Raw genomic sequence first — 57671 nt, forward strand, 5'->3', positions numbered from 1 at the left:
TGGCCTCCGCCGCGGCCGGCCCGGCGGTGGGCAGTGATCAACCCTGGCGTTCTGCGTTGCTTCTTGCGGCGTCGGTGTCGCATCGCGGCCCGCCGGTCGGACTCGCCCGCTGACCGACGACCACTTAGACACCAGAAAGCCACAAACGAATGACGAATATTGCTGCCTGGGCATCGCGCGCTCTTATTACGGCCGCGATACCCGCTGTTGCGATCTCTACCGGCGCCGGGCTGGCGTCGGCGCATGTCCACGTCCAAGCCGACGACGCGCAGCGCGGCGGCTTGACGGTCCTTACGTTTCGGGTGCCCAACGAATCGAGCACCGGCGCGCTGACGACTCAACTCAGCGTCGCGTTGCCGAATGTGACGTCGGCGAGCACGGAGTCGATGCCGGGCTGGACCGCGCGACTGGACCGGGACGCCGCGGCGGGTGTCGTGCGATCGGCGACGTGGACGGCCGCACCGGGAGGCGGTGTCGCGCCAGACCAGTTCGCGTTGTTCCGCGTCGACGTGAAGCTGCCGGACACCGACAGCGTCAGCTTTCCGACCACACAGACGTATTCCGATGGCACCGCGGTGCATTGGGATCAGCCGTCACCGCCGGGAGGCAGCGAGCCCGAGCACCCGGCGCCGACGCTGACGCTGACCGCGGCCGGACGCGACCATGATGATCATCAAGCCGGCGCCCCGTCACGTGCCGCGGACGACACCACCGCCCGGTGGCTGGCCGCCGCGGGAATCGCCGTCGGGTTGATCGGAGTGGCTCTCGCGCTGATCGGCCGGCGACGAGCGTGATGCGGATCACGCGGCTAGCCGTGGCGGCCATCGTGCTTGCGCTCGTCGCGATGGCCGCCCCCGCCGTCGCGTCCGCACACGCCACGCGCATCGCCGTGGACCCACCGGAGAACGCCACACTCACCACCGGTCCGGGTCAGGTCAGCGCAACGTTCAACGAACAGCTGCAGACCTCTTTCGCCGCGATGACCGTGGTCGGCCCGGATGGGAATCTGTGGTCGTCCGGCGAGCCCCGGGTTCACGGCGCGGTGATTGCCGTGGACCTGCGTCCGCTGGGTCCCGTCGGCGCATACACGGTCAACTACCGGGTCACGTCGGCCGACGGGCATGTCGTGACCGGCTCGTGGTCGTTCCGGTTGACCGTCGCCGGCAATGGCACGCCGGGACTGCCGGCGGCGTCGTCATCGGGCGGCGCCGACGGAATGCCGGTGTGGCCGTTCGCTGTGGCCGGCGTGCTGCTGGTCGGTGCCGGCGCCTGGTGGGCGCAGCGGCGCAGGCTTGGATGAACCTGCGGGCATGGGCCGGCGGCGCACTGCTCGTCGTCGCCGCGCTGGCGGCGGCGTGGTCGCTGGCCTATCCACAGGCCGCCCCGGCATCCGCATCCGCCCGGGCGATCGCCGATTACGCGGCCGTGGCCACCCTCGGTCTTGCCGCGGTCCCGGCGTTCGATACCGGCCGCCACCGCGCCGAGTTGGCCGGACGGGCTGCGTCCCCACTGGCCGCGGTCAGCGCGGCGTGGTTGCTGACCGAAGTGATCCGTCAGCTTCTCGTGGCCGCACAGCAGGCCGCCGTGCCGTTAACAAGGCTCGCCGTACGGGCCGCATTGGAATTCGCGCTGCACACCACGCCCGGCCGAGCCGGGCTGGCCAGCATCACGTCGGCGGCGCTGGTATGCGTTGTGGTGCTGGGCTTTCCGCGATCGCCACCGCACGTGATCGCAACGATCGGGTTGGCGGCCGCCGGCGTTGTCGCCCGCGCTGTCAGTGGACACCTCGCCGAGAATGTGCTCGGTGCCGGGGCGGTCGCGCTCCATGCCCTGGCTGCAGCGCTGTGGTGCGGCGTGTTAGCCGGCCTCGTGGTGACGGTCGACCATCGCGGCCAATGGGCTCGGGTATTGCCGAGGTTTTCCCGGCTCTCGCTCGCGTGCGTGGCCGTGTTGCTGGTGAGCGGGACGGTTGCAGGGCTGCTGGTGATCCGCTCCCCCGCCGAGCTGTATGACACCGGATACGGCCGGCTGCTGCTGGCGAAAGTCGCGATGGCCGTCGTGCTGGTGGCACTCGGCTGGCGCAACCGCACCGGGTGGCTGCCGGCCGCCCGCTCGCACCGGGTGAGCGCCACCGAGTCCCGTCGGCGGTCGCTGCTTGAGCTGGCTCTCATGGTCGTCGCGCTGACCCTCGCCGCCGCTCTGGTTGTCACGGGTTAACGGCGTGGCCGCCGGTAAGGCACTGGCATGATGGGGTACCACTGCGAGAAACTGCGAAGGAGCGCACCCCATGGCAGACGAGCAGGATCGCCCCGACGACAGCGGCGCCGCCCCGCCGCCGGAGATCCCCCCTGCCAAGCGCCCGCCCGCGAAAGCCAACAAATCACCCGCCAAGAAGGCTGCGAAAAAAGCACCGGCGAAGCCCGCCAAGAAAACACCCGCCAAGAAAACACCCGCCAAGAAAACACCCGCCAACAACTCAGCGGCAAAGGCCGCCAAGAAGGCGCCGCCAAAGAAGGCACAAGGCAAGGCCGCCCCGGAATCCAAGCCGCCGATCCCGCCTCAACCGCCGATCCCGCCTCAACCGCCGATCCCGCCTCAACCCCTCGCGGCGCCCAAGCCCAGTCCAGAACCTAAGCCGAAACCCGAGCCCGCGCCGAAGCCACCGCCCGAGCCGCAACCGCCGATCGCCGCCGAGCCGCTCGCCGCGGCGACATTGGGCGACACCAACGGGGAGGCCGACAGGCTGGCCGCGGCCGCGAATGAGGCCGCGGCACAAGCCAAGTCGAACATCGACGCCGCCCCCGACAGTTTGGCGCCGGCGCGGCTGTCCTCGCCGAGCAGCTCTGCGGCCCGGTTGTCGGTCGCGGTCGCGGCGGTGCTCAGCCTGCTCGCGATACTGCTGATCCGCCGGCTGCGCCGGGACGAGGACTGAAACCGGCTTGACCCCGACGCGACGTCAGGGTCAATAGTGGCTGCCATGGACGAACGAGCGGCGGCGAGAACCGTCGGCGCCGTTGCCGCGTTGACCGGCGTTTCGGTGCGCACCCTGCACCACTACGACCACATCGGGTTGGTGGTGCCGAGCGTGCGCACCGCCGCCGGGTATCGCGGCTACACCAACGCCGACGTCGAACGGCTGCACATGGTGCTGGTGTACCGCGCCGCCGGTCTGCCGCTAGACGACATCGCCGTCGTGCTCGACGACCCGGACGTTGACGTGCTGGACCGCCTGCGTCATCAGCACGCGCTGCTGCACGAGCGGGCCGACCTGTTACACCAGACCATCAAGGCATTGGAGAAGCTCATGGACGCACACCGTTCCGGTATCCAACTCACCGCCGAGGAACAGGTCGAGATCTTCGGCACCACCGCCTTCACCGAGGAGTACGCCGCCGAGGCGCAGGAACGCTGGGGCGACACCGAGGCCTGGGGCCAGTCACAACAGCGGGCCGCCGGCTACACCAAGGAGGATTGGCGGCGCATCAAGGCCGAGGGCGACGCGCTGCTCGCCGATTTCGCCGGGGCCAAGCGCGCGGGCGCCGAGCCCGGCTCCGCACGCGCCGACGAGCTGGCGCGCCGTCACCGCGCGAGCATTGAGCGGTTCTATGACTGCGGCCCGGAGATGCACATGGCGCTCGCGTCGATGTATCTGGCCGACGAGCGGTTCAGCCGGTACTACGACGACGTCGAGCCCGGGTTGGCCCGATTCGTGCACGACGTCGTGGTGGCCGCATACTCGCAGGCGTGAGTCACGCAGTAGAGGCGCGCGCGACCGCCGACCTGGTCGACGAGTTGGGCCCCGACGTACGCAGCTGCGACACGCAGTTCCGGCAGTTCGGCGGACGCGCTACGTTCGCCGGCCGCATCAGCACCGTGCGGAGCTTCGAAGACAACGCGCTGTTGAAGTCCGTGTTGTCCGAACCCGGCGACGGCGCCGTGCTGGTGATCGATGGCGCCGGGTCGCTGCACACGGCGCTGGTCGGCGACGTGATCGCCGGGCTGGGCCAGTCCAACGGCTGGGCCGGGATCATCGTCAACGGCGCCGTGCGCGACGCGGCCACGCTACGCACGCTCGACATCGGCATCAAGGCGCTGGGTACCAACCCGCGCAAGAGCGCCAAGACCGGCCAGGGTGAACGCGACGTCGTCGTGGAGCTCGGCGGAATCCTTTTCGTGCCGGGCGATATCGCCTACAGCGACGACGACGGCATTGTCGTCGTCGCTGCGGCCGACCGTGGGTAGGCGGCCACGCCCGACCGTCGCTAGGCGGCCACGGCCGCCCGGTGGCGCGAAAACACCAGCCCGTCGTCGGCGACCTTCCCACGGCGGATCATCTGAACGTCCAACGCGTAGTTCATGTTCAGCCGCCACGGCTTGACCGCTCCCTGCTTCGGCAGGCGGTCGAGTGCGCGCAGCACGTAACCGGGCGTGAAGTCGAGCAGCGGGCGCTCCTCGACCGCGTCGCCGGGATGCTGCGGCACCACGGTGTCGTAGCCCTGCTCGTCCATGTAGTTCAGTAGCCGGCAGGCGAACTCGGAAACCAGGTCCGCCTTCAGCGTCCATCCGATGTTCGTGTAGCCGACGGTGAAGACGTGGTTCGGCAAACCGGAGAGCATCATGCCCTTATAGGCCATCGCCTGACTGAGGTCGACCCGCTTGCCATCGAGGCTGATTGTGGCGCCGCCGAATAGTTGCAGGTTCAAACCCGTTGCGGTGACGATGATGTCGGCCGGCAGCTCGGCGCCCGAAGACAGCTTGATCCCGGTCGGCGTGAACCGCTCGATGGTGTCGGTCACCACCTCCGCGCGGCCGTGACGGATGCTGCGGAACAGATCGCCGTTGGGCACCACGCACAGGCGCTGATCCCACGGGTGGTAGCGCGGCCCGAAGTGCTTGTCAACGTCGAAGCCCTTGGGCAACTGCCGCTTGACACCGAACATCAACACATTGCGCATCTGCCCGGGCAACCGCTGGCACAGCTGGTAAAACGCCGTCTGCAGAAAGATGTTCTTCCACCGGGTCATCGCGTAGGCCCCGCGCCGGGGCAGCCACCGGTTCAGCGTTGCCGCGACGACGTCCTCGTCGGGTTGGGAAACGATGTAGGTCGGCGAGCGCTGCAGCATCGTGACATGGCCGGCACCCGAATCGACAAGCGCGGGAATCAGAGTCACCGACGTCGCGCCGCTGCCGATCACGACGATGTTCTTGCCCTGGTAGTCGAGGTCCTCGGGCCAGTGTTGCGGGTGAATGATCGGGCCCGTGAAGTCTTCCTGTCCGGGGAACTCGGGCGAGTAGCCCTGGTCGTAGTTGTAGTAACCGCTGCAGACGAACACGAATCCGGCTTTGATGGTGCCTTCCGTGCCGTCGTGGTCGAAGTGCACGGTCCAACGGTTCTCGGCACTCGACCAGTCGACATTGAGCACCTTGTGCCGGAACCGGATGTGCTTGTCGACGCCGTACTCCGCGACGGTTTCGTGCAGATAGGAAAGGATCGACGGTCCGTCGGCGATGGCCTTCGCGCCGGGCCAGGGCCGAAACCGGAAGCCGAGGGTGTACATGTCGGAGTCGGACCGGATACCCGGGTACCGGAACAGGTCCCAGGTGCCCCCGAGGTCGGAGCGCGCCTCCAGAATCGTGTAACTCTTCGTCGGGCACCGGTCTTGCACATGCCACGCGGCGCTGATGCCGGAGATCCCGGCTCCCACGATGAGGACGTCGACAAATTCAGTCATGCTGTAAACGTATCAACGCCATGTCGACCAAGTCAACAGCCTGTCGAGAAAATCGACATTGAGGTAAGGTGGCTGCGTGACCTCGTCCGCCTTGCCGACTCATGACCATCCTCCGCGAAGTCGCCGTGCGTCGCGTCCGTCGGGTGACGATCGTGAGCTTGCGATCCTCACGACCGCCGAACAGCTGCTGGCGCACCGGCCGCTGGCCGAGATCTCCGTCGATGATCTTGCCAAGGGCGCAGGCATCTCCCGGCCGACGTTTTACTTCTATTTTCCGTCCAAAGACGCGGTGCTGCTGACGCTGTTCGACGGCTTGATGTGCGAAGCCGACGCGACCTTCGACGGGCTGGCCGGGAAGCTGGCGTCCGGCGATCCGCTGCGCGTATGCCGCGAAGGCATCAACGCGTTCTTCCAGACCTTCGGCCAGCACCGCGCGGTCACGCTGGCCGGCGCCGCGGCCAAGCCCGCCAACGCCGAGTTTCGCGGCGTGTGGTCGAAGTTCATGCAGAAATGGGTCGACCACACGGCCATGTTGATCCGGGCGGAACGCGAACGCGGCGCCGCGCCCGAGACCCTTCCCGCCGAAGACCTCGCGGTCGCGCTCAATCTGATGAACGAGCGCGCGATGTTCGCCGCGCTTGCCGCCGAGCCGCCGGCGATCGCCGACGAAAAGGTCGTCGACACCCTGGCCTTCATCTGGTTCACCACCATTTACGGCGCAGTCCCGACCTAATCCCGACCTAGCCCGGCGCTCGTTGTCGGACCCGGATGCGAACATATGTTCGTGTCGACATCCCGGGTTGCGACGATCCTGCACGCTGACCTCGACTCGTTCTACGCGTCGGTCGAGCAGCGCGACGACCCGTCGCTGCGCGGCCGGCCGGTGATCGTCGGCGCCGGCGTCGTGCTGGCGGCGAGCTACCAGGCCAAGGCCTTCGGCGTGCGGACCGCGATGAGCGGCCGTCAGGCCCGTCAGCTCTGCCCGCATGCGGTGGTGGTGCCGCCGCGAATGTCGGCCTACAGCGCCGCCAGCGAGGCCGTTTTCGACGTGTTTCACGACACCACGCCGGTGGTCGAGGCGCTGTCGGTGGACGAGGCGTTCCTGGACGTGTCCGGGATGCGCCGGGTGGCGGGCATGCCGATCCGGATCGCCGCGCGGTTGCGCCGCGACGTTCGCGAGCGCGTCGGCCTGCCGATCACCGTCGGAATCGCGCGCACAAAGTTCCTGGCCAAGGTCGCCAGCCAGGTCGCCAAGCCCGACGGGCTGCTGCTTGTCCCGCCGGAGCAAGAGTTGGAGTTTCTGCATCCGCTGCCGGTGCGGCGGCTGTGGGGCGTGGGTGCGGTGACCGCCGAGAAGCTGCACAGCCACGGTGTCGAAACGGTGGCCGATGTCGCCGAGCTCTCCGAATCGATGCTGGCGTCGCTGGTTGGCAGGGCGATGGGGCACCGGTTGTACTGTCTGTCACGCAACATCGACGCCCGGCGCGTGCAGACCGGCCATCGCCGACGCTCGGTCGGCGCCCAGCGCGCGCTGGGCCGCAGGCACGTGTCACCCGGCGAGCTCGACGCGACCGTGGTCACCCTCGTCGACCGGATCACCCGCCGCATGCGCACAGCCGGGCGCACCGGGCGAACCGTGGTGCTGCGCTTGCGATTTGACGATTTCGGACGCGCAACGCGTTCGCACACATTGCCGCGTGCGACGTCGTCGACCGAGCCGATCCTTGGCGTCGCGCGCGAGCTCGTCGCGGCCGCCACGCCGCTGATCGCCGAGCGTGGGCTGACACTGGTCGGCTTCACCGTCGCAAACATCGACCGCAGCGGGGCCCAGCAGCTGGAGCTGCCCTTCGATGACACCCCGGTGGATATGTTGGCCGTCGACGATGCCGTCGACCGGGTGCGCCGCCGCTACGGCAACTCAGCGATCACCCGCGGAGCACTGGTCGGCCGCGGTCCGCCGCTCGAGATGCCGCTGCTGCCGGACTGAATTAGCCGCCATCGAATGACTCCACGTCCGTGCGGGTACACCCTCGGCAGCAATGGAGGTGTGCTCATGCGGGTTACCAAGCAGCAGGCGGCGCTCAATCGGCAAAGGATTGTCGACAGCGCCATCAAACTGTTCGGCCGGCGTGGCGTGGACAGCGTCGGTGTCGCGGAGGTGATGGCCGACGCCGGGTTCACTCACGGCGGCTTCTACAACCACTTCACCTCCAAGGAGGACCTGGTGCTGCAGGCGTGCAGCACCTCCTTTGCCCGCTCCGTCGACTTCCTCAAGCAGGTCGACGTGCTCAGGCAGAACGCGCTCAATGGCGACCTCGGCGAATGGATGTCCGCGGCGATGCTGTCGGAGTCCTCGAAGGCGAGCGGGCTGGCATCGGTGTTCGCCGACGGACTGCGCGCGGTGCTGGACGTGCTGACCGAGCAGTTCGGCGACCGGCAAGGCGCGGCGACCGGGTTGGCCCGCTGCGTCGGCGCCCGGGTGATCTCCCGGGCCGTGGAGAAGGCCGACCCGGAACTGGCCGACGAATTCGACACCACGCTGCACCCGTCAGACCAGCTTGACTCGACGAAGGAGAAGTTTCAGCGGCCCGAGCGGCTCCAGGCCAGCAGCTGATCGGCCGGCCAGGTGTTGATGATGCGGTCGGCCGGTACGCCGGCGTCGAGCGCGCGCTGACACCCGTAACTCAGGAATTCGAGCTGGCCGGGCGCGTGTGCGTCGGTGTCGATCGAAAACGCACAGCCGATGTCTAGTGCCAGGTCGATCAGCCGCCGCGGCGGGTCGCGGCGCTCGGGCCGCGAGTTGATCTCTACCGCCGTGCCGTGGTCGCGGCATGTCGTGAACACCTTCTCGGCGTCGAACTTCGACTCGGGCCGCAGGCCGCGGTTGCCGTCGACCAGCCGGCCGGTGCAGTGCCCGAGCACGTCGACGACGCCCTCCGAAACCGCGCGCACCATCCGCCGCGTCATCGACGGCGCATCCATCGACAGCTTGGAATGCACGCTGGCCACCACGATGTCCAGCCGCTCCAGCAGTTCGGGCTCCTGGTCGAGGCCGCCGTCTTCGAGAATGTCGACCTCGATTCCGGTGAGAATGCGCATCGGCGCGAACTGCGTCCGCAACTCGTCGATCACATCGAGCTGCGCGCGCAGTCGATCCGGCGACAGGCCATTGGCGATCGTCAGCCGCGGAGAATGATCGGTCAGCGCGCAGTACTCGTGGCCCAGCGCCTTCGCGGCTTGCATCATCTCCTCGATCGGCGCCGACCCGTCGGACCAGTTCGAGTGGCAGTGCAGGTCGCCGCGCATCGCGGCACGTATCTCGCCCCCGCCCAAATCCTTTGCAGCCCCGCGTAATTCGACCAACACGTCCGGTATCCGGCCGGCCCAGGCCTGCGCGATCACCTTGGCGGTCTTAGGGCCGATGCCCGACAGTGTCTGCCAGCTGTTGGCCTGACCGTGGCGCTCCCGCTCTGCCTCGTCGAGCGCCTCCACCACATCGGCCGCGTTGCGGTATGCCATCACCCGGCGCGACTCCTCGCGCGCCCTGTCCTTGTAGTAGGCGATCTCACGCAGCGCGGCTACCGGATCCATGGCCCCAGTCTGCACCCAGCGCGCACACAGAAAATTGCCCTAGTGTTGACCACGTGCGATTCGCGTTCAAAACTTCACCGCAAAACACCAAGTGGCCAGAAATGCTCGCGGTCTGGCGGGCCGCAGACGACATCGACGTCTATGAGTCCGGTTGGACATTCGACCACTTCTATCCGATCTTCTCCGACTCCTCCGGTCCATGCCTGGAGGGCTGGATCACGCTGACCGCGCTAGCGCAGGCGACCAAGCGGCTCCGGATGGGCACGCTCGTCACGGGCATTCACTACCGCCATCCCGCGGTGCTGGCCAACATGGCCGCGGCGCTGGACATCATCTCCAACGGCCGGCTGGAGTTGGGCATCGGCGCCGGCTGGAACGAAGAGGAGTCCGGCGCGTACGGGATCGAATTGGGCAGCATCAGGGAGCGTCTCGATCGCTTCGAGGAAGCCTGCCAGGTGCTGATCGGTCTGCTGAGTCAGGAGACGACCGACTTCGACGGCAAGTTCTATCACCTCCAGGCCGCGCGCAATGAGCCGAAGGGGCCGCAACGGCCCCACCCACCGATCTGCATCGGCGGCAGCGGCGAGAAGCGCACTCTGCGGATCACCGCCCGCTACGCCCAGCATTGGAACTATGTCGGCGGTCCGCCCGAGGAGTTCGCCCGCAAGCGCGACGTGCTCGCCGCGCATTGCGCGGACATCGGGCGCGACCCGAAAGAGATCATGCTGTCGGCGCATGTGCGGTTGAGCCCCGACCGCAATTACGGTCAGGTGGTCGAGGACGCGGCCGCGCTCGGCAAGGAGGGGCTGGACCTCGCGATCGTGTACCTGCCGCCGCCGTACGATCCGGCGGTGCTCGAGCCGCTGGCCGATGAAATCAGGCGCTCGGGGCTTCTGGACGGCTGACTCCCGCTGGGTTGCGCGGCCAACGGATTAGCCAGAAGATAACGGTTTGGTAACGGTCAGCAAACCTTCCGGTCGCGGCGCCGCTACCGCGTGCCAAACCTGGCCGCGCCGGTGCGCCGGGAGCCTCGGAGCCGGCCTAGAAGCCGAATCGGAGCAGCTCGCCCGGGGTGATCAGGCGTTCGTCTTTGGCGGGAAACTCGTGGCTCTTCGCTGGGTGCCGAAACAATGACCAGGCGATTCGCCCTACCCGCGACCTGCTGAGCGGGGTGCGGTACACAATGAAAACTCCTGCCGTCGAGATCTTTCGGTGCTAGTTATCGCGGGGTCCTACATTACACCGCAGCACCCCGGTCTGAATATTTAACACCACGGTTAGGGCAAACTTTTGCAGCCACGCCGAGAACACGTAATCGGCGTGTCGAAAGTTCGCCAGAAAGGTTTGGGGGAATCCTACAAGCCGCCTCTGCCACGCTCGCGCAAGATCGATCGGCGCGCCGTCTGACCGCGATCCGCCGCGGCGGACGCCGCCTAACGCTGCCGCCTAGCGCTGCGGCACCGCCGTCGGCTTGATCGGGGCAGGCAGCGCCGTGGCGCCCATCAGGTAGTCGTCGACGCCGGCGGCCGCCGCGCGGCCCTCGGCGATCGCCCACACAATCAGCGACTGGCCTCGGCCCATGTCGCCGGCCACGAAGACACCCGGCACCGAGGTCTGGAAGTCGTCGTCGCGGGCGACGCCGCCGCGCTCATTGAATTCCACGCCGAGATCGGTCAGCAGGCCATCCCGTTCGGGCCCGACGAAGCCCATCGCCAGCAACACCAGGTCGGCTTCCAGCTCGAAGTCGGTGTCGGCGACCTTGATGAACCTGCCGCCGTCCATCTTGACTTCGTGCCCGCGTAGCCCGGCGACCCGGCCATCGTGGCCGATGAACTCCTCGGTGTTGACCGAGTAGACGCGTTCGCCGCCCTCCTCGTGCGCACCGGACACCCGGAACATCAGCGGATAGACCGGCCATGGGGTCGATTCGGCGCGAGTGTCCGGCGGACGAGGCATGATCTCGAACTGGTGCACGCTGATCGCGCCCTGCCGGTGCACGGTGCCCAGGCAGTCGGCGCCGGTGTCGCCGCCGCCGATGATGACGACTTTCTTGCCCTTCGCGGTGATCGGCGGCTCGCCGTCCTCGCCCAGCACCGGGTCACCCTGCTGCACCCGGTTCGCCCAGGGCAGGTACTCCATCGCCTGATGGATGCCGTCGAGGTCGCGGCCCGGGATCGGCAGTTCGCGCCACGCGGTCGCGCCGCCGGCCAGCACTACCGCATCGAATTCGGCGCGCAACTGTTCGGCCGTGATGTCGACGCCGACATTCACACCGGGGCGGAAGACGGTGCCCTCGGCCTCCATCTGCGCCAGCCGCCGGTCCACGTGACGCTTTTCCATCTTGAATTCGGGAATGCCGTAACGCAGCAGACCGCCGATACGGTCGTCCCGCTCGAACACCGTGACCGTGTGTCCGGCGCGGGTGAGTTGCTGCGCGGCGGCCAGTCCCGCTGGACCGGACCCGACGACCGCGACGGTCTTGCCAGTCAGCCTGTGCGGCGGCAGCGGCTTGACCCAGCCCCGCGCGAAGGCGTTGTCGATGATGTCGACCTCGATCTGCTTGATCGTGACCGGATCCTGGTTGATGCCGAGCACGCACGAGCCCTCACACGGCGCCGGGCAAAGCCGCCCGGTGAATTCCGGGAAGTTGTTGGTCGCGTGCAACCGCTCGATGGCATCCCACCACCGGTCGGTGCGGACCAGGTCGTTCCATTCCGGGATCAGGTTGCCCAGCGGACAGCCGTTGTGGCAGAACGGGATACCGCAGTCCATGCAGCGAGCGGCCTGCACCCGCAACCGGCCGTGGTCGAAGTCCTCGTAGACCTCTTTCCAGTCGCGCAACCGCAGCGGGACCGGCCGCCGGGCCGGTGTCTCGCGCTTGGTGTACTTGAGGAAGCCTGCCGGATCAGCCATGCGCAGCCGCCATTATCGCTTGGCTCACATCGGTGCCGTTCTGCTCGGCCTCGGCCATTGCCTGCAGCACTCGCTTGTAGTCGCGCGGCATCACCTTGACGAACTGCCGCTGCCGGTGCGGCCAGTCGGCGAGGATGCGCCGCGCCGGCACCGAGTCGGTGGCGTCGAGGTGCTTGGTGAGCATGCGGTGCAGCCATTCCAGGTCGCCGCCGTCGAGCTCCTCGAGCTCGACCATCTCGGTGTTGAGGTGGTCGGGGAATACGCCGTCGGGATCGTAGACGTAGGCCACGCCACCGGACATGCCCGCCGCGAAGTTGCGGCCCGTGGACCCGAGCACGACGACCTTGCCACCGGTCATGTACTCACAGCCGTGGTCGCCGACACCCTCGACGACGGCGTGCGCACCGGAGTTGCGCACCGCGAAGCGCTCCCCCACCACACCGCGCAGAAACGCCTCACCGCTGGTGGCGCCGAACAGGATCACGTTGCCGCCGATGATGTTCTCCTCGGCGACGAAGTCCTCGGGGGCGTTGCGGGCCGGCCGCACCACGATCCGGCCGCCGGACAACCCCTTGCCGACGTAGTCGTTGGCGTCGCCGTACACCCGCAGCGTGATGCCCTTCGGCACGAACGCGCCGAAGCTGTTGCCGGCCGAGCCGTCGAACGTGATGTCGATAGTGTCATCGGGAAGGCCTTGCCCGCCATAGGCTTTGGTCAGCTCGTGGCCGAGCATCGTCCCGACGGTGCGGTTGACGTTGGTGATTTTGGTGGAGAACTTCACCGGCGTCTGGTCGTCGAGCGCCTCGCGGCTCATCACGATCAGCTGCTGATCGAGCGCCTTCTCCAGGCCGTGATCCTGGCGTGAGCTGCAATACAGGTCCTGGTTCATGAACGCCGACTCCGGTTCGTACAGCACCGGCGACAGGTCAAGCTTGCGCGCCTTCCAGTGCTCGGCGGCCACCGTTGTATCGAGCGCGTCGACGCGGCCCACCATCTCGTTGACCGTGCGGAACCCTAACCGTGCCATCACTTCCCGAACTTCCTCGGCAACGAACATGAAGAAGTTCTCGACGAACTCGGGCTTGCCGGTGAACCGCTCGCGCAACACCGGGTTCTGGGTGGCCACGCCGACCGGGCAGGTGTCCAGATGACACACCCGCATCATGATGCATCCCGACACCACCAACGGCGCGGTGGAGAAGCCGAATTCCTCTGCGCCGAGCAGCGCAGCGATCACCACGTCGCGACCCGTCTTGAGCTGGCCGTCCACCTGCACGACGATTCGGTCACGCAATCCGTTGAGCAACAACGTCTGCTGAGTCTCGGCCAGACCGAGCTCCCACGGCGCGCCGGCATGCTTCATCGACGTCAGCGGGGTGGCGCCGGTGCCGCCGTCGTGCCCGGAGATCAGCACCACGTCGGCGTGCGCCTTGGAGACGCCCGCGGCGACCGTGCCGACCCCGACCTCGGAGACCAGCTTGACGTGCACTCGCGCCTGGGGGTTCGCATTCTTCAGGTCGTAGATCAGCTGCTTGAGGTCTTCGATCGAGTAGATGTCGTGGTGCGGAGGCGGCGAAATCAGCCCGACGCCGGGGGTGGAGTGCCGCACGTCGGCAATCCACGGGTACACCTTGCCACCCGGAAGCTGGCCGCCCTCACCCGGTTTCGCGCCCTGGGCCATCTTGATCTGCAGGTCGGTGCAGTTGGTCAGGTAATGGCTGGTGACGCCGAAGCGCGCCGACGCCACCTGCTTGATCGCGCTGCGGCGCCAGTCGCCGCCGGGGTCACGCTCGAAGCGGCGGACATCCTCGCCGCCCTCGCCGCAGTTCGACCGGCCGCCAAGGCGATTCATCGCGATCGCCAGCGTCTCGTGCGCCTCGGCGGAGATCGAGCCGTAGCTCATCGCGCCGGTAGCAAAGCGCTTGACGATCTCGCCGGCCGACTCGACCTCTTCGATCGGCACCGGCGGCCGCACGTCCTCTTTGAACTTCAGCAGGCCGCGCAGCGATGCCATCCGCTCACTCTGGTCGTCGACGAGCCTCGTGTACTCCTTGAAGATCTTGTACTGCCCGGTGCGGGTGGAGTGCTGCAGCTTGAAGACGGTGTCGGGGTTGAACAGGTGGTACTCACCCTCGCGGCGCCACTGGTACTCGCCGCCGACCTCCAGCTCCCGGTGCGCCCACTCCTCGGGTCGGTCGAGGTAGGCCAGCCCGTGCCGGGCGGCGACATCGTCGGCGATGTCGGTCAGATCGATGCCGCCGGTCGGGCAGGTCAGCCCGGTGAAGTACTCGTCGAGCAGCTGCTGCGACATGCCGATCGCCTGGAACAGCTGCGCGCCCGTGTAGGACGCCAGCGTCGAGATGCCCATCTTGGACATCACTTTCAATACGCCCTTGCCGGCGGCCTTCACGTAGTTGGCCTTGGCCTTCTCGCGATCCAGGTCCTTGATCACGCCGCGGTCGATCATGTCCTCGATCGACTCGAACGCCATGTACGGGTTGATCGCCGCGGCGCCGAACCCGATCAGCGTGGCCATGTGGTGCACCTCGCGGGCGTCACCAGACTCGACGACCACGCCGGCGTAGGTGCGGGTGCGTTCGCGGACCAGGTGGTGATGGACAGCCGCGACCGACAGCAGCGACGGGATCGGTGCGAGCCGCTCGTCGGATTCGCGGTCGGACAACACGATGATCCGCGCACCTTCGGCGATCGCGGCCGACACCTGCGCGCGGACGTCGTCGAGCGCCTTGCGCAGCCCGGCGCCGCCCTCGGCCACCGGATACAGGCAGCGGATCACCTTGGTGCTCATGCCGTGCCGACGCCCGCCGAGCTCCTGCTCGGGGTCGAGGTTGACCAGCTTCGCGAGCTCGTGATTGCGCAGGATCGGTTGCGGCAAGATGATTTGCCGACAGGAGTTCTCGTCGGGGTTGAGCAGGTCCCCCTCGGGACCGATGGTGCCCTGCAGGCTGGTCACCACCTCTTCCCGGATCGCGTCCAGCGGCGGATTGGTCACCTGCGCGAACAGCTGCTGGAAGTAGTCGTAGAGCATCCGCGGCCGCTGCGACAGCACCGCGACCGGGGTATCGGTGCCCATCGACCCGATCGGCTCGGCGCCGTTGCGCACCATCGGGGCGACCAACAGGTTCAGCTCTTCGTAGGTGTAGCCGAAGAGCTGCTGGCGCAACACGATCCGGTGATGCGGCATCCGGACGTACGGACCCTGCGGCAGCTCGTCGAGATGAATCAGCCCCTCGTCGAGCCATTCCTGGTAGGGCCGTTCGGCGGCCAGTTCGGCCTTGATCTCCTCGTCGGAAACGATGCGGCCCTGCGCCGTGTCGACCAGGAACATGCGTCCGGGCTGCAGCCGCATCCGCTTGACCACCGTGGACGGATCCAATTCGAGCACACCGGCTTCCGACGCCATCACGACCAGGCCGTCACTCGTCACCCAGATCCGGGACGGCCGCAGGCCGTTGCGGTCCAGCACGGCGCCGACCACGGTGCCGTCGGTGAACGTCATCGACGCCGGGCCGTCCCACGGCTCCATCAACGACGAGTGGTACCGATAGAACGCCCGCCGCGCGGGGTCCATCGACTCGTGGCGTTCCCATGCCTCGGGGATCATCATCAGCACCGCGTGCGCGAGGCTGCGCCCACCCAGGTGCAGCAGCTCGAGCACCTCGTCGAACCGGGCGGTGTCGGAGGCGCCCGGCGTGCAGATCGGAAAGAGCTTCTCGACGTCCTGCTCGGAACCGAATATGTCGGTGCGGATCAGCGCCTCGCGCGCGCGCATCCAGTTCTCATTGCCGGTGACGGTGTTGATCTCGCCGTTGTGGGCGATCCGGCGAAACGGATGCGCCAGCGGCCACGACGGGAAGGTGTTGGTGGAGAACCGGGAGTGTACGATGCCCAGCGCGCTCTTCAGCCGGTCGTCTTGCAAGTCAAGGTAGAACGCCTTCAGCTGCGGCGTGGTCAGCATGCCCTTGTAGATGAAGGTCTGGCCGGAAAGACTTGGGAAGTATACGGTTTCGCGTCCCGGGCCGTCCTGGCCGGGGCCCTTGGTGCCGAGTTCGTGCTCGGCGCGCTTGCGCACCACGTAGGCGCGCCGCTCCAGTTGCATGCCGGACGCGCCGCCGATGAACACCTGACGAAAGGTCGGCATCGCGTCGCGCGCCAGGGCGCCGAGCGACGACTCGTCGGTGGGGATGTGCCGCCAACCGAGCACCTGCAGGCCCTCGGCCTCGACGATCTTCTCCACGGCCTCGCACGCGGCCGCCGCATCCTTGGACGACTGCGGCAAGAACGCCATGCCGGTCGCGTAGCTTCCCGGCTCGGGGAGGTCGAAATCCACCACAGCGCGTAGGAATTCGTCCGGCACTTGAAGGAGGATGCCCGCGCCGTCACCGGTGTGCGGCTCGGCTCCCTGGGCGCCGCGATGCTCGAGGTTCAGCAGGGCGGTGATGGCCTTGTCGACGATGTCGCGGCTGCGGCGGCCGTGCATGTCGACCACCATGGCAACGCCGCACGAATCGTGCTCGAACGCGGGGTTGTACAGCCCGACGCTACTCGGTGCCATTCTTACCTAACCCTTCGCGAAAGCTCCTCCACCTGCCGATGGTTCCGCGCCCCCGTAGGTAGCGGGCTCGGCCCCTCGGAACCCCGCGAAGGGAGCGCACCGTGCCTCGTTGAACGATGCGCTTTTCCCAGTCGCGACAAGTGCAGAAAACGATATGACAAACAACGCCTGACATGCCAACTTAGCCAACCCTAACTAGGCGCTCGGTCCGCCGGCTCCCCCGCCGTGCCTTCCGCCGGATTAGCCTGTGCGCCTTGCGATTCTGCACGCCATCAACGCTACGCCGTTAAAGCCGATATTCGCTAGAAAGTTTGCCCCAGGTCGGCGGTGATCCGGCCCACGACCCCAAAATTAGCGCATACCAGCTGGTAGTGGCCTTGGTTAAGAATGCATACGTTCCGAATTTTAGAGTTTACTGAGAAGCTGTGGCCTGCGCCACGTCGGCGTTGACCGCCGCGGTGGCCCCGACCGAACTACGCCCTCGGTGCCGTTGCGTGTCGCCATGATTGGTTCCACACCACCGCTCGAAACCGAGGCCGGGTTGTGCGTCCGGTTCACCACGTACGCGGGCTCGACGGGAATGATGACCCCCGCCCACATGCCCTGGGCACCGGTCCAGCCGGGGTTGGGTTTCTATTCATAAACGTAGCAGCGATACGGCAACACGGGACCTGGCGGTTTTCGGCCGGGCCGGCTGGGATCGGGGCGGGCCGGGGCCCCTCCGTGGCATGGCCGATACTGGACTGGCGATGCAGAACCAACCGGCCCCTTTCCGTCGGCCCAGACCATGAGCAACCTCGACCCCGCCCCACCGGAACTGGCTTGCGCACCATCACCGGGCGCAAGCGTCGAGGTGCTGCATCCGCGTGAAGTTCCGCTGGGCGGCCCGCGTGCGATCCGCGTGCGGCGCACGCTGCCTCAGCGACAGCGTTCCCTTGTCGGCGCGTGGTGTTTCGCCGACCACTACGGACCGCACCATGTGCGCGAGTCGCACGGCATGGCTGTGGCGCCCCACCCGCACACCGGATTGCAGACGATCAGTTGGCTTTTCAGCGGCGAGGTCGAACATCGCGACAGCAACGGCGTGCATGCCCTGGTGCACCCGGGCGAGCTGAACCTGATGACCGCAGGGGCGGGTATCTGCCACTCCGAGGTCTCCACCCACAACACCACCGTGTTACACGGCGTACAGCTTTGGGTAGCTCTGCCCGACGCCGACCGCGATACCGCCCGCCGCTTTGATAATTATCTGCCCCAACCTGTTTCGGCTAACGGCGCCACGTTGCGGGTATTTCTCGGCGAGCTGGCCGGCGGACGGTCGCCGGTGCGCACGTTCACGCCGCTGCTGGGCGCCCAGATCGATCTGGACGCCGGGACCGGCATCACGCTCGATTTGGATCCGGCGTACGAACATGGCGTGCTGCTCGATCGCGGTCGGATCGAAGTGGCCGGAGCTCGGCTCGACGTCGGCGACCTCGCCTGCCAGGGAACCGGCCACCGCTCGGTCACGATGCGCAACAATGGCGACGAGCCCGCGCGGGCGCTGGTGCTTGGCGGCGCACCGTTCGATGAGCAGTTGGTGATGTGGTGGAACTTCGTCGGCCGCAGCCACGACGAGATCGTTCAGTACCGCCGGCTGTGGGAGTCGCACGACGAGCGGTTCGGCAGCGTCGACGGATACGTCGGCTCGCCCGCCCGGCTGCCGGCCCCGCCCCTGCCCACGACCCCGCTGCGGCCGCGCAGAGCCGCCAGCAGAAAGGCTTCACAATGACGACGGACAAGACCGGTGCCCCGACGACGGTTACTCGGGGCCAGGACAAATTCGAGATCGCGGTGAACGGCGAGACGGTGGGGCTGGTGAAGTTCGTCGATCGCGCGCAGCAGCGCGTGTTTCTGCATACCGAAGTGGCCGATGAATATGCGGGCCGCGGCCTCGCAAGCATTCTCGTGGATGAGGCACTCAAGGCGACCAGGGATGAGGGGCTGCGCGTCGTCGCGGTCTGCCCGATGGTCGCGGCGTTCCTGGACAAGCACAACGAGTTCGACGCCATCCGCGATCCGATCAGCGACGACCTCGTGGACTGGCTGGAAAGTAGTTAGCACCCAGCGCGGGCTGCCGCTTGACGGCGCGACACCGGGATCTTGAACTGCATCACCCGGTACGGCCAGCCGGCATCGGGCCCCTCGGTCTTCCACTGGCTCAGCAGGATGTGGAATCCGCGGTCTAGCGTCGAGCCGGGGACGATCGACGGCCCGTAAAGCTGCGCGACCGCGTCGTCGCCCTCGTGCCCCCAACCGGTCCCGCGGATCGGTGTGCTCTTGGGCACCGCGCAGAGGTTGTCCGTGATGTTGGTGAACACCCGCACGCCAATGTCGTATCCCTCGACGTCGGACGTGTCGAAGGCGACGAGCACCCACTGGCCCTGGATGCGCCGCAGGCACGATTCTCCGAATTTGCCGTGCGCACCCGCTGCCTCGAGCACCGGCGTCGGTTCGTTCCCCCACGCCCATACGTTGTCCTTGACACCCCAACCCACGTAGGCTCTCGGGTCCGCGATCTCGTCGCGGGGCACCCGCCGCAGGATTACGGGCTTGTCGCGCTGGAAGCCGGTGGACATCACATAAACCCACCCGTCTTCGCACACGTCCCAGGTCCACAACTGCGCGAGCCCATTGTGAAGCCGCGCATCGAATTTCGCGCCGGTGTGCTGCCAGGTGCGACCGTCGTCGGTCGATTTCCAGATTTCCGTCCAGACAACGTTGCCGAGACCCTTGTTCACGATCACGTGCACATACATCGTGTCGCCGACGGTGATGACGTCAGACGGCAGGACGGTGGAGAACATCGGATTGTCGTGCTGGTAGTCCCACAGCTGAGCCGCATAACCGGGAACGCCGCCGGCCGGCTGACTCCAGACAATGCCGTCGTCCAGCTTCTTGGTGTCGGAGAACAAGCCGACCGGTGCGCGCCAATCACCGGCACCGACTCGCGGTCCGCGGAATGTGTCCCCGAATATCGCCAGTATGCGACCCGACGGGGTGCGTGCCATCACGCCCAAATCCGTTGCGGCCATGCCGAACCGGTCCGTCAGCCCCGGTCCGGTGACATCCCCTATCTTCTTCGACTGACCGACTGTCGGTCCGGGATCGACCGGCTCCGCCGGCTTGCGGCTTGGCTCAACGCGCCTTCGCGCGGTCGCTGATCGTGATTCGCAGCTTGGCCTGCTTTCCCAGTACGGCCAGTGACTTCGCAGCATCCGGGAACTCTAGCTCGAATTGCCACGACCCGTCTGGCAGCGACGTGACTGTGCACGGCTGCTGAGTCTTCGCCGGTTCGAAATCCTCAACCGCTCCGGGAATTTCAGAGTTCCACTTGGCCCAGGCACGCAAACCCCGGCCCGAGTCGTCCGGCCCGACGTCGAATATGGCTGAATCCGCCCAGTCGGCTACCTGTTCGAGATGTTCACTGAAGTCAAAGAAGCTGTTGCGTTCGTTGAGCTTTATCACCCGCAGGGTCAGGGCGTATCTGCTGACCCCGCTGTGCCTGGCGACGACTTCCTCCTCCACCGTCAGCACATCCCGCACCGGGGTCGTCAGGTCGAGCAGGAACGTCGTGAGCAATGGCACGGGATGGTCAGGACTGTCGTGCAGTCGTTTCAGTTCATCGTTGAGCTGAATCGGACTCTGTTGGTCGGACCGCTGCTCGCTGAGAACCACCGAGAGCCCGCGGACCGCCAACCGCATCTCGAGCTGCCAGATCGGCGAATCGCCGTCTCGATTTTCCTCGTCGATCGGATACCTGGGCAGGTCGGCGAGATCGACTTGCACCTTCCAGCGCCCGAAGAGGAACCGTCGCAGGTTCTGATATCCCTCCTCGGAATTGACTTCGCCATACGGACCCGAATGCGCCTTGTAGACGAAAGCGCGATGAGCGTCGCGGACGTAGGCGTCTTCGATGCGCACGAGCCCGTCGCTCTTGGGGCCGACAACCTTGCGTGATACCCCGTAGTCCTTCGAATCGGTGCCGATCAGGCAGAAGATGTTGTCTGTGTCGAAGGCCTCGTCAGGGATCGACTGGGGGTCCCAGTGGTCATCGTCTGCTGGCTCGTCGCCATACGTATGCCCCGGCACGAGGTAGCCGAACATGTTGTCTGGCGCGAAGATATCGGAGCCTGCCGGCCCGATGACGTCCTCGAACCAGTTGAGCACCGTGCTTTCGAAGACGATGCCGCCGTGCGGGGTTCCGTATGTGAAGAACTTGGCGACGAGCTCTTTCGGGTCCTTGTTCTTGAGGCGCGCGCGTTTTTGGATCATGCAGCGGGCGACCAGGCCACCCATCGAATGCGCGACAAGGTTGACCCGCTTGTCATCGCCCTTGACCTTCTCGCGCACCAACTCGATCAAATCCAGCAGGCCGTCCGCAGCATCCTCGATGTTGAATCCCTTCGCCGTCACCCGGCGTTCCACCTCATTGACCGCGCCTGCGACCGGCCCGCGGTCGGGCTGCTGGGCGAAGGTGGTGGCGGCCTGGTCGTAGAAGCGGTACACCCAGATCGAGTTTGCGGCGATGGCGCCCGGCCTGCTGTTTTCCAGAAACGCCCGTTGGTCTCCGTGCACCAGCAGCTGATAATCATGATCGATCATCAACCGCAGCAGCGGTCCCTCGAATTGGTAGAACTTCGGTTCATCCCGACCGACGCGAACGTGAGTCGCGCCGTGATTGAAGCCATAGAATGGGTCGTCGACTTGAGCGTCGATGCCCGCCGTCGAGCCGGCATAGCCGCGAATATAGATGATCGGCAGTCGGTCCATTACTCCCCCTTGTACAGCGTTTCACTACGGTGCCGACCCTAGGGGAAGGGGTGGTAGCACGTTTATCGGTTCGCGCAATTCGCGTCGCTTTTCGGCGAGTTGATTGATTAGGAAAATATCGTGGTGCGCGGTGGGAACCCGCCACTTTATTTACCATTCACCGTGCGTATACCGACCACGCCGGTCAAGTTGGTGCGCCGCTCAGCGCAGCGTCACATGGTCAGCTTGATCGGCGCCGGCGCCGACGTGATTTTGTCGAGCACCTCGATATTTCTCGCGATGTCCCGGCTCTCCCGGGCGGCGATCGCCTCGACGATTGAGTCGATCAATCCGACCAGCCCGGGTGGGTCATACATCAGTTCTCCTCGCTCTGCCACGTGGCGATCCCGCGCCCAGATCGTGGCGGGCCGCGCAAAACCGGGCTCGAGGGCCAGGACCACGGCGAACCGCCACGCGCTGTCGCGAAATTGCTTGACCGCCTCGTTGATCAGCAGTATTTCGTGCTCCATCAGTACGGCGTAGAGGTCGGCCAGCGCAGGCGACAACTGTCCGATGCTGGCGACAACACCGTTTACCTGGCTGGCCAGGACGGCGTTGATCCGATAGAAGTCGTCCTTCAGGGTCGGCAACCGCGGCCCGGGATTGATCGTTGCTGCGACGATTCCGAGGTCGAGAACGATGTGTGCGTTCACCCCGCCGAGCATGTGTTGCACAATGATCGGTTCCTCGCGGCCTGCCGCCTCGAAAGTCACCCGCCACGATGATGTTGGCTTGCGGAATTTTTCCGGGTGAAAGTATCCGTTCAGCGCGTCGAGGTAGCGGCTGGCGAATGCGACGTCGAAGCGCTCCATCCGCGGTCCGTCATCAAACGCGCCCTGGTTGAGTGCGGTGCCGACGGCGATCGTTATCCGCTTGTATAGCGCGGCGAAATAGCCGAGCCGGCTCGACGTGGCGATCGACCAGTCAATAACGGATGCGAGCGCCTCGACGACCTCATCCAGGTGCTGGCAGGGCGGTATGGGTGGCGGTGGCGGCGGCTTTATCGGCATGCTCAAAAGTATGACGCAGAATGCCTTTCGCGTCCTCGCGTCCTCGCGGACGGCGGGCGCGGGATTTTCGTCTTCGATTTATCGTGCGGTCCGGTAAGCGTTAACCACGTCGGCGGGAATCCTGCCCCGGTGACCGATCTTGTAACCGCTTCGCCGGGCCCATTCGCGCACGGCGGCGAGCTCATTTTGATCACCCCGCGACCTGCCCGCACGACCACTGCGGCGTCGGCGAGCTTCCCCGGTCCGCCGACCGGCATCGATCCATGGCTTCAGGTCGCCGCGGATTTTCTTGGCGTTCTTTGACGAGAGATCGATCTCGTAGCGGACACCGTCCAACGCGAATGTCACGGTTTCCGCGGCGGGCTTTCCGTCGAGATCATCGACGAATGCGACTGTGACTTTCTGGGCCATCTGCTGACCGCCCTTCATATTGTTGCCAGCGTAAATATACCGCCGGCCGCGCTGAAGGGGCGAGGCGAAACGTTTCACTAGGTTCGGTGTGGGCGAAGGGGGACTTGAACCCCCACGTCCCGAAGGACACTGGCACCTGAAGCCAGCGCGTCTGCCATTCCGCCACTCGCCCCGAAACAACCGGTGGATGCTACCACGCTACCGGGCACCACTCCCAACCGCGCAAGCTCGCTAATGAGCCGTTCTAGCCACCGGTTCAATGCCTGCGATTATCGTTGTGACCTGGGTTGATGTGATTCTCAGAGTTGGCACGGTGCCACTGCGCTTCTTCGGCCCGATACCATGCAGTTGAACGAAGTGGCGGCGCGACACGCGGATGACATGCGGGCGACACGCGAGCGAGCACGCCACGGGGCCAGGAACGACACGTAGAACGACGCGTAAAGGACGGGCGGTGATATGGGCATCGTGCAGCGCATCGAGCGCAAGCTCGAGGTCACCGTCGGCGACGTCTTTGCGCGGGTGTTCGGCGGCGCCATCGTGCCGCAGGAAGTGGAGGCCGCGCTGCGGCGCGAGGCCGAAGAGGGCGTCCTGTCGCTCGAAGGAGGGCGCCAGCTTGCCCCCAACGACTACATTATTACGCTCAGCCAGCCCGACTACGACAAGGCCATGGCCGATCCGGACCTGACGTCAGATACTTTTGCCAAGCATCTCGAGCGGTTCATCCAGGACCAGGAATGGCAAACGTATGGTGAGGTGGTCGTCAGGTTCGAGCAGTCGCAGAAGCTGCACACCGGACAGTTTCGCGCGCGCGGCGCAGTGAATCCGGATGTCCAGCCGCGCTCGACGCCGCGACGACCCGCCCCACCACAGCAATATCAGGCGCTCAACGAATCAGGAGTACCGATGACCGACAACCCCAGTTATCGCGGCGGAGAGGGACCGGGGCGGCCCGCCGACGAATATTACGACGACCGCTACGGCCGTCCGCCAGAGGATCCGCGCGGCGGCCCGCCGCCGGAACCGCGCGGCGGCTATCCGGAACAAGGCGGCTACCCCGGCGGCGAACAGGGCGGGTACCCGCCTCAGTCCGAGCCGTCCTACCGGCCGCGTCCGAACTATCCGGATCAGGGCGGCTATCCCGACCAGGGCTATCCGCCGTCGTATGAGCAGCGCCCGCCGGCCGGCGGTGGCTACGGCGCGGGGCCCGGCGGACCGCCGCCGGCACCCGGGTACGACCAGGGTTACCGGCAGGGCCCCGGCGGCTACGGCCAGCAGCAGGGCTACGACTACGGCGACTACGGCCGCGGCGCTCCGCCGCCCGGACGCCACGAGGGCGGCGGTTATGGCCGTCCGGAGCCGCGACCCGGTTACGGCGACTACGAGCAGCAGGGCTACGGCGGCCAATCATACGGTCGGCCCGACTACGGCCAGCCCGACTACGGCCAGCCCGACTACGGCCGCTACGAGGGCGGTCCCGCCGGCGGCGCCGGTTACGCCGAGCCCCCTCCCGGTGGGGACTACGACTACGCCCAGGGTGGCTACGCCGGCGGTTACGCCCAGCCTGATTACGGCCAGCCCGACTACGGCGCCACCGGCGCGCAAACCGTCACCCTGCAGCTCGACGACGGCAGCGGCCGCACCTACCAATTGCGCGAAGGCGCAAACATCATCGGTCGCGGCCAGGATGCCCAATTCCGGCTGCCCGACACCGGTGTGTCACGGCGCCACCTCGAGATCCGGTGGGACGGTCAGGTGGCACTGCTGTCCGACCTGAACTCGACCAACGGCACCACGGTGAACAACGCGCCCGTTCAGGAATGGCAGCTGGCCGACGGCGACGTCATCCGGCTCGGGCACTCCGAGATCGTCGTCCGCGTTCACTGAGGTCAGGCCGGGGGAAGCTGTCGGCTTCGCCCTCGGTCGGATCACCGTCGAAGTATCGTGACGTTGCCGCGGGCAACCGATTTCATCCTGTGCCGTGGCCGCGACGAGAACGGGACGAGGATGGAGGGGCCGCCAGATGCAGGGTATAGTGCTGCAGCTGTCGCGTGCCGGGTTCCTGTTGCTGCTGTGGGTGTTCATTTGGTCCGTGCTGCGCATCTTGCGCACCGATATATATGCGCCCACTGGTGCGGTGATGGTCCGCCGCGGCCTGACCCTCCGCGGCTCGCTGCGGCCGAATCGCCAGGCCCGAAACACCGTGCGTCACCTGGTGGTGACGGACGGAGCCCTAGCCGGCACGCGCATCACGCTCGGTAGCCAACCCGTCCTCATCGGCCGCGCCGACGACTCCACGCTGGTGCTCACCGACGACTACGCCTCGACGCGGCACGCCAGGCTGTCGCCACGCGGTTCGGACTGGTATGTCGAGGACCTAGGATCGACCAACGGCACATATCTTGATAGGGCGAAGGTGACGACGGCGGTACGGGTTCCGATGGGCACGCCGGTTCGGATCGGCAAGACGGTGATCGAGTTGCGCCCGTGACGCTGGTCCTTCGCTACGCCGCTCGCAGCGACCGAGGTCTGGTACGTGCCAACAACGAAGACTCGGTCTATGCGGGCGCGCGGCTGCTGGCGCTCGCCGACGGGATGGGCGGGCACGCGGCCGGCGAAGTCGCGTCGCAGCTGGTCATCGCCGCACTGGCCCACCTCGACGACGACGAACCCGGCGGCGACCTGCTGAGCAAGCTCGACGCCGCCGTCCGCGAGGGCAACGCGGCGATCGCCGCCCACGTCGAACTTGATCCCGAGCTCGACGGCATGGGTACCACGTTGACCGCAATCCTGTTCGCGGGCAATCGACTTGGCTTGGTGCACATCGGCGACTCGCGCGGCTATCTACTGCGCGACGGTGAGCTCACTCAGATCACCAAGGACGACACGTTCGTCCAGACGCTGGTCGACGAGGGCCGCATCACCGCCGAAGAAGCCCACAGCCATCCGCAGCGCTCGCTGATCATGCGCGCGCTCACCGGCCACGAGGTCGAGCCCACGCTGATCATGCGCGAGGCCCGGGCCGGCGACCGCTACCTGCTGTGCTCGGACGGCTTGTCCGATCCGGTCAGCCAGGAGACCATCCAGGAAGCGCTGCAGATACCCGACGTTGCCGAAAGTGCCGACCGCCTCATCGAATTGGCGTTACGCGGCGGCGGGCCCGACAACGTCACGGTGGTGGTGGCCGACGTCGTCGACGTCGACTACGGCCAAACTCAGCCAATACTCGCCGGCGCCGTGTCCGGCTATGACGATCAGCTCGCCCCGCCCAACACCGCCGCCGGTCGTGCATCTGCCATCAATGCGCGCCGAGATACTCCCCAACGTGTTGCGCCGGAACCAGAAGCGCCGCCCCGACGAGCGCTGTCGAGGCGGCGCATCTTAATCGCGGCGGTGCTCTTGGTTCTGCTCGTGCTTGCTGGTGTGGCCGTCGGCCGGGCCATGATCCGCAGTAACTACTACGTCAGTGAGCATGCCGGCACCGTCGCGATCATGCGCGGCGTCCAGGGCTCCGTCCTCGGTTATACCCTCCATCAGCCCTATCTGCTCGGCTGCCTCAACGGCCGAAATGAGCTCTCGCTGATTAGCTTTGGCCAATCCCACGACCACCTGGACTGCCGGCCGTTCGCAGTCAACGACCTAAGGCAGTCGGAACGCGCCCAGGTCATCGCCGGTCTGCCGACCGGCAACCTGGACAATGCCATCGGGCAGATCCAGCAATTGGCGCGCGATTCGCTGCTGCCGGTCTGTGCCCCGCGTGCTCCAGCTCCGACGCCCACGCCCAGGCCTTCTATCCCCAATCCGCCGCCATCGAACCCCTCCCCGAATCCGCAGAATCCGGCGCCCAATCCGCCTAATCCGCCCAATCCGTCCGGACCTCCCCCACCGCCCGCATCACCCGATGCGGCGCCGCCCGAAGCCCCGCCGCCGCCCGAAGCCTCGCCGCCGCCCGAAGGGCCGCCTGCGCCGGCGCCACCACCCAGCCCGACCGTGACGGCGCTGCCCCCGCCACCGCCCCAGCCGGGCGTCAACTGCCGGGCGGCGGCATGAGCACACAACCCCAACCGGTGGTCGCCGTGACCCCGCCCCTGCCCAACCGCCGCAATGCCGAACTACTCCTGCTCGGGTTCGCCGCGGTCATCACCACGGTCGCGCTGATCATCGTCGAGGCCAACCAAGAGCAAGGGGTGCGCTGGGATTTGGCTCAGTACACCGTTGCGTATCTGGCCTTGTTTGCGAGCGCCCACCTGGCTATCCGGCGGTTCGCGCCCTACGCTGACCCGCTTCTGCTGCCTGTCGTCGCGCTGCTCAACGGGCTGGGCCTGGTGATGATCCACCGGCTCGACCTAACAGCGGGTCCGCTGGTGTCCGGCGGCTCGCACGGCCCGAGCGCCAACCAGCAAATGCTGTGGACTCTGCTTGGCGTCGTTGGATTTTCGCTCGTTGTCATCTTCTTGCGCGACCACCGGATTTTGGCCCGCTACGGGTACGTGTGCGGTGTGACCGGGCTGGTGCTGCTGGCCATACCCGCGATCCTGCCCCGGACGTTTTCCGAGCAGAACGGGGCGAAGATCTGGATTCGCGTGCCGGGCTTTACCATTCAGCCCGCGGAATTCTCCAAGATTCTTTTGCTGATCTTCTTCGCCGCGGTTCTGGTGGCCAAGCGTGGCGTGTTCACCAGCGCCGGCAAGCATGTCCTCGGCATGAACCTGCCGCGGCCCCGCGATCTGGCTCCGCTGCTGACCGCCTGGATCATCTCCGTCGGTGTCATGGTCTTCGAAAAAGACTTGGGCACTTCGCTTTTGCTCTACGCGTCATTTCTGGTGATGGTGTACATCGCGACCGAGCGGCTCAGCTGGGTGGTCATCGGGTTGGCGTTGTTCGCCGCGGGCAGCGTAGTCGCTTACTACATATTCGCCCACGTTCAAACCCGGGTGCAGACCTGGCTCGACCCGTTCGCCGACCCGGAGGGCAGCGGCTATCAAATCGTGCAGTCGCTGTTCTCCTTCGCCACCGGCGGAGTGTTCGGCACCGGCCTGGGTAACGGCCAACCCAACACCGTGCCCGCTGCGTCAACGGATTTCATCATCGCCGCAGTGGGCGAAGAGCTCGGTCTCGTCGGCTTGGCCGGGGTGCTGATGCTGTACACGATCGTGATCATTCGCGGCCTGCGCACCGCGATCGCCGTGCGTGACAGCTTCGGCAAGCTGCTCGCCGCCGGGCTGGCTTCCACGCTGGCGATCCAGTTGTTCATCGTCGTCGGCGGCGTCACGAAGTTGATCCCGCTGACCGGGTTGACCACGCCATGGATGTCGTACGGCGGATCGTCGCTGGTGGCCAACTACCTGCTGCTGGCCATCCTGGTGCGGATTTCGCACGCCGCCCGCCGCCCGATCGTGACCCGGCCGCGTCCGAAAACTCCGATCGCCGCCGCCGGCACGGAGGTGATTGAGCGGGTATGAACACCTCGCTGCGCCGCGTGTCGGTCACGATCATGGTGCTGATCGTGCTGCTGCTGCTCAACGCCACGCTGACCCAGGTGTTCACCGCCGACGGGCTGCGCTCGGATCCGCGCAACCAACGGGTGCTGCTCGACGAATACTCACGCCAGCGCGGGCAGGTCTCGGCCGGCGGCCAGTTGCTGGCGTACTCGGTGTCCACCAACGGCCGGTTCCGCTTCCTGCGGGTCTACCCGAACCCACTCACCTACGCGCCGATCACCGGCTTCTACTCGCTTCTGTATTCCAGCGCCGGACTGGAACGCGCCGAGGACTCGGTGCTCAACGGCTCCGACGAGCGCCTGTTCGGCCGCCGGTTGGCCGACTTCTTCACCGGCCGCGATCCGCGCGGCGGCAACGTGGACACCACGGTCAATCCCCAAGTGCAGCAAGCCGGTTGGGACGCGATGGCCCAGGGCTGCGGCGGTGGCCCGTGTAAGGGTGCGGTGGTGGCGCTGGAGCCGTCGACGGGCAAGATCCTGGCCATGATTTCCACGCCGTCGTATGACCCGAACCTGCTGGCATCACACGACGTCGACGACCAGGCCCATGCCTGGGCAGGGTTGCGCGACAACCCCAATACACCCTTGGTGAATCGCGCGATCGCCGAGACATATCCGCCGGGGTCGACGTTCAAGGTCATCACCACCGCCGCGGCACTGCAGGCCGGCGCGAACGAGGACGATCAGCTGACCGCTCAACCCAGCATCCAATTGCCCGATAGCACAGCAACTTTGCAGAACTTCGGCGCCAGCCCATGCGGAGGCGGTGCGACCGCATCGCTGCGTGAGGCGTTCGCCCGATCCTGCAACACCGCCTTCTTCCAGCTCGGCATCAAGACCGGCGCCGACGCGCTGCGCAGCGCCGCGACCGCGTTCGGGCTGGACATCCCACCCGGACCCATCCCGTTGCAGGTGGCCGAGTCCACGATCGGCGCCATCCCGGACGCGGCCGCGCTCGGCATGTCCAGCATCGGGCAGAAGGATGTCGCACTGACACCGTTGCAAAACGCGTTGGTGGCCGCCACCATCGCGAACGAAGGGGTAATGATGCAGCCCTACCTGGTCGATACCCTCAAGGGGCCCGACCTGGCCAATCTCAGTACCACGAGCCCAAGACAACAGCGCCGTGCGGTGTCGCAACAGATCGCCGCTAGGCTGACTGATCTGATGGTGGGTGCCGAACAGGTGACGCAACAGAAGGGGGCGATCCCGGGGGTGCAGATTGCGTCCAAGACCGGGACCGCCGAGCACGGCACCGACCCTCGCAATACCCCGCCGCACGCCTGGTACATCGCGTTCGCGCCAGCGAAGGCACCGAAGGTAGCGGTGGCGGTCTTGGTGGAAAACGGCGGCGACCGGCTGTCGGCCACCGGCGGGGCGCTGGCCGCCCCGATCGGCCGGGCCGTGATCGCCGCGGCGCTTCGGGAGGCATCATGAGCCCGCGCGTGGGTGTGATGCTGTCCGGCCGGTACCGGCTGCAGCGCCTCATCGCGACCGGCGGTATGGGCCAGGTCTGGGAGGCGGTGGACAGCCGCCTCGGCCGACGCGTCGCTGTCAAAGTGCTCAAGCAGGAGTTCTCCACCGACCCCGAATTTGTCGAGCGCTTTCGCGCCGAGGCGCGCACCGTCGCGATGCTCAACCACCCCGGCATAGCGACGGTGTACGACTACGGCGAAACCGACATGGACGGTGAGGGCCGCACCGCGTACCTGGTGATGGAACTGGTCAACGGTGAACCGCTGAACTCGGTGCTCAAGCGAACCGGGCGGCTCTCGCTGCGGCACTCGCTGGACATGCTCGAGCAGACCGGCCGGGCGCTGCAGGTCGCTCATAGCGCCGGTCTGGTGCACCGTGACGTCAAGCCCGGCAACATCCTGATCACCCCGACCGGCCAGGTGAAGCTCACCGACTTCGGCATCGCCAAGGCCGTCGACGCAGCGCCGGTGACGCAGACCGGAATGGTGATGGGCACCGCCCAGTACATCGCACCCGAGCAGGCACTGGGCCACGACGCGACCGCCGCCAGCGACGTCTATTCCTTGGGAGTCGTTGGTTACGAAGCCGTTTCGGGTAAACGCCCGTTCACCGGCGATGGTGCGCTGACCGTCGCGATGAAGCACATCAAGGAGGCACCGGCGCCGCTGCCCGCCGATCTGCCGCCGAACGTGCGCGAGCTCATCGAGATCACGCTGGTCAAAAATCCCGGCATGCGCTACCGCAGCGGCGGCGCGTTCGCCGACGCGGTGGCAGCCGTCCGGTCCGGCCGCAGGCCCCCGCGGCCCAATCAGGCGCCCACGATCAACCGCGCCACCCCGGCAGCCATCCCATCCGGGGCCCAGGCGCGGGCGGCCACCGAGCTCACCGCCCGAACGGGCGCGACGACCGCCGGCCGGCCGCGAACCGCCACCGGCCCGCATCGCCAGCCGCCGCCCCGGCGCACCTTCTCATCCGGTCAGCGTGCGCTGTTGTGGGCCGCCGGCGTGCTCGGCGCGCTGGCGATCGTCATCGCAGCCCTGATCGTGATCAACGCCCGCGACAAGGCCGACCGCCAGCAGCAGACGCCGCCGACCATCAGCGAGTCCGTCACCACACCGGCCCAGTCAGCGCCGCCGGCCTCGCCGCAGAATTGGACGCAACCGCGTGCCGCCGGTAATGGTGGAGATCGGATTGGGTATTCCCGATGGGCGCCGACGATGCTGCCCAGCCATTACGAGAACTTGCAATGACGACCCCACAGCACCTGTCCGACCGCTATGAGTTGGGCGAAATCTTGGGCTTCGGCGGCATGTCCGAGGTTCACCTCGCTCGTGATCTGCGGTTGCACCGCGACGTCGCGGTCAAGGTGCTGCGCGCCGATCTGGCCCGTGACCCCAGCTTTTATCTTCGGTTTCGCCGCGAAGCCCAGAACGCGGCCGCGCTGAACCACCCGGCGATCGTCGCGGTGTACGACACCGGCGAGGCGCAGACCGCGACCGGTCCGCTGCCCTACATCGTGATGGAGTACGTCGACGGCGTGACGCTGCGCGACATCGTCCAAAACGACGGCCCCATCCCACCCCGCAAAGCCATCGAGATCATTTCCGACGCGTGCCAGGCACTGAACTTCAGCCATCAGCACGGCATCATCCATCGTGACGTCAAGCCCGCCAACATCATGATCAGCCGCGCCGGCGCGGTGAAGGTGATGGATTTCGGCATCGCGCGGGCGATTGCCGACAGCGGCAACAGCGTCACGCAGACCGCCGCGGTAATCGGCACCGCGCAGTACCTCTCCCCCGAGCAAGCCCGCGGCGATTCGGTCGACGCGCGCTCCGATGTCTACTCGCTGGGCTGTGTCCTGTACGAAATCCTCACCGGCGAGCCACCTTTCGTTGGGGACTCACCGGTCGCGGTGGCGTATCAGCATGTGCGCGAAGACCCGGTGCCGCCGTCGCAGCGGCACGATGGTATTTCGCCCGACCTCGACGCCGTCGTACTCAAGGCGTTGGCAAAGAATCCGGACAATCGCTACCAAAGCGCCGCCGAGTTGCGGGCCGATTTGGTCAAGGTGCACAGCGGGCAGGCCCCGGATGCGCCTAAGGTGCTCACCGACGCCGAGCGCACCTCGCTGCTGTCGTCGCCTCCCGCACAACCCGCCGAGCAAACCGATCGACTCACGCGTCAGCAGCCCCCGTACCCCGACCGTGGCGGACGCGGCTCGATCGGGCGTTGGCTCATCGCGGTGGCCGTGCTGGCGATCCTGACGGTGGTCGTCACCGTGCTGATCAACATGGTCGGCGCGAGCCCGCGCGACGTGCAGGTGCCCGATGTGACCGGCCAGCCGTCCGCCGATGCGATCGCGGCCCTGCAGAACCGCGGCTTCAAGACCCGCACCCAGCAGAAGCCCAACTCGACGGTGCCGCCCGACCACATCATCAACACGGACCCAAAAGGCAATGACACCGTCGGCGCGGGCTCAGAGATCACGCTGAACGTGTCCACCGGCCCGGAGCAGCGCGAGGTACCCGACGTGTCGAACCTCAGCTACGCCGACGCTGTGCGCAAGCTCACCTCCGCCGGGTTCGGCAAGTTCAAGCAAACGTCGACGCCCTCGACGGCCGAACAGAAGGAAAAGGTGGTGGGTACCAGCCCGCCGGCCAACCAGACATCTGCGATCACCAACGAGATCACCATCCTCGTCGGCTCGGGACCGTCCACCAAGCCGGTGCCCGAGGTCGTCGGCCAGATGGTTGACCAGGCGCAAAAGAATCTCACCGTCTACGGGTTCAGTAAGTTCAGCCAGAATCCCATCGACAGTACTCAGCCGGTCGGCGCCGTACTCAGCACAAATCCGCCCGGCGGCACCGAGGCTCCGCTCGATGCGGTGATCGAGCTTCAAGTGTCGAAGGGCAACCAGTTCGTGATGCCGGACCTGACCGGCCTTTTCTGGCTCGACGCCGAGCCGCAGCTGCGGGCGCTGGGCTGGACCGGCGTTCTGGTCAAGGGCGCCGACGTGCCCGGCGGGGACGCTCAGCGCAACCGCGTGGTCTACCAGAGCCCGGCGGCGGGAACCGGCGTCAACCGGGATGGAAACATCACGCTGAAGTTCGGCTCGTAGCGCTGGTGGCCGCGGCCACCGCGTTGGCGACCTCGGTCTCCAGCCTCCGCACCAGCGCCTCGTCGGGCGCGGCTCCGCAGTCGGACAGCCAGTTGGCCAGCATCCGGTGCCCACCCTGGGTCAGGATCGACTCGGGGTGAAACTGCACACCATGGATCGGCAGCTCGACGTGCCGCACACCCATGATCACACCCGTGCGGGTCCGCGCGGTCACCTCCAGCTCGGGCGGCACGGTGTCGGGCAGGATCGTCAACGAGTGGTACCGGGTCGCCGTGAATGGATCCGGAAGCCCTTGCAGCACACCGCTGTTCCGGTGATATACGGTGCTGGTCTTGCCGTGCAGCAGCTCGGGTGCCCGGTCGACGGTCGCGCCGAACGCCACGCCGATCGCCTGATGGCCCAGGCACACGCCCAGCATCGGCGTGGCCGCAGCTGTGCAGGCCTTCACCAAGGGGATTGAGGCACCGGCGCGTTCGGGCGTGCCGGGACCGGGGCTCAGCAGGACTCCGTCGAACTCGGCGACCACGGCCGTGACGTCGTTCAAGCGGTCGTCGTCGTTTCGCCAGACAGCTGCGTCGACCCCCAGCTGGCCCAGGTACTGCACGAGGTTGAACACGAAGCTGTCGTAATTGTCGACGACGAGGACCTGCACCATGCCAGATTAACGCGTGGACGAGGCGGACCGGTTCATCCGACCGGGCCGGCGGCCTTGGCGTAATGCATGTGGATCGGTTCGGTGTAACCGACGATGTCTACCGGCGACCGCGGTTCCTCGGCGTAGCCCAAGCCGAATCGGACCACGTACTGCCGGTACAGCGTCACCAACGGCGCGGCCGCCAATGCCGCCTGCATGGCGCCCACGTCGCCGATCGCGGTGATCTTGTAGGGCGGACTGTAGGTGCGTCCGTTGAGCAGCAGCGTGTTGCCGACGCAGCGCGGCGCCGACGTCGCGATCAGCCGCTGATCCTGCATCTGGATGGCCTCGGCGCCGGCGCTCCACATCGCGTTGACGACGGCCTGAATGTCCTGCTGGTGGACGACCAGGTCGTCGGGGGACGCATCGCGGGGGAAGCGGCCGTTTGCGTCGCGCTGGGCGTCGGTGAGGGTGACCACGAGCCCGGGCCCGCGCACCGGGTCCAGGCCCGCCGCCGCGGCCAGCGGTGCCGCCTTGTCGTGCAGCGCCGCCACGGTCATGCGGCTGCCGACCGTGCCGTGCACCGAACCGATCTGATTGGCCAATGCGTCCCGTTGGGCGCTGAGCCGATCCACCGACTGCTGGGCCTCTCGGACCAGGTCGACCAACCGGGGCGCGTCGCTGCGCCGGATTTCTCCGCCACCGGAAACGCCATGCGTAGTGGCCAGCAAGGCGCCCGCGAGCAGGCAGACCAGGGGTACTCCGAATCGCCAGGCCGACCGCGACGTGCTCACGAACTGCGTTCCTTTCGTCGGCCTGCGTTAATCTCATACTTGCATCCGTTCCCTGCTCACCGAAGGTATCCATGCCCAAGTCGAAGGTTCGCAAGAAGAACGACTTCAGCATCAGGCCGGTCAGCCGGACGCCGGTGAAGGTCAAGTCGGGGCCGTCGAGCATCTGGTTCGTCGCGCTGTTCGTCGGATTGATGCTGATCGGACTGCTGTGGCTATTGGTTTATCAGCTCGCGGCCACCGGCTCGGGGGCGCCTGAGGCGTTGACATGGATGGCCAATCTGCAGGCGTGGAACTACGCGATCGCCTTTGCTTTCATGATCACCGGGTTGTTGCTGACGATGCGGTGGCGCTAACCGGTCACGGCCTGACGGTGTGTTCATCCGGACGTGTGTGGCGTTACCGAATTTGCAACCGGATCGTCACCCAATCACACCGATGTGATTCATCCCCATTGTTGATAGCACTTGTGGATAACTTCATTAGGTGTGGTAATCGGGCGTGGGTTAACCGTGCAGCAAACTGAATGGGCGCCCAAAACGGCGGCATTGATTGGTTGCGCTGCGCTCGGCATATTGTTGGCTGCAGCAGCTGTGACGCAGGTCACAGACGCGCCTGGGCGGTTACTCGCTGGTATCGCCGGGGTGGGTCTGCTGATATTTGCGGGCTTTTCGTATCGGGCGCGACCGCGACTGGCTATTACCCCCGACGGGCTGGTGGTACGCGGCTGGTGGAGAACCCATACCCTTCGCAAGCCCGACATCAAACTCATCCGCATCACCGAGTTCCGCCGCATCGGGCGGAAGGTCCGGCTGCTGGAGATCGATACCAACGACGATCAGCTACTGGTGCTCAGCCGGTGGGATCTTGGCGCAAACCCGCTGACCGTGCTCGATGCGTTAACCGAAGCGGGATACGCCGGTCGCCGAAATTCCGATTAGGTGATCGTTATCGCGTTGATGACCACCGGTTCCGTCGGCCGGTCGCGCGCGTCGGTGGCCGTGGCTGCGATCGTGTCGACAACCTTCTGCGACTCGGGGTCGATAACCTCACCGAAGATCGTGTGCTTTCGATTGAGATGCGGGGTCGGGCCGATGGTGATGAAGAACTGCGAGCCGTTCGTGCCGGGTCCGCGATTGGCCATCGCGAGCAGATACGGCCGGTCGAACTGCAACTCCGGGTGAAATTCGTCGCCGAACTCGTATCCGGGCCCGCCGGTGCCGGTGCCGGTGGGATCGCCACCCTGAATCATGAACCCGTCGATGACGCGGTGGAACACGGCGCCGTCGTAGAAGGGGCCGGATCGGCCCCCTGCGGCGTTTTGAGTGGTGTATTCCTTGGTGCCTTGTGCCAATCCAACGAAGTTGGCCACGGTTTTGGGCGCATGGTTTCCGAAAAGCGCGATCTTGATGTCGCCGCGGTTGGTGTGCAGCGTCGCCGTCGTGGTCTGGATTGGGCTCGTCACGCCATGCAGTCTGCCACGCCGTCCGGCCGCTTCGATCCCACCCCGCGCGGCTGGCGATAGGGTTAGGGCCGTGAGCGCAACAACGACAACGCGGCTAACGCCGAGACAGCGTCTGGCGCGTGGCTTGACCCACACCGCGGTGGGACCGGTGGACATCACCAGAGGCACGTTGGGACTAAGCGTTGGCGGCGTGCAGTCCGCGGTGCGCGGGCTGCGTCGGCGCTCCGAGAAGGGCCGATTGGCCAGTCGATGGGGCAAGGAGATCGGCAAGGAGATCGGCGAGGTGCAGGAGGCGCTCGGCAAGGAGATCGCGGCGGCGCAGCAGGTGGTCGCCGACTTGCCGCAGGCATTCGCCGAGGCGCGACATCCCAAGCGCCGCAGGCTTCCCTGGATCATCGTGGCCGGCGTCGCGACCATCGCGGCCGGCGGCGTCGCGTTCGCCATCATCCGGCGCTCATTGCAGCCGCCGCACCCGCGACCCGAGCCGTCGCCCCGGCCCCCCAGCGTGGACTTCGAGCCCAAGCCGTAACCGTCACGCTCGCCGCAACGAAACAGGTTGCTGGAACGGCTGTCCGACCGCGACAATCCTCGAACTGGTTCAGGAATCGCAGATGCCCCATCACCCCAGTGGGACATGAAGCCCGGGAGGGCGTTAGTTGAACTCGCTTTGGTGCACAGCGTCGCGAAGCCGTTGACCCGCGCAGTGGGCTAGCGGTCTACTCCGGCTAGCAGGTCTCCCTGCAGACACATAGCGTTAGGCTGCCTGCAGATGGCGGGCAACGGCCATCCGTTCCGTTGCCTCATGAGGGGGCCAAATGACCGCGGGGACCACGCTAGACATACCGGCGCTGGATAAGGCGCTCGATGACTTACATTCCGGAGCCGCCGACTGGGTGGCCCTGCCGCTGAACGAGAAGGTGGCGCTGCTTGAGGCGCTGCCACACAAGGTCCTTGACCTTGGCCCGCACATGGTGGCTGCGGCCGGTGAGGCCAAGGGCATCGCCCCGACCTCCCCATGGGTCGCTGAGGAGTGGACGACAGGTGTCTGGGTGTTCATCCAGGCCGTCAATGCGCATCTGCGCGTGCTCAGACGCATCCTTGCCGGAAAAGATCCGGTGACCGCCGAGGCGGTGCATACCAGGCCGGACGGCCAAGTCGTTGTCGACGTTTTCCCCGTCACCGGATACGACCGGCTGTTGCTCAACGGCTACAAGGCGCAGGTTTGGATTGAGCCGGGGGTCAGTGCCGACCAAACACTCAGCGACGCCGCCAAGATGTATCGCGGCAGCGGTGACAAGCCTGGAGTCTGCCTGGTTCTGGGCGCAGGCAACCTAGGTACGATTACAACGCTGGACATCATCGACCAGTTGTACGCACGGGGAAATGTCTGCGCGGTAAAGCTGAACGCCGTCAACGATTATCTCGGCCCCTTCTACGAGAACCTCTTCAGCGAGTTCGTGTCGCGTGGCTGGGTTCGCTTCGTGTACGGCGGCGCCGACGTCGGTGGCTACCTGGCGCGTCATCCCAAGGTCGACACCATCCACATGACCGGTTCAGCGGCCACATACGACGCGATCGTGTGGGGCACCGATGACCAGGCCGCCAGCCGCAAAGCCAACAACACGCCGATACTGGACAAGCCGATCACCGCCGAACTCGGCGGAGTCAGCCCGTTCATCGTGGTGCCCGGCGATTGGAGCCAGGCCGACATCAGGTTCCAGGCCGAACATATCGCCACAACCAAGCTCATCAACTGCGGCCACAACTGCAACGCGACACAGGTTCTGGTGGTATCCCAAGATTGGCCACTGGCCGACAAGCTCGTCGAACAGGTTTGCACGGTCATCCGCGACGCCGCGCCTCGCCCCACCTATTACCCATACTCGAAGGAAAGGACCGACCAAGCCTGTAATGGCATGCGCGGCGTCGAATTTCTCAGCAGCGACAGGAGCCGCGTCCTGATTCCGGATGTCGACCCCCGCAGTGAAGCCTCCATCCTCCAAGACGAGGTGTTCACCAGCGTCATCGGAGTCGTTCGTGTTCCCGGCAAGACACCACAGGAGTTCCTGCGCAACGCCGTTGAGTTCTGCAACGATGTTCTGCCCGGCAACCTCGGTGCGGTCATTGCCGTCGACCCCAAGACCCGCAAGCAGAACACGGCGGCTTTCGACGCGGCTATCGCCGGCCTGCGCTACGGGGCGATCGGCGTCAACGTATGGGTGGGCGTGGTCTTTGCGTTGGGCTATCCGCCCTGGGGCGCGTTTCCTGGCAATACTCCACAGCACATCGGTAGCGGCACGGGAGTGGTGCACAACGCCTTCTTGCTGTCGCGCCCCCAGAAGGCCGTCGTCGAGATCCCGTTCCGCCCAGCACCGCGCTCGATCTTCAACGGCGAGTTCACACTCTCGCCAAAGCCGGTTTTCTTCACCACCAACAAGACGGCCCAGACAACGGTCCGTCGACTCAGCAAATTCTTTGTCAAGCGCAACCCGATCGCGCTGCCTGGCATCTTTGTCTCCGCTCTGCGTGGCTGAACAGGCCTCGCGGCGCCGAAAACAAGCTCAACTTCGCGCCGAGCTACCCCCTTTTGTGGAGCCTAGGAGACTCGAACTCCCGACATCTGCCTTGCAAAGGCAGCGCTCTACCAACTGAGCTAAGGCCCCGCACCGAGATCAGCTCGGGTGATCGGCGGCCGCGTGCCACACCTCGACGTCGCGGCGTGACCGCCACACGACCACGATGACGGCGAGCACGGCAAGTATCAACGCCACCCTCATGGTGCAACCCTTCCGTGGGGCTAGGAGGACTCGAACCTCCGACCTCTTCGTTATCAGCGAAGCGCTCTAACCGCCTGAGCTATAGCCCCGTACGGGCACGCGACCGATGAGATTACCGCAATCCTAAGCCGCCGCCCAAACCCCGCACGGCGTCAATCCCGGTCGGCCAGAGTCACCTCGATACCGCCGACCAGATCGGTGGTGAGGTTGTAGATGAAGGCGCCGACGGTGGCCATCGCGGTCAGCAACACGATGTTGACGAGTCCGATCAGGGCCGCCCCGCCGAAGATCGTCCCGCTCGATACCAGTTCGGCGGCGCTACCGCCCTGAGCGGTCAACAGGTCGCCGACATTGCTGTTCAGCTTGCTCCACACGCCCATGCCGCCGAGCACCAGGTAAAGGAACGCCACGGCGACCATCCAGACGAAAAACAGCGCAACCGACAGCACCAGCGAAACCTTCAGCACGCTCCACGGATCGACGCGCCGGATCTGCATGGCGGCACGCACCGGCCCGCGCGGCCGAGCTCCGACCTGGATCCGGCTGGTGGGCGCCGACATCCGACCGGCGGGCCCGGGCGGCGGCTCGCCGCCCGGCCGATCGGTCATGGTCTTGCGCGGCGCCGGGGGGCGGGGCAGTGGCCCGGACAGGTCGGGCAGTTCGCTTTGATACGCCTCGGCGCGGGGCGACGGGGCGGGGCCGTCGGAGTCGACCGGCTTCGATGGCGCCGCCGGACCCGAAACGAAACGATTCACGCGGGCTTCCCGGGAGTCAATGCCGCCGGTGTGCGCGGCGTCCGGCGGGCGTCGCTTGCCCTGCCGCGCCCGCGCCGCGGGGCCGCGCTGCCACGGTGGCACGTCGCCGGGATCGGCCAGCGGGCCGGTGGTCGAGATCGGCCCGGTTGGCGTGGCACGCGACGGACCGGGCTTGGGGCGGTTGCCGTTCGCCGGGTCACCGGCTGCGGTATGCCCCGGGTCGTTCGGTGAACTCACCTACGGCTCCTTACCTGATCACGTCGAGTCGGGGTTCGTGTTGACCTCGTCGGTAGTGTCGGCTTCCTCGGCGTTGCGGGCAATCGCAACCAGTGTGTCGCCTTCGCCCAGGTTCATCAAACGAACCCCCTTGGTCTGGCGGCCGGCCTTGCGTACCTGCCGCGCCGCGGTGCGAATCACGCCGCCGCCGGACGTGATGGCATACAACTCCGTGTCGTCGTCGACCACCAACGCACCAACAAGCCTGCCACGGCGGCGGTCGTATTGGATCGTTAGTACCCCTTTACCGCCGCGGCCCTGCACCGGGTACTCCTCGATCGCGGTGCGCTTTGCGTACCCGCCCGAGGTGGCGACCAGCAGATACGTGCGCTCGCGGACCACGTTCAGCGACAACAATTGGTCGTCGGCGTTGAACCGCATGCCCTGCACGCCCGAGGTCGCCCGCCCCATCGGGCGGAGCGCCTCGTCGCTGGCATTGAACCGGATGGACTGACCGTTTGCCGAGACCAGCAGCAGGTCGTCGTCGGCCGAGCACAGCACCGCGCCCACCAATTCGTCGCCGTCCCGCAGGTTGATCGCAACGATGCCGCCGGAGCGATTCGAGTCGAAGTCGGTCAGCTTGGACTTCTTGACCAGGCCCTTGCGGGTCGCGAGCACCAGATACGGCGCGTCTTCGTAGCCGCGGATCTGGATGACCTGCGCGATACGCTCCTCGGGCTGGAACGCCAGCAGGTTCGCGACATGCTGGCCGCGCGCGGTGCGCGACGCCTCGGGCAGGTCGTATGCCTTCGCCCGGTAGACGCGGCCCTGGGTGGTGAAGAAGAGGATCCAGTCATGGGTCGAGCAGACGAAGAAGTGATTGACAATGTCGTCCTGCTTGAGCCCCGCGCCCTGGACGCCCTTGCCGCCCCGCTTCTGGCTGCGGTACAGGTCGGTCTTGGTGCGCTTCGCGTAGCCGGTCTCGGTGATCGTCACGACGACGTCCTCTCGGGCGATGAGGTCCTCGTCGGTCACCTCGCCGTCGGCGGCGACGATGCGGGTGCGCCGCTCGTCACCGTGCTTGTCGGCGATCTCCTTGAGCTCGTCGCGCACGATCGCGCGCTGCCGCTCCGGCTTGGCCAGAATGTCCTCGAGGTCGGCGATCTCGGCCTCGATCTTGGCGAGGTCGTCGACGATGCGTTGCCGTTCCAGCGCCGCCAGCCGCCGCAGCTGCATGTCGAGGATGGCCTGGGCCTGGATCTCGTCGATGTCCAGCAGCTCGATCAGGCCGACCCGGGCATCGTCGACGGTTTCCGACGCCCGGATCAGCGCTATCACTTCGTCGAGCGCGTCGAGCGCCTTGACCAGGCCGCGCAGGATGTGGGCGCGCTCGTTGGCCTTGCGCAGCCGGTAGCGGGTGCGGCGCACGATGACGTCGAGCTGGTGATCGACGTAGAACCGGATCAGCTGGTCAAGCCGGAGGGTGCGCGGAACTCCGTCGACGATCGCGAGCATGTTGGCGCCGAAGCTGGTCTGCAGCTGGGTGTGCTTGTAGAGGTTGTTCAGGACCACCTTCGCCACCGCATCGCGCTTGAGCTCGATGACGATGCGAATGCCGACCCGATCGCTGCCCTGGTCCTCTATGTTGGCGATCCCGTTGAGCTTGCCGTCGCGGACCTGCTCGGCGACCGAGGTGATGAAGTTGTCGTGGTTGACCTGGTAGGGCAGTTCGGTGATGACGAGCGCGGCGCGGCCCCGCGAGTCCTCCTCGACTTCCACCACGCCCCGCATCCGGATGGAGCCGCGGCCGGTGGTGTAGGCGTCGGTAATCCCCTGCGAGCCCACGATCAAGCCGGCGGTGGGGAAGTCGGGGCCCTTGACGCGCTTCATCACCGCCTTGAGGGTCTTCTCCTCGTCGGCGTCATGGTTCTCCAGGCACCAGAACACCGCGTCGGCAAGCTCGCGCAGGTTGTGCGGCGGGACATTCGTCGCCATACCGACGGCGATGCCCCCCGAGCCGTTGGCCAACAGGTTCGGGAACCGGCTGGGCAGCACGGTCGGTTCTTGCACCCGACCGTCATAGTTTGGAATGAAATCGACTGTCTCCTCGTCGATTTCCCGCAGCATCTCCATCGCCAGCGGCGTAAGCCGCGCCTCGGTGTACCGCATCGCGGCCGGCGGGTCGTTGCCGGGGGAGCCGAAGTTGCCCTGGCCGTCGACCAGCGGGTAGCGCAGCGACCACGGCTGCGCCATCCGCACCAACGTGTCGTAGATCGACGCGTCGCCGTGCGGGTGGTAGTTGCCCATGGTCTCCGCCACCGAGCGTGCCGATTTCGCGTGGCTGCGGTCCGGCCGGAACCCCGAGTCGAACATCGCGTACAGCACCCGGCGATGCACCGGCTTGAGCCCGTCGCGCACCTCGGGCAGCGCGCGGCCCACGATCACGCTCATCGCGTAATCGATGTAGCTGCGCTGCATCTCCTGTTGGATGTCGACGGGCTCGACGCGATCGAGCGAGTCGTCGCCTGGTGGCAGCGTCGTATCAGTCATGCAATCCTCGTCTTGTTAAACGTCGGGCCTAAACATCGGCCCTAAACATCCAGGAAGCGAACGTCTTTCGCGTTGCGCGTGATGAAGCTGCGGCGGGCGTCGACGTCTTCGCCCATCAACACCGAGAACAGTTCGTCGGCAGCGGCGGCGTCGTCGAGCGTGACCTGTCGCAGTACCCGCACCGACGGGTCCATGGTGGTCTCCCACAGCTCCTTGGCGTCCATCTCTCCGAGGCCCTTGTAGCGCTGAATGCCGTCATCCTTGTTGATCTTCTTTCCGGCCTTCAGCCCGGCCTCGAGCAGGCCATCGCGCTCGCGGTCGGAGTAGGCGAACTCGGGATCGCTGCGCTGCCACTTCAACTTGTACAGCGGCGGCTGCGCCAAGAACACGTGCCCGTTCTCGATCAGCGGCTTCATGAACCGAAACAGCAGCGTCAGCAGCAGCGTGGAGATGTGCTGGCCGTCGACGTCGGCGTCGGCCATCAGCACGATCTTGTGATAGCGCAACTTGGAGAGGTCGAACTCGTCGTGGATGCCGGTGCCGAGCGCGGTGATGATCGACTGCACCTCGTTGTTCTTCAGGACCCGGTCGATGCGCGCCTTCTCGACATTGATGATCTTGCCGCGCAGCGGCAGGATCGCTTGGAACATCGAGTCGCGGCCGCTCTTGGCCGAGCCCCCGGCCGAATCACCTTCCACCACATACAGTTCCGACTTGCGCGGATCGGTGGACCGGCAGTCGGCCAACTTGCCGGGCAGCCCGCCGATGTCTGTCGCGCTCTTGCGGCGCACCAACTCGCGGGCCTTCCGCGCGGCAATACGGGCCTGCGCCGAGGACACCGCCTTGTTCACAACGACTTTGGCGTCCGCTGGATTGGATTCGAACCAGTGCGTCAGCTGCTCATTGCAGACCCGTTGGACGAACGACTTCACTTCGGTGTTGCCGAGCTTGGTTTTGGTCTGGCCCTCGAACTGCGGCTCGGCCACCTTCACCGAGATCACTGCGGCCAATCCCTCGCGGATGTCGTCGCCGGTCAGGTTCGGGTCCTTGTCCTTGAGCAGCTTGCGGTCCTTGGCGTACTTGTTCACCACGCTGGTCAGCGCGGCCCGGAAGCCTTCCTCGTGCGTGCCGCCCTCGTGGGTGTTGATCGTGTTGGCGAAGGTGTGCACCGACTCCGAGTAGCCGGCGTTCCACTGCATCGCGACCTCGGCCTCGTGGCCGGGCCCCTTGCCCTGGAAGTCGACCACGCTGTTGTGGATCGGTTGCTTTGTCCGGTTGATGTGCTTGACGAAGTCGACCAGACCCCCGGGGTAGCGGAATTCGCGGCGCCTGACCTTGTGCTGTGCAGCCGCCTCTTCGGCCGCTCTTTCTTGGGCCGACTTCGGGGCCTCGGCGGTGTCGCTGACAACCTCGTCGACCACCTCTTCGGCGCTCGCGCGCTCATCGGTCAGCGTGATGGTCAGCCCCTTGTTCAGGAACGCCATCTCCTGCAGTCGGCGGGCCACGGTTTCGAAGTCATAGGCGGTGGTCTCGAACACCGTCGGGTCGGCCCAAAACCGCACCGTCGTCCCGGTCTTCTTGGTCTTCTCGCCCTGCTTCAGCGTGCCGGGCACCGAATGGTCGTAGTACTGAAACCATTCGTAGCCGTCACGCCATATCTCCACCTCCAACCGCCTCGACAGCGCATTCACCACCGACACACCGACCCCGTGCAACCCGCCCGACACCGCGTAGGACTCGGAGTCGAACTTCCCGCCGGCGTGCAGCTGGGTCATCACCACGTCGACGGTCGGAACACCCGAGGCGTGGGTTGCCACCGGGATGCCGCGGCCGTCGTCGGTAACCTCGACGCCGCCGTCTTCGAGCAGCCGCACGTCGACGCGGGTCGCGCAGCCCGCCATGGCCTCGTCAACAGAGTTGTCCACGACCTCCCAGATCAGGTGGTGCAGTCCCCGCTCCCCCGTCGAGCCGATATACATGCCGGGCCGTTTGCGGACAGCCTCCAACCCTTCGAGAATTGTGATGGACTGGGCGTCGTACTCCGGTTGTGCTTTCTTTTTCGGCGCAGCCACGGTCGACGGTCTCCTTGGGGGTCACATACGAGCGGTGGCGGTCACCGCGTGAACGTCTGCGACCAGTCTACCGTCAAGTAGCGTCGGCACCGATTCTGAGGCGGCGTTTCTACGCACCTGATCGCCCCCTGTGCGGAATATCTTGATCCGCGGTGCGTCCTGACGCTTGCGACACATGTCCGGTCCCGCATCGTGGCTCTCAGCCGGACCCCCGGCTGGGGCTCATCCGTACGTGTCCCGCGGCCCGCGGCCGGCAATATGCAACCGCCCCTTGCGCCACGACGGCGCCGCCGGGCCGGTGATTCTGAGCGTGTTGACGACGCCGTCGCCGACCGTGGCGGCGATCTTGGCCAGCAGTTGCGACTGCACCATCCGCAGCTGGGTCGCCCAGGCGGTCGATTCGGCCGACACGTGCAGCGCGCCATCTCGTAGCGCGGTCGGCGACGCGTGTGCGGCGATCTGATCGCCGACCATGGCGGCCCACTGCGCGAACACCGTGCCCTCGGCCACCCTCGGCGACCAGCCGCGCGCCTTGGCAACTTCGCTGGTCGCCGCGCCCAACCGCTGCGGATCGCGGGAATCCGGTCCCGGGCCCGACCAGCTGCGCCGCCGCCCGCTGCCCGCGACCCGCCGAGGCGAACGCCGACCGTGGCCGACGTCTTTGCCCTGGGTTCGGGCGGCCCCTCTGGCCTCCTCGAGGGTGCGGCGCACCAGGTCCATCCCCGGCAAGTCGGTCAAATGCTCCGGCGGGCGGACGTTTTCGCCACCGCCGCCGGCGGAGTGCGTCGATTCGGTACTCATTGCTGCACCACCGAGACCCGGCCCTCGTCGTCTTCGCGCAGGCCGATCGGCACGCGGCGAACGTCCCAGTCCGCCGGGATGTCTTCGTCGACCGCGGCCGTCACCAACACCTGTTCTGCCGATCCGGCCACCGCGGCCAGCGCCCGTCGCCGGGCGGTGTCGAGCTCGGCGAACACATCGTCGAGCAACAGCACCGGGTCGGTTCCCTCGGTCCGCAGCAGCTCGTAGCCGGCCAGCCGCAACGCCAACGCCATTGACCAGGACTCGCCGTGACTGGCGAATCCCTTCGCAGGCTGATCGCCCAGCCGCAACTCGAGTTCGTCACGGTGCGGCCCGACCAGGCAGACGCCGCGCTCGAGCTCGTCACTCCGGCGCCCGGCCAACGCTGCCAGCAGCGCCGCCTCGAGGAACTCCGAATCGGCGGGACCCTCGAACTCCACGCTACTGCGGTAACCGATGTCGGCCGCCCGCGAACCGGGCGCCAGCAGTTGGTATGCCTTTTCCACCTCCGGCCGCAGTTCGTTCACCAGGTCAATCCGGGCGGTCAGCAGCTGCGCGCCGTGCTGCGCGAGATGACCGTCCCAGACGTCGAGGGTGTCCAGGACGCCGGCCCCCGGTCGGTTCCGGGCCCCGGCGGCGGTCTTGAGCAGCGCGGTGCGCTGCCGAACCACTCTTTCGTAGTCGGCGCGCACGGCGCCGATGCGCGGTCGTCGGATCGCCGCCAACTCATCGAGGAACCGGCGCCGCTCGCCGGGCTCGCCGCGCACCAGCGCAAGGTCTTCCGGGGCGAATAGCACCGCGCGCAACACGCCGAGCACTTCCCGCGCACTGCGCACCGGTGCCCGGTTCAGCCTGGCCTTGTTGGCCTTGCCGGCGGCGATCTCCAGGTCGATCGCCAGCTCGCGGCCGGCGTTCACGACGATGGTAGACACCACCGCCCTGGCCGCGCCGGTACGGATCAGCGGCGCATCGGCGGCCACCCGATGCGAACTCAGCGTCGACGAATACCACAGCGCCTCAATGAGATTCGTCTTGCCGTACCCGTTGGGGCCGACGAACACCGTCCGGCCGGGTTCCAACTCGATATCGGCCTGCGCCCAGGACCGGAAGTCGCGCAACCCTAGCTGGCGGACGAACACTTACCCGGACTTACTGATCCTCTTGACCGCATGTCCGCCGAACTGGTTGCGGAGCGCCGCGACCGCCTTCATCGTCGGCGAATCGTCCTGACGAGACAGGAATCGTGCGAACAGTGACGCCGCGATCACCGGCACCGGAACGCGATGGTGGATGGCCTCCTCGACGGTCCATCGGCCCTCACCGGAATCCTCGGTGTACCCGGTGATCTGGGTGAAACGCGGATCCTCCTTCAATGCCTTGGCCAACAGCTGCTGCAGCCAGGACCGCACCACGGTGCCGTTCGTCCACGCCTGGATCACCGCCTGCGGATCCTTGATCAACTCCTCGGCGGCCAGCATCTCGTAACCCTCGGCGTAGGCCGTCATCAACCCGTATTCAATGCCGTTGTGAATCATCTTCGCGTAGTGACCCGCCCCGACCGGGCCGGCGTGCACGAAGCCGTCCTCTCGCGGGCCGGGCGGACGCAACGTGTCGAAAATCGGCATCGCGCGCTGCACGTCGGCGTCGCTGCCGCCAACCATCAATCCGTAGCCTTCCTTCAGGCCCCACACCCCACCGGATACTCCGGCGTCGATGAACGCAATTCCCTTGTCGCCGAGTAACTTCGCGTGTGGGCCGTCCTCGGTGAAACGCGAATTGCCCCCGTCGATCACCAGGTCGCCGGAACTCAGCTCTTCGGCCAGCGAGGCGATGGTTTGATTGGTCACCGGTCCCGACGGCACCATCACCCACACCACCCGCGGTGCGCCGAGCTTGTCGGCCAGCTCCTTGAGCGTCGGTACGTCGGTGACCTCGGGCCGCGGGTCGTAGCCGATGACTTCGTGGCCACCCTCGCGCAACCGCTCGCGCATGTTGAAGCCCATCTTGCCCAGACCCACCAAACCCAGCTGCATGTGCGCCTCTTTCGTCGCGATAAGCCGGTCAGCCGGGGAGCCGCACCGGCATCAACAGATAGACGTAATCAGTGTGCATGGCCGGGAATGGAGCCGGCCCGGCCGTGCCGCCGATGTCATCGTCGCTCGCCGGGCGCAATACCGCGGGACGGCTCGGTGTCGTAAAGCCAAACCACACCCGTTCGCTGTGCAACGAGCTCAGCCCGTCGGTCAGATAGGTCGGGTTGAATGCGATCGTGAGCGGATCGCCGGAGTAGTCCACCGGCAGGTCCTCTTCGGCACGGCCGATGTCGTCTGCACCGGCCGACAGCCGCAACGAGCCGTCGCCGAACTCCATTCGCACCTGCGCCCCCCGGTCGGCGACCAACGCGACCCGTTTGATTGCCTCCGCCAACTCCGCGACACCCATTACCGCGACCGCGGTGTGCTCGGTCGGCAGCAACTGGCGGAACTTGGGGAATTCGGCGTCCAACAACCGAGTGGTGCTGCGCTTGCCCTCACTGCGGATACCCAGCAGCCCGTCCTTCCCGACGGCCGAGCCGGCCCCCAATGCCAGATGCACGTCGGTGCCCGCCGGCCCGGCCTTCGCCGCTTCCGCCAGCGTCTTGGCCGGCACCAACACCGCGGCGCTGGTATCCGCCGAATCCGTCGACCACGTCAGCTCGCGAACGGCCAGCCGAAACCGGTCGGTTGCCGCCAAGACGACGGTCTCGCCGGAGATTTCGACGCGGATTCCGGTCAACATCGGCAGCGTGTCGTCCCGGCCGGCGGCGACGGCGACCTGGCTGATCGCCTCTGCGAACAAATCGGCCGATACCACCCCCGTCTCGTCGGGCAACGCCGGCAACGTCGGGTAATCCTCGACCGCCATCGTCGGCAGCGAAAACCTCGCACTCCCGCACGTCAACGCGACCCGGGTGCCGTCGACGCTGACCTCGACAGGTTTCGGTGGCAACGCCCGGGTGATGTCGGACAGCAGCCGTCCAGATACTAAAACCCTTCCCGGAGAAGCGATTTCAGCTGGAACTTGAACCTCGGCGGAGACTTCGTAATCGAATCCGGAGATTGTCAGGCCGTCCTCGTTTCCGGTCAGCAGCACACCGGCAAGCACGGGCACGGTAGGCCGGGTCGGCAGATTACGCGCGACCCAGGCGACCGCGTCTGCGAAGTCCTCACGAACCAGCCGGAATTTCAGATCGGTGAGCCCCACCGCCGTCGTCGTCGCCACTTCCATAGCGTCCCTTCGATCCGAACCACAACCACGGCGAAAACCTGCGGCAACTGCGGTGTTGAACTCCCTGCGAAGCACCACCGTAGAGCTTTTCGCTTCGTCTTGAAAGGTAATCGAGCACGCCGACAAGCGGCCCTGCGCAACGCCGCGGAACCCTGTGCATGAACATGTCCCCAGGGGGCTTCTTCTAGGGAACATCTAGGGATAGAGAGCAGTAACAGTAATAGGGCGTGTGCAGACTGGGGACAACGCGGTTTTCCGCACCAAGCGCAGGGTTTCGGGCTGTGGGTAATTCGATGCGGGATGGCCGGCGGCGCCGCGGCGGATGTGGATCGTCGAGCGCCTGTGCACCGAAATCCCAGCCGGCGGAGTCTGCCGGCCGGTGTTATCCACAGGATGTCCACAGCGGGTCTGTGACATGTGAGACTGTTGGTTCGGAAGTTTTTGGGGTTCGCGGCGCGGTCGATGGGTGGGTCAGCGCTTGGAGCGCTGGCGGATCCGGGTCGTGAGCTCCTTGACGTGATCGAATACCTCGCGCCGCTGCGCCATTTCCGCACGGATCTTCTTTTCCGCGTACATGACCGTGGTGTGGTCGCGGCCGAACGTCTGGCCGATCTTGGGCAGCGACAGGTCGGTGAGTTCGCGGCACAGATACATCGCGATCTGGCGGGATTGCGCGAGCGCGCGTGTCTTGCCGGGCCCGCGGAGTTCTTCCACCGTGGTTTCGAAGTACTCGGCGGTGGCGGCCATGATCGTCGCGGCGCTGATTTGCATCGTACTGATGTCCGAAATCAGGTCGCGCAGAACGATTTCCGCGAGGGACCGGTCGATGGGCGTCTTGTTCAGCGACGCAAACGCGGTGACCCGGATGAGCGCGCCTTCGAGCTCGCGGATGTTGCGTTCGATGCTGCTGGCGATGAGCTCGAGGACCTCGTCGGGAACGTCGAGTCGTTCCATCTGAGCCTTCTTGCGCAGAATCGCGATGCGCGTTTCCAGTTCGGGGGGCTGAACGTCGGCGATCAGGCCCCACTCGAAGCGAGTGCGCAACCGGTCTTCCAGCGTGGCGAGCTGCTTGGGTGGCCGGTCGGACGAGATCACGATCTGCTTGTTTGCGTTGTGCAGCGTGTTGAAGGTATGGAAGAACTCTTCCTGGATGCCTTCCTTGCCCTCGATGAACTGGATGTCATCGACCAGCAACACATCGATATCGCGGTAGCTCTGCTTGAACGCGACCTTGCGGTCGTCCCGCAGCGAGTTGATGAAGTCGTTGGTGAATTCCTCGGTCGAGACGTACTTGACTCGCATGCCGGGAAACAGGCGATGGGCGTAGTTTCCGGTCGCGTGCAACAGGTGCGTCTTGCCGAGCCCCGATTCGCCCCAGATGAATAGCGGGTTGTATGCCCGGGCCGGTGTCTCGGCAACGGCGAGCGCCGCGGCGTGAGCAAACCGGTTCGACGCGCCGATGACGAACGTTTCAAACGTGTAGCGCTTGTTGAGGGTGATGTCCGAGGACGGGCCGACGGTGGCGTTTGAGGGTTTGTCGATGAAGTACGCTGGCCAGCTTTCGTGAGCGCTGGCCAACGCCTCACGGTCCTCGTCGACTTCGTCGATGTCGGGATCGAAGTTTGCCAGCGGGGACGCCGCCGGGTCCTCGGCTTCGCCGGGCGCCGGCGGAGCGATGCGGACCCCGAGTTCGACTCGATGGCCGAGGCGGCGGCTGAGTGCGTCGACGATCGGCGCGCGCAGGTGGCGTTCGATTTCGTTCTGCACGAAGCCACTCGGCACCGACAGCAGCGCGAACCCTTCGGCTATCACGAGCGGTTTGACCAGTTTCAGCCAGGCCCGCTGTTGCGGGGTCAGGGGTGGGGGGAGGTCGTCGCCGTTACTGCGGGCAGCACCGGCGGAACCCTCTCCGTTGAGTTCGGCGACCACGGTGTTCCATACCGTGGCGAAGCGGGCGTCGGGGTCCTCTGTCAATGACGATCGCCCCCCAATCGTGGTCAGAAGTCGACAAATGGGACGAGTAGCGAACTGTCCACATAGTTATCCACAGGTTGTGGAAGGACAGCCGTCCTCGTCTCGTGTCGCTCGGCGATGATGCGATTCCTTCGCTGCGGCCAGCGCTTCCAGGCGGTGACCCGATCAACGATCGGGCGGGCATCCTCGCTTCGGTGTTCGTAAATTGTCTGCGGCCGTTTCGATCTGAAGCGGCATTGGCAGAAGCTAACAGTTTTCTCCGCGGGTGCCAACCGTTCTGCAACATTGGTGGGATCTTCCTTACCGTTTGCTCAGACAACGTGACAGGTGTGACTGAAGTAAAGTTTTTGCTGCTGGTGTGGCCTCGTTTGACCGGGCGAAGCGGCGTCAGTACCCTCGAACAGTCGCCCGAACGTCGGCGATACGGCAGCGAACCAGGGGCTTCCCTGGGGGACGCGCCGGTTACGGAGCGAGGCGAAGAGCTTACCAACGGTGACCGCGTCCGATCGGGCGCACGAGTTAGCGGACCGTGCGCGGGTCGGTGGGGTGCCATACGCAATGAGGAGAGACAGCCGTGGCCAAGGGCAAGCGGACCTTCCAGCCGAACAATCGGCGTCGGGCGCGGGTGCACGGATTCCGGCTGCGGATGCGGACCCGCGCCGGCAGGGCGATCGTTTCGAACCGGCGGCGCAAGGGCCGCCGGTCGTTGACTGCCTGATTCGGCCAGGGCTGCAACGGCGGTGCTCCCCGCGCGATACCGAATGAAGCGGTCGACGGAGTTCAGTGCGACGGTGAAGCACGGCGCGCGCGCCGTGCAACCCGACATCGTGGTTCATGCCGTACGGCTGGCCGACGGGTGTGCCGACCCGGGTCCGCGGATCGGGTTGGTCATCGGAAAGTCGGTGGGGTCATCGGTGCAACGCCATCGGGTCGCGCGCCGGTTGCGGCATGTGGCTCGCGGGGTGATTGACGAGCTGGACCCGGCCGACCGTGTGGTGGTGCGGGCTCTGCCGAGCAGCCGGCACGCGGTATCGGCGCGGCTGGAGCAACAACTGCGGGCCGGGCTGACCCGGGCGCATCTGCTGACCGGGGCCGCGCGATGACAATGGCGATGGCGGCCCGGCAGGTGCGGCACATGCCGGTGCGATGCGCGATCTTCGCCATCGAACTGTATCGAACATATGTTTCACCGATGCGGCTGCCGACGTGTCGGTTCACGCCGACGTGCAGTCAGTACGCGGTGGAGGCGCTGACCGAGTACGGCCTCATTCGGGGCGGGTGGCTGGCCGCGGTGCGGCTGGCCAAGTGTGGCCCGTGGCATCGGGGAGGGTGGGACCCGATACCCGAGCGGCGCGGGCGCACGACGGCGTCGGTGACCGGGTCGTCATTAGACCCGGCATTAGATCCGGCATTAGATGATGTCGGGGGTACCCCGCCTTTGCGAGGGGAGAGCGAGTCGCGTGTTTAACTGGTTCAGCCTGGACATCATCTACTACCCGGTGTCGGCAATCATGTGGGTCTGGTACAAGGCGTTCGCGTTCCTGCTCGGCCCGTCCAACTTTTTCGCGTGGGCGCTGTCGGTGATGTTCCTGGTGTTCACCCTGCGCGCGATCCTGTACAAGCCGTTCGTCCGCCAGATCCGCACCACCCGGCAGATGCAGGAGCTGCAGCCGCAAATCAAGGCGCTGCAGAAGAAGTACGGCAAGGACCGCCAGCGCATGGCGATGGAGATGCAGAAGCTCCAGCGCGAACACGGCTTCAACCCGATTCTGGGGTGCCTGCCGATGCTGGCGCAGATTCCGGTGTTCCTGGGCCTGTATCACGTGCTGCGGTCGTTCAACCGGACCCAGGGCGGCTTCGGCCAGCCCAAGCTGCCGCCGGAGGTCAACCGGTCCATCGGCAACTACGTGTTCAGCCCGACCGATGTCGGCCACTTCCTGGACGCCAACCTGTTCGGTGCGCCGTTGGGCGCCACCATGGTTCAGCGAACCGGTCTGGACGCGTTCACGGAATTCAATCGCGCGGCGGTGATCGCGGTCGGCGTGCCGGTGATGATCCTGGCCGGCATCGCGACGTACTTCAACAGCCGCGCATCGGTGGCGCGGCAGAGTCCGGAGGCGGCCGCCAACCCGCAGACCGCACTGATGAACAAGCTTGCGCTGTACGTGTTTCCGCTCGGAGTCGTTGTCGGTGGGCCGTTCCTGCCGTTGGCCATCATCCTGTACTGGTTCGCGAACAACATCTGGACGTTCGGGCAGCAGCACTACGTGTTCGGCATGATCGCCAAGGAGGACGAGGCCAAAAAGCAGGAGGCGTTGGAACGCCGCGCGGCCAACGCACCGCCGCCGGGCGCCAAACCCAAGCGCCCGCGCAAGGGCGCTCAGTCGGGTTCTCAGTCGGGGACTCAGGCGGGTTCGCCTAACGGTTCGCCGGCCCAGCAGGACGGCGCCGAGGAGTCGATGGCCCCGCCCCAGGAATCACCGGAGAAGCCGACGGGCTCACCGCAGAAGCCGCTTGGCTCAGCCCAGAAGTCGACCGGTTCGGCCGAGCCGCAGCCGAACGGCGTGGACTCCGGCAACCGCACTTCCGGCAACCGCGCTTCCGGCAACCGTGCTTCCGGCAACCGCACCCCGCGCCCCGGTGCGCGGCCGAAGAAACGCAAGCGTTAAACGCCCGGGGGAGCAGACCGGGCGGACGAGGGAGGAGGGCAACGATGACCGACGCGGACATCACCGAACGAAGCGAGGACGCGGAGACTGCGCCCGAGGAGGACGGGCTGGCCCCCGAGGACCTCGAGGAGCGGTTGGTCGCCGAGGGCGAGATCGCCGGAGACTATCTCGAGGAACTGCTCGACCTGTTGGACTTTGACGGCGACATCGACCTGGACGTCGAGGGCAACCGCGCCGTCGTCAGCATCGACGGCGGGGACGACCTGACGAAGTTGGTGGGCCGCAAGGGCGAAGTACTGGACGCGCTGCAGGAGCTGACGCGGTTGGCGGTGCACCAGAAGACGGGGGAGCGGAGTCGGCTGATGTTGGACATCGCCAACTGGCGCCGGCGTCGCCGCGACGAGCTGGCGGCGCTTGGTGCCAAGGTGGCGCGCCGCGTGCTGGAAAGCGGTGAGCGCGAGGAGCTGGTCCCGATGACCCCCTTCGAGCGGAAGATCGTGCACGACGCCGTGGCGGCGATCCAGGGCGTGCGGAGCGAGAGCGAGGGCGTCGAGCCGTCCCGCCGGGTCGTCGTGCAGCTGGACGGCTAGCGAGTTACACCGATGTAGTTAACGGGCTGCCGGCGGGTAAGCCGCCGCCTCGGAAGGATGTTTCACGTGAAACATGGCGAAGCGGCGGCCGTCCCCGCCGCCGCCGCCGGAGTCTTCGGCAACCGGCTGGAGACAGCGATGGCGTATGCCGATCTGCTCGCCGACGACGCCGTGCGGCGCGGGCTGATCGGACCGCACGAGGTTGGCCGGCTCTGGGGCCGGCACCTGCTCAACAGCGCGGCCGTCGCCGAGTTGATCGCTCCGGCGGAGACGGTGGTGGACGTCGGCAGCGGGGCCGGGCTGCCGGGTGTGCCGCTCGCGCTCGCGCGGCCCGACCTCCGGGTGACGCTCGTCGAGCCGATGCAACGTCGCGTCGCCTTCCTGAACGAAGTTGTCGACCGGCTGCGCCTCGAGGTCGTGGTGGTGCACGGCCGGGCCGAGGAGCGAGCCGTGCGCGAGCGGGTCGGCGACGCCGACGTGGTAGTGTCGCGCGCCGTTGCGTCATTGGACCGGTTGACGAAGTGGTGCCTGCCGTTGCTGCGGCCCGGCGGCCGGATGCTCGCGATCAAGGGTGAACGCGCCGGCGAAGAAGTCGAACAACAACGGCGTGTAATGGCATCGTTGGGCGCGATCGATGTCAGGGTGGTGAGATGTGGCGTGAACTATTTGGATCCGCCGGCCGCCGTGGTCGTCGCGCGGAAAAGAACCTCACAGCCACGGGCGGCGGCACCGCGCCGGGCGGTGAAGAGGAGGGGAGCATGAACCCGACCGATACGACGGCCGACGCCGCGCACGCCGCCGATGTTTCACGTGAAACACTCGGCGGAACGCCAAATGTTTCACGTGAAACGTGGGACCGCGAAACATCAGACACCCCAATCGGCGCGGCCGCCGAGCGGGCGATGCACGTACTGCACACGACCTATCCGCGGCTGCCACGGCCACGGCGCCAGCGGGTTCTTACCATCGCCAATCAGAAGGGCGGCGTCGGCAAAACCACAACCGCGGTGAACCTGGCGGCGGCGCTTGCCATCCAGGGCCTCAAAACATTGGTCATCGACCTGGACCCACAGGGCAACGCCAGCACCGCGTTGGGTATCGAGCACCGCCAGCCCGGCACGCCGTCGACATACGAGATGCTGCTGGGCGAGATGCCGCTACGCGAGGCGCTGCGGCAGAGCCCGCACAGTCCGCAGCTGTTCTGCGTGCCAGCCACCATCGACCTGGCTGGCGCCGAGATCGAGTTGGTCAGCACGGTGGCGCGGGAGAACCGGCTGCGCACGGCACTGGCGGAGCTGCACAACTTCGACTTCGATTACGTCTTCATCGACTGCCCGCCGTCGCTGGGCCTGCTGACGATCAACGCGCTCGTCGCCGCACCTGAGGTGCTGATACCGATCCAGTGCGAGTACTACGCATTGGAAGGCGTGTCGCAACTAATGAACAACATCGAGATGGTCAAGGCACACCTGAACCCGGGCCTCGCCGTCTCCACCGTGGTACTGACGATGTACGACGGTCGCACCAAGCTAGCGGATCAGGTCGCCGAGGAGGTGCGCCGCTACTTCGGCGACAAGGTGCTGCGCACGGTGATCCCGCGCAGCGTGAAGGTTTCGGAGGCCCCCGGATTCAGCATGACGATCATCGACTACGACCCCGGTTCCCGGGGCGCGATGAGCTATCTCGACGCCAGCCGCGAGCTCGCCCAGCGCGACGGCATCGCGCCGACCGAGGGGCCCGACTGATGACCGGTTGCAGGAAGAGTTGCACGAAGAAGAGAAGAGAAGCATGAGCCAACCAGTACGCAAGAGGGGCGGCCTCGGCCGCGGTCTGGGAGCACTGATCCCGACGGGCCCGACCGACGGCGAACCGGTCCACCTCGGGCCGCGGATGGGTGACGCCGCGGCCGACGTCGTGCTCGGTGGGCCACCGATCGCGGACGCGGGGACCGGCGCCGTCTACCGCGAGATCGACCCGGCCGCGATCGACCGGAACCCGCGGCAGCCCCGGCAGGTGTTCGACGAGGAGTCTCTCGCCGAGCTGGTGCACTCGATCCGCGAGTTCGGGCTGATGCAACCGATCGTGGTCCGGCCGCTCGATGGCGCCGGTCGCTATCAACTGGTCATGGGTGAACGTCGATGGCGGGCGGCCCAGCAGGCCGGCCTCGCGACGATTCCGGCGATCGTCCGCGAGACCGCCGACGACAACATGCTGCGCGACGCCCTGCTGGAGAACATCCATCGGGTCCAGCTGAACCCTCTCGAAGAGGCGGCGGCATACCAGCAGCTGCTCGACGAGTTCGGCGTCACCCACGATGAACTGGCGGCGCGGATCGGGCGTTCCCGGCCGTTGATCACGAACATGATCCGACTGCTCCGGCTGCCGATCCCGGTGCAGCGCCGGGTGGCCGCGGGCGTACTGTCCGCCGGTCACGCGCGAGCGCTGCTGGCCCTCGAGGGCGGTCCGGACGCTCAGGAGGAGCTGGCGGCCCGAATCGTCGCAGAGGGCTTGTCGGTGCGGGCCACCGAGGAAGCCGTCACGTTAGCCAACCGGGACGACCCCGCCGCCAAGCCCGCCCCGCGCCGCAAACCCATCCAGATGCCGGGACTGCAGGATGTCGCCGACCGGTTGTCGACCACCTTCGATACCCGGGTCACCGTCAGCGTCGGCAAGCGCAAGGGCAAGATCGTGGTGGAATTCGGCTCCGTCGACGATCTCCAGCGAATTGTCACGCTGATGGATGGCCATAACGGCTGAATAACGATGTACTAACACACGTCGTAGTTGCGTCACAGTGACACATCCGGCCGTGCGGGCGCCGCTCGGCCCGGCTGTAAGAGGCAAACGAGCTGCGCCGCAATGTGATTGAGGCTCCGCGCGGGCCGGGCGGTGTCGGCCGAGCGACACTGGCCCATTCGGGTCGGACTCTCCTATCCTGGAAGGGCTGCTGCGCGCACAGCACGGCTTGGAGGCAAGGTAAGTAGTGTCCGCTCGGATCAACCCGCTGCGGCTCGAGTGTTTCGAGCAGCTGCCCAAGCACGCGCGCCGCTGCGTGTTCTGGGAACTCGACCCGGCGACCATGGGCCGCGATGACCGCCTCGCCGATCCCGAATTCGAGAAGGAAGCGTGGCTGTCCATGGTCATGCTCGAGTGGGGTTCGTGCGGCCAGATTGCGGTGCCGGAGCGCCCCGGCAGCGCCGACGAGGCGCCGTGCATCGGCTACGCGCTCTACGCGCCGCCCGGCGCGGTGCCCCGGGCGAGCACCTTCCCGACCGCACCCGTGAGCCCCGACGCCGTGTTGCTGACGACGATGGGCGTCGAACCCGGCCACGCCACCGACTCGCTGCCACGCCAACTGGTCGCCCAGGTCGTGTCCGACCTCGTCCGTCGCGGCGTGCGCGCACTGGAGGCGTTCGGGCGCACCCGGCAGGCCGCCGAGCTGGTGGACCCGGCGACCGCGCCGCCGCAGGTGCAAGCGGTCGGGGACTGCTCGTTCGACCAGTGCATGATCGACGCCGATTTCCTGCAGGACGTCGGGTTCGTCGTGGTGGCCGCACATCGATACTTCCCGCGGCTGCGGCTGGAACTCAACCAGGGACTCGGCTGGAAGGCAGAGGTGGAGGCCGCCCTGGAGCGACTGCTGGAGAGTGCCCGCCTGGAGCCGGTCGGCGCCGGCAACTGTACCGTCGACGGTTAAGGGCTGAGCCGCCCGGCCTGTTCCACCGACAACTCGTGGGCGAGCAGCTCGGCGAAGGTGAAAGTGCCTGTGGGCCGGTCGTTCTTGCCAAGCAGATAGAGCCGCTTGACGGCGGCGAGGATTCCTTCGGCGATCGCGTCGCGGGCGTGCGTCGTCACCAGCATGCCCCGATCGCGTGCGTTGGTGATGTACCCGATGTCCACTTGCACGGTCGGCATCCGGGTCAGCCGCA

The 57671-nt window shown here is 66.4% G+C and carries 52 protein-coding genes and 3 tRNA genes (1 of these 55 running past the window's edge); 32 read left to right on the forward strand and 23 right to left on the reverse strand.

The annotated features are described in order from the left end of the window. Nucleotides 1-149 precede the first annotated feature (149 nt). The 6 genes from VE759_RS17325 to rraA all read left to right on the forward strand — a co-directional run bounded on the left by VE759_RS17325 (nucleotide 150) and on the right by rraA (nucleotide 4242). Entirely contained in the window at nucleotides 150-794 is a 645-nt protein-coding gene (locus tag VE759_RS17325) for a YcnI family protein (RefSeq protein ID WP_324934673.1), read from the forward strand. Then, nucleotides 794-1300 (forward strand): copper resistance CopC family protein, encoded by a 507-nt coding sequence (locus VE759_RS17330; RefSeq protein WP_414687945.1) that lies wholly within the window; start codon nucleotides 794-796, stop codon nucleotides 1298-1300. The genes VE759_RS17325 and VE759_RS17330 overlap by 1 nt, the downstream gene beginning before the upstream one ends. Continuing rightward, nucleotides 1297-2217 carry a copper resistance D family protein gene (locus VE759_RS17335; RefSeq protein WP_324934675.1) on the forward strand — a complete coding sequence of 307 codons (921 nt, stop codon included), beginning with the start codon at nucleotides 1297-1299 and terminating at the stop codon, nucleotides 2215-2217. The genes VE759_RS17330 and VE759_RS17335 overlap by 4 nt, the downstream gene beginning before the upstream one ends. A gap of 70 nt (nucleotides 2218-2287) precedes the next feature. After that, nucleotides 2288-2932 (forward strand): hypothetical protein, encoded by a 645-nt coding sequence (locus tag VE759_RS17340; protein WP_324934677.1) that lies wholly within the window; start codon nucleotides 2288-2290, stop codon nucleotides 2930-2932. Nucleotides 2933-2977: 45 nt separating this feature from the next. Next, nucleotides 2978-3748 carry a MerR family transcriptional regulator gene (locus VE759_RS17345; protein ID WP_324934679.1) on the forward strand — a complete coding sequence of 257 codons (771 nt, stop codon included), beginning with the start codon at nucleotides 2978-2980 and terminating at the stop codon, nucleotides 3746-3748. Next, entirely contained in the window at nucleotides 3745-4242 is a 498-nt protein-coding gene (rraA, locus tag VE759_RS17350) for a ribonuclease E activity regulator RraA (RefSeq protein WP_324934681.1), read from the forward strand. Before VE759_RS17345 ends, rraA begins: the two co-directional genes overlap by 4 nt. Before the next feature lie 20 nt (nucleotides 4243-4262). On the opposite strand, the gene VE759_RS17355 is transcribed toward rraA, so the two are convergent. Next, entirely contained in the window at nucleotides 4263-5732 is a 1470-nt protein-coding gene (locus tag VE759_RS17355) for an NAD(P)/FAD-dependent oxidoreductase (RefSeq protein ID WP_324934683.1), read from the reverse strand. A 76-nt stretch (nucleotides 5733-5808) separates the two neighbouring features. On the opposite strand from VE759_RS17355, the gene VE759_RS17360 reads away from it, so the two are divergent. The 3 genes from VE759_RS17360 to VE759_RS17370 all read left to right on the forward strand — a co-directional run bounded on the left by VE759_RS17360 (nucleotide 5809) and on the right by VE759_RS17370 (nucleotide 8346). Next, a complete protein-coding gene (locus tag VE759_RS17360; RefSeq protein ID WP_324934685.1) occupies nucleotides 5809-6465 on the forward strand; it encodes a TetR/AcrR family transcriptional regulator in 657 nt (218 codons plus the stop codon). Nucleotides 6466-6510: 45 nt separating this feature from the next. Then, nucleotides 6511-7719: a DNA polymerase IV gene (gene dinB / locus VE759_RS17365; protein ID WP_324934687.1), complete on the forward strand. Its 1209-nt coding sequence runs from the start codon at nucleotides 6511-6513 to the stop codon at nucleotides 7717-7719. A gap of 66 nt (nucleotides 7720-7785) precedes the next feature. Further along, nucleotides 7786-8346 carry a TetR/AcrR family transcriptional regulator gene (locus tag VE759_RS17370; RefSeq protein WP_324934689.1) on the forward strand — a complete coding sequence of 187 codons (561 nt, stop codon included), beginning with the start codon at nucleotides 7786-7788 and terminating at the stop codon, nucleotides 8344-8346. On the opposite strand, the gene VE759_RS17375 is transcribed toward VE759_RS17370, so the two are convergent. After that, nucleotides 8313-9323, reverse strand: coding sequence for a PHP domain-containing protein (locus tag VE759_RS17375; RefSeq protein ID WP_324934690.1), 1011 nt, complete (start codon nucleotides 9321-9323; stop codon nucleotides 8313-8315). The genes VE759_RS17370 and VE759_RS17375 overlap by 34 nt on opposite strands. 53 nt (nucleotides 9324-9376) lie before the next feature. On the opposite strand from VE759_RS17375, the gene VE759_RS17380 reads away from it, so the two are divergent. Beyond that, the gene (locus VE759_RS17380) at nucleotides 9377-10228 is read left to right on the forward strand and encodes an LLM class F420-dependent oxidoreductase (protein WP_324934692.1); all 852 of its coding nucleotides are present in this window, start codon (nucleotides 9377-9379) and stop codon (nucleotides 10226-10228) included. Between the two features lie 541 nt (nucleotides 10229-10769). Here the strand turns inward: VE759_RS17380 and VE759_RS17385 are convergent. Together VE759_RS17385 and gltB are read right to left on the reverse strand one after the other, a co-directional pair. Continuing rightward, nucleotides 10770-12236, reverse strand: coding sequence for a glutamate synthase subunit beta (locus tag VE759_RS17385; RefSeq protein WP_324934694.1), 1467 nt, complete (start codon nucleotides 12234-12236; stop codon nucleotides 10770-10772). Next, entirely contained in the window at nucleotides 12229-16812 is a 4584-nt protein-coding gene (gltB, locus tag VE759_RS17390) for a glutamate synthase large subunit (protein WP_324934696.1), read from the reverse strand. Before gltB ends, VE759_RS17385 begins: the two co-directional genes overlap by 8 nt. 787 nt (nucleotides 16813-17599) lie before the next feature. Between gltB and VE759_RS17395 the strand changes: the two genes are divergently transcribed. Then, entirely contained in the window at nucleotides 17600-18583 is a 984-nt protein-coding gene (locus VE759_RS17395; RefSeq protein WP_324934698.1) for a pirin family protein, read from the forward strand. Further along, nucleotides 18580-18912 carry a GNAT family N-acetyltransferase gene (locus VE759_RS17400; protein WP_324934700.1) on the forward strand — a complete coding sequence of 111 codons (333 nt, stop codon included), beginning with the start codon at nucleotides 18580-18582 and terminating at the stop codon, nucleotides 18910-18912. Before VE759_RS17395 ends, VE759_RS17400 begins: the two co-directional genes overlap by 4 nt. On the opposite strand, the gene VE759_RS17405 is transcribed toward VE759_RS17400, so the two are convergent. The 5 genes from VE759_RS17405 to VE759_RS17425 all read right to left on the reverse strand — a co-directional run bounded on the left by VE759_RS17405 (nucleotide 18909) and on the right by VE759_RS17425 (nucleotide 23256). Further along, entirely contained in the window at nucleotides 18909-19928 is a 1020-nt protein-coding gene (locus tag VE759_RS17405; protein ID WP_324934815.1) for a DUF4185 domain-containing protein, read from the reverse strand. The two genes, VE759_RS17400 and VE759_RS17405, sit on opposite strands and share 4 nt — an antisense overlap. A 61-nt stretch (nucleotides 19929-19989) precedes the next feature. After that, nucleotides 19990-21624, reverse strand: a complete 1635-nt coding sequence (locus VE759_RS17410) for a hypothetical protein (protein ID WP_324934702.1) — start codon at nucleotides 21622-21624, stop codon at nucleotides 19990-19992. A gap of 212 nt (nucleotides 21625-21836) precedes the next feature. Next, nucleotides 21837-22673, reverse strand: a complete 837-nt coding sequence (locus VE759_RS17415) for a DUF5995 family protein (protein WP_324934704.1) — start codon at nucleotides 22671-22673, stop codon at nucleotides 21837-21839. Between the two features lie 78 nt (nucleotides 22674-22751). Next, complete coding sequence (locus VE759_RS17420; RefSeq protein ID WP_324934817.1) at nucleotides 22752-23084, reverse strand: Lsr2 family protein; 333 nt, start codon at nucleotides 23082-23084, stop codon at nucleotides 22752-22754. 89 nt (nucleotides 23085-23173) lie between these two features. Further along, nucleotides 23174-23256: transfer RNA gene (locus VE759_RS17425), tRNA-Leu, on the reverse strand. A gap of 287 nt (nucleotides 23257-23543) precedes the next feature. Here VE759_RS17425 and VE759_RS17430 point away from each other — a divergent pair. From VE759_RS17430 to pknB, 7 genes are all read left to right on the forward strand, one after another. Continuing rightward, nucleotides 23544-24971: a DUF3662 and FHA domain-containing protein gene (locus tag VE759_RS17430; protein ID WP_324934706.1), complete on the forward strand. Its 1428-nt coding sequence runs from the start codon at nucleotides 23544-23546 to the stop codon at nucleotides 24969-24971. A gap of 136 nt (nucleotides 24972-25107) precedes the next feature. Beyond that, nucleotides 25108-25575 (forward strand): FHA domain-containing protein FhaB/FipA, encoded by a 468-nt coding sequence (locus tag VE759_RS17435; RefSeq protein WP_324934708.1) that lies wholly within the window; start codon nucleotides 25108-25110, stop codon nucleotides 25573-25575. Further along, nucleotides 25572-27134, forward strand: coding sequence for a PP2C family protein-serine/threonine phosphatase (locus tag VE759_RS17440; RefSeq protein WP_324934710.1), 1563 nt, complete (start codon nucleotides 25572-25574; stop codon nucleotides 27132-27134). Before VE759_RS17435 ends, VE759_RS17440 begins: the two co-directional genes overlap by 4 nt. Continuing rightward, the gene (locus tag VE759_RS17445) at nucleotides 27131-28546 is read left to right on the forward strand and encodes an FtsW/RodA/SpoVE family cell cycle protein (RefSeq protein WP_324934712.1); all 1416 of its coding nucleotides are present in this window, start codon (nucleotides 27131-27133) and stop codon (nucleotides 28544-28546) included. The genes VE759_RS17440 and VE759_RS17445 overlap by 4 nt, the downstream gene beginning before the upstream one ends. Next, nucleotides 28543-30021 (forward strand): D,D-transpeptidase PbpA, encoded by a 1479-nt coding sequence (gene pbpA / locus VE759_RS17450; protein WP_324934714.1) that lies wholly within the window; start codon nucleotides 28543-28545, stop codon nucleotides 30019-30021. Before VE759_RS17445 ends, pbpA begins: the two co-directional genes overlap by 4 nt. Then, nucleotides 30018-31310, forward strand: a complete 1293-nt coding sequence (locus tag VE759_RS17455) for a protein kinase domain-containing protein (protein WP_324934716.1) — start codon at nucleotides 30018-30020, stop codon at nucleotides 31308-31310. Before pbpA ends, VE759_RS17455 begins: the two co-directional genes overlap by 4 nt. Beyond that, on the forward strand, nucleotides 31307-33181 hold the full coding sequence (gene pknB / locus VE759_RS17460) for a Stk1 family PASTA domain-containing Ser/Thr kinase (protein ID WP_324934718.1): 1875 nt from the start codon (nucleotides 31307-31309) through the stop codon (nucleotides 33179-33181). The genes VE759_RS17455 and pknB overlap by 4 nt, the downstream gene beginning before the upstream one ends. Here the strand turns inward: pknB and VE759_RS17465 are convergent. Further along, nucleotides 33159-33833: an aminodeoxychorismate/anthranilate synthase component II gene (locus tag VE759_RS17465; RefSeq protein WP_324934720.1), complete on the reverse strand. Its 675-nt coding sequence runs from the start codon at nucleotides 33831-33833 to the stop codon at nucleotides 33159-33161. The genes pknB and VE759_RS17465 overlap by 23 nt on opposite strands. Before the next feature lie 35 nt (nucleotides 33834-33868). After that, nucleotides 33869-34609 carry a DUF881 domain-containing protein gene (locus tag VE759_RS17470; protein ID WP_324934722.1) on the reverse strand — a complete coding sequence of 247 codons (741 nt, stop codon included), beginning with the start codon at nucleotides 34607-34609 and terminating at the stop codon, nucleotides 33869-33871. Between the two features lie 71 nt (nucleotides 34610-34680). On the opposite strand from VE759_RS17470, the gene crgA reads away from it, so the two are divergent. After that, the gene (gene crgA / locus VE759_RS17475; RefSeq protein WP_324934725.1) at nucleotides 34681-34962 is read left to right on the forward strand and encodes a cell division protein CrgA; all 282 of its coding nucleotides are present in this window, start codon (nucleotides 34681-34683) and stop codon (nucleotides 34960-34962) included. Between the two features lie 156 nt (nucleotides 34963-35118). Then, on the forward strand, nucleotides 35119-35547 hold the full coding sequence (locus VE759_RS17480) for a PH domain-containing protein (protein WP_324934819.1): 429 nt from the start codon (nucleotides 35119-35121) through the stop codon (nucleotides 35545-35547). Here the strand turns inward: VE759_RS17480 and VE759_RS17485 are convergent. After that, nucleotides 35544-36071 carry a peptidylprolyl isomerase gene (locus VE759_RS17485; protein ID WP_324934727.1) on the reverse strand — a complete coding sequence of 176 codons (528 nt, stop codon included), beginning with the start codon at nucleotides 36069-36071 and terminating at the stop codon, nucleotides 35544-35546. The genes VE759_RS17480 and VE759_RS17485 overlap by 4 nt on opposite strands. A gap of 70 nt (nucleotides 36072-36141) precedes the next feature. On the opposite strand from VE759_RS17485, the gene cwsA reads away from it, so the two are divergent. Together cwsA and VE759_RS17495 are read left to right on the forward strand one after the other, a co-directional pair. Then, nucleotides 36142-36600 carry a cell wall synthesis protein CwsA gene (cwsA, locus tag VE759_RS17490; RefSeq protein WP_324934728.1) on the forward strand — a complete coding sequence of 153 codons (459 nt, stop codon included), beginning with the start codon at nucleotides 36142-36144 and terminating at the stop codon, nucleotides 36598-36600. A gap of 286 nt (nucleotides 36601-36886) precedes the next feature. Next, nucleotides 36887-38605, forward strand: a complete 1719-nt coding sequence (locus VE759_RS17495; RefSeq protein WP_324934731.1) for an aldehyde dehydrogenase family protein — start codon at nucleotides 36887-36889, stop codon at nucleotides 38603-38605. 56 nt (nucleotides 38606-38661) lie between these two features. Here VE759_RS17495 and VE759_RS17500 read toward each other — a convergent pair. The 10 genes from VE759_RS17500 to dnaA all read right to left on the reverse strand — a co-directional run bounded on the left by VE759_RS17500 (nucleotide 38662) and on the right by dnaA (nucleotide 50483). Then, a tRNA-Ala gene (locus tag VE759_RS17500) sits at nucleotides 38662-38734 on the reverse strand. A 129-nt stretch (nucleotides 38735-38863) separates the two neighbouring features. Continuing rightward, nucleotides 38864-38937, reverse strand: a tRNA-Ile gene (locus VE759_RS17505). A gap of 63 nt (nucleotides 38938-39000) precedes the next feature. After that, nucleotides 39001-39840, reverse strand: coding sequence for a DUF3566 domain-containing protein (locus VE759_RS17510; protein WP_324934734.1), 840 nt, complete (start codon nucleotides 39838-39840; stop codon nucleotides 39001-39003). A gap of 18 nt (nucleotides 39841-39858) precedes the next feature. Further along, on the reverse strand, nucleotides 39859-42369 hold the full coding sequence (gene gyrA / locus VE759_RS17515; protein ID WP_324934736.1) for a DNA gyrase subunit A: 2511 nt from the start codon (nucleotides 42367-42369) through the stop codon (nucleotides 39859-39861). A 41-nt stretch (nucleotides 42370-42410) separates the two neighbouring features. Next, nucleotides 42411-44441: a DNA topoisomerase (ATP-hydrolyzing) subunit B gene (gyrB, locus tag VE759_RS17520; RefSeq protein ID WP_324934739.1), complete on the reverse strand. Its 2031-nt coding sequence runs from the start codon at nucleotides 44439-44441 to the stop codon at nucleotides 42411-42413. Nucleotides 44442-44663: 222 nt separating this feature from the next. Next, a complete protein-coding gene (locus VE759_RS17525) occupies nucleotides 44664-45242 on the reverse strand; it encodes a DUF721 family protein (RefSeq protein ID WP_324934741.1) in 579 nt (192 codons plus the stop codon). After that, complete coding sequence (gene recF / locus VE759_RS17530) at nucleotides 45239-46381, reverse strand: DNA replication/repair protein RecF (protein ID WP_324934743.1); 1143 nt, start codon at nucleotides 46379-46381, stop codon at nucleotides 45239-45241. Before recF ends, VE759_RS17525 begins: the two co-directional genes overlap by 4 nt. Then, nucleotides 46382-47275, reverse strand: a complete 894-nt coding sequence (gnd, locus tag VE759_RS17535) for a phosphogluconate dehydrogenase (NAD(+)-dependent, decarboxylating) (RefSeq protein ID WP_324934745.1) — start codon at nucleotides 47273-47275, stop codon at nucleotides 46382-46384. A 28-nt stretch (nucleotides 47276-47303) separates the two neighbouring features. Next, nucleotides 47304-48509, reverse strand: a complete 1206-nt coding sequence (gene dnaN / locus VE759_RS17540) for a DNA polymerase III subunit beta (RefSeq protein WP_324934748.1) — start codon at nucleotides 48507-48509, stop codon at nucleotides 47304-47306. Nucleotides 48510-48980: 471 nt separating this feature from the next. Next, complete coding sequence (gene dnaA, locus VE759_RS17545; protein WP_324934750.1) at nucleotides 48981-50483, reverse strand: chromosomal replication initiator protein DnaA; 1503 nt, start codon at nucleotides 50481-50483, stop codon at nucleotides 48981-48983. A 574-nt stretch (nucleotides 50484-51057) separates the two neighbouring features. On the opposite strand from dnaA, the gene rpmH reads away from it, so the two are divergent. From rpmH to VE759_RS17590, 9 genes are all read left to right on the forward strand, one after another. Continuing rightward, nucleotides 51058-51201 (forward strand): 50S ribosomal protein L34, encoded by a 144-nt coding sequence (rpmH, locus tag VE759_RS17550; protein WP_084226258.1) that lies wholly within the window; start codon nucleotides 51058-51060, stop codon nucleotides 51199-51201. A 22-nt stretch (nucleotides 51202-51223) separates the two neighbouring features. Then, nucleotides 51224-51586: a ribonuclease P protein component gene (rnpA, locus tag VE759_RS17555; RefSeq protein WP_324934752.1), complete on the forward strand. Its 363-nt coding sequence runs from the start codon at nucleotides 51224-51226 to the stop codon at nucleotides 51584-51586. A gap of 2 nt (nucleotides 51587-51588) precedes the next feature. Further along, a complete protein-coding gene (gene yidD / locus VE759_RS17560; RefSeq protein ID WP_414687946.1) occupies nucleotides 51589-51951 on the forward strand; it encodes a membrane protein insertion efficiency factor YidD in 363 nt (120 codons plus the stop codon). Next, the gene (gene yidC / locus VE759_RS17565; RefSeq protein WP_324934756.1) at nucleotides 51902-53152 is read left to right on the forward strand and encodes a membrane protein insertase YidC; all 1251 of its coding nucleotides are present in this window, start codon (nucleotides 51902-51904) and stop codon (nucleotides 53150-53152) included. Before yidD ends, yidC begins: the two co-directional genes overlap by 50 nt. Before the next feature lie 44 nt (nucleotides 53153-53196). After that, entirely contained in the window at nucleotides 53197-53742 is a 546-nt protein-coding gene (locus VE759_RS17570; protein ID WP_324934758.1) for a protein jag, read from the forward strand. Nucleotides 53743-53799: 57 nt separating this feature from the next. Beyond that, nucleotides 53800-54504, forward strand: coding sequence for a 16S rRNA (guanine(527)-N(7))-methyltransferase RsmG (gene rsmG / locus VE759_RS17575; protein WP_324934760.1), 705 nt, complete (start codon nucleotides 53800-53802; stop codon nucleotides 54502-54504). Next, nucleotides 54501-55487, forward strand: coding sequence for a ParA family protein (locus VE759_RS17580; protein ID WP_324934762.1), 987 nt, complete (start codon nucleotides 54501-54503; stop codon nucleotides 55485-55487). The genes rsmG and VE759_RS17580 overlap by 4 nt, the downstream gene beginning before the upstream one ends. 43 nt (nucleotides 55488-55530) lie before the next feature. Next, nucleotides 55531-56499 (forward strand): ParB/RepB/Spo0J family partition protein, encoded by a 969-nt coding sequence (locus VE759_RS17585; RefSeq protein ID WP_324934764.1) that lies wholly within the window; start codon nucleotides 55531-55533, stop codon nucleotides 56497-56499. A gap of 226 nt (nucleotides 56500-56725) precedes the next feature. Further along, nucleotides 56726-57439, forward strand: coding sequence for an acetyltransferase (locus tag VE759_RS17590; protein WP_324934766.1), 714 nt, complete (start codon nucleotides 56726-56728; stop codon nucleotides 57437-57439). Here the strand turns inward: VE759_RS17590 and VE759_RS17595 are convergent. Beyond that, nucleotides 57436-57671 carry the end of an N-acetylmuramoyl-L-alanine amidase gene (locus VE759_RS17595; protein WP_324934768.1) on the reverse strand. It continues 958 nt past the right edge of the window, so 236 of the gene's 1194 nt are visible here — the last part of the coding sequence; the start codon falls outside the window, past its right edge; its stop codon occupies nucleotides 57436-57438. The two genes, VE759_RS17590 and VE759_RS17595, sit on opposite strands and share 4 nt — an antisense overlap.

Origin of the sequence: Mycobacterium sp. (assembly GCF_035640695.1) — a bacterium.
Taxonomy (GTDB): Bacteria; Actinomycetota; Actinomycetes; order Mycobacteriales; family Mycobacteriaceae; genus Mycobacterium.

Bases quoted from the DNA above. Each gene is read 5' to 3' on its own strand.
- VE759_RS17325 (WP_324934673.1), top strand. From the start codon at position 150: ATGACGAATATTGCTGCCTGGGCATCGCGCGCTCTTATTACGGCCGCG.
- VE759_RS17330 (WP_414687945.1), top strand. From the start codon at position 794: ATGCGGATCACGCGGCTAGCCGTGGCGGCCATCGTGCTTGCGCTCGTC.
- VE759_RS17335 (WP_324934675.1), top strand. From the start codon at position 1,297: ATGAACCTGCGGGCATGGGCCGGCGGCGCACTGCTCGTCGTCGCCGCG.
- VE759_RS17340 (WP_324934677.1), top strand. From the start codon at position 2,288: ATGGCAGACGAGCAGGATCGCCCCGACGACAGCGGCGCCGCCCCGCCG.
- VE759_RS17345 (WP_324934679.1), top strand. From the start codon at position 2,978: ATGGACGAACGAGCGGCGGCGAGAACCGTCGGCGCCGTTGCCGCGTTG.
- VE759_RS17355 (WP_324934683.1), bottom strand. From the start codon at position 5,732: ATGACTGAATTTGTCGACGTCCTCATCGTGGGAGCCGGGATCTCCGGC.
- dinB (WP_324934687.1), top strand. From the start codon at position 6,511: ATGTTCGTGTCGACATCCCGGGTTGCGACGATCCTGCACGCTGACCTC.
- VE759_RS17370 (WP_324934689.1), top strand. From the start codon at position 7,786: ATGCGGGTTACCAAGCAGCAGGCGGCGCTCAATCGGCAAAGGATTGTC.
- VE759_RS17375 (WP_324934690.1), bottom strand. From the start codon at position 9,323: ATGGATCCGGTAGCCGCGCTGCGTGAGATCGCCTACTACAAGGACAGG.
- VE759_RS17385 (WP_324934694.1), bottom strand. From the start codon at position 12,236: ATGGCTGATCCGGCAGGCTTCCTCAAGTACACCAAGCGCGAGACACCG.
- gltB (WP_324934696.1), bottom strand. From the start codon at position 16,812: ATGGCACCGAGTAGCGTCGGGCTGTACAACCCCGCGTTCGAGCACGAT.
- VE759_RS17395 (WP_324934698.1), top strand. From the start codon at position 17,600: ATGAGCAACCTCGACCCCGCCCCACCGGAACTGGCTTGCGCACCATCA.
- VE759_RS17400 (WP_324934700.1), top strand. From the start codon at position 18,580: ATGACGACGGACAAGACCGGTGCCCCGACGACGGTTACTCGGGGCCAG.
- VE759_RS17410 (WP_324934702.1), bottom strand. From the start codon at position 21,624: ATGGACCGACTGCCGATCATCTATATTCGCGGCTATGCCGGCTCGACG.
- VE759_RS17415 (WP_324934704.1), bottom strand. From the start codon at position 22,673: ATGCCGATAAAGCCGCCGCCACCGCCACCCATACCGCCCTGCCAGCAC.
- VE759_RS17420 (WP_324934817.1), bottom strand. From the start codon at position 23,084: ATGGCCCAGAAAGTCACAGTCGCATTCGTCGATGATCTCGACGGAAAG.
- VE759_RS17430 (WP_324934706.1), top strand. From the start codon at position 23,544: ATGGGCATCGTGCAGCGCATCGAGCGCAAGCTCGAGGTCACCGTCGGC.
- VE759_RS17435 (WP_324934708.1), top strand. From the start codon at position 25,108: ATGCAGGGTATAGTGCTGCAGCTGTCGCGTGCCGGGTTCCTGTTGCTG.
- VE759_RS17445 (WP_324934712.1), top strand. From the start codon at position 27,131: ATGAGCACACAACCCCAACCGGTGGTCGCCGTGACCCCGCCCCTGCCC.
- pbpA (WP_324934714.1), top strand. From the start codon at position 28,543: ATGAACACCTCGCTGCGCCGCGTGTCGGTCACGATCATGGTGCTGATC.
- VE759_RS17455 (WP_324934716.1), top strand. From the start codon at position 30,018: ATGAGCCCGCGCGTGGGTGTGATGCTGTCCGGCCGGTACCGGCTGCAG.
- pknB (WP_324934718.1), top strand. From the start codon at position 31,307: ATGACGACCCCACAGCACCTGTCCGACCGCTATGAGTTGGGCGAAATC.
- crgA (WP_324934725.1), top strand. From the start codon at position 34,681: ATGCCCAAGTCGAAGGTTCGCAAGAAGAACGACTTCAGCATCAGGCCG.
- VE759_RS17495 (WP_324934731.1), top strand. From the start codon at position 36,887: ATGACCGCGGGGACCACGCTAGACATACCGGCGCTGGATAAGGCGCTC.
- gyrA (WP_324934736.1), bottom strand. From the start codon at position 42,369: ATGACTGATACGACGCTGCCACCAGGCGACGACTCGCTCGATCGCGTC.
- VE759_RS17525 (WP_324934741.1), bottom strand. From the start codon at position 45,242: ATGAGTACCGAATCGACGCACTCCGCCGGCGGCGGTGGCGAAAACGTC.
- gnd (WP_324934745.1), bottom strand. From the start codon at position 47,275: ATGCAGCTGGGTTTGGTGGGTCTGGGCAAGATGGGCTTCAACATGCGC.
- dnaN (WP_324934748.1), bottom strand. From the start codon at position 48,509: ATGGAAGTGGCGACGACGACGGCGGTGGGGCTCACCGATCTGAAATTC.
- yidD (WP_414687946.1), top strand. From the start codon at position 51,589: ATGGCGATGGCGGCCCGGCAGGTGCGGCACATGCCGGTGCGATGCGCG.
- yidC (WP_324934756.1), top strand. From the start codon at position 51,902: ATGTCGGGGGTACCCCGCCTTTGCGAGGGGAGAGCGAGTCGCGTGTTT.
- VE759_RS17570 (WP_324934758.1), top strand. From the start codon at position 53,197: ATGACCGACGCGGACATCACCGAACGAAGCGAGGACGCGGAGACTGCG.
- rsmG (WP_324934760.1), top strand. From the start codon at position 53,800: ATGTTTCACGTGAAACATGGCGAAGCGGCGGCCGTCCCCGCCGCCGCC.
- VE759_RS17580 (WP_324934762.1), top strand. From the start codon at position 54,501: ATGAACCCGACCGATACGACGGCCGACGCCGCGCACGCCGCCGATGTT.
- VE759_RS17585 (WP_324934764.1), top strand. From the start codon at position 55,531: ATGAGCCAACCAGTACGCAAGAGGGGCGGCCTCGGCCGCGGTCTGGGA.